50 protein-coding genes and 1 pseudogene (2 of these 51 cut by a window edge) are annotated in these 57,671 nt (G+C 49.7%); 22 read left to right on the plus strand and 29 right to left on the minus strand.

The window, feature by feature from the left end:
- The 3 genes from PRU_RS03490 to PRU_RS03500 all read left to right on the plus strand — a co-directional run.
- Positions 1-1,084 carry the 3' portion of a M3 family metallopeptidase gene (locus tag PRU_RS03490; RefSeq protein ID WP_041385624.1) on the plus strand. The gene continues 1,007 nt to the left of window position 1, outside the view, so only the last 1,084 of its 2,091 coding nucleotides appear in the window; its start codon lies off the left edge, out of view; its stop codon occupies positions 1,082-1,084.
- Positions 1,085-1,213: 129 nt separating this feature from the next.
- A complete protein-coding gene (locus PRU_RS03495) occupies positions 1,214-1,915 on the plus strand; it encodes an iron-sulfur cluster assembly scaffold protein (protein WP_013065322.1) in 702 nt (233 codons plus the stop codon).
- A gap of 15 nt (positions 1,916-1,930) precedes the next feature.
- Complete coding sequence (locus PRU_RS03500) at positions 1,931-2,947, plus strand: GGGtGRT protein (protein WP_013063070.1); 1,017 nt, start codon at positions 1,931-1,933, stop codon at positions 2,945-2,947.
- Positions 2,948-3,031: 84 nt separating this feature from the next.
- On the opposite strand, the gene PRU_RS03505 is transcribed toward PRU_RS03500, so the two are convergent.
- On the minus strand, positions 3,032-3,562 hold the full coding sequence (locus PRU_RS03505) for a hypothetical protein (RefSeq protein ID WP_013063815.1): 531 nt from the start codon (positions 3,560-3,562) through the stop codon (positions 3,032-3,034).
- A 76-nt stretch (positions 3,563-3,638) separates the two neighbouring features.
- Between PRU_RS03505 and PRU_RS03510 the strand changes: the two genes are divergently transcribed.
- A complete protein-coding gene (locus PRU_RS03510; protein ID WP_041385626.1) occupies positions 3,639-4,583 on the plus strand; it encodes a D-2-hydroxyacid dehydrogenase in 945 nt (314 codons plus the stop codon).
- Here PRU_RS03510 and PRU_RS03515 read toward each other — a convergent pair.
- Positions 4,580-4,885 carry a Dabb family protein gene (locus PRU_RS03515; protein ID WP_013065314.1) on the minus strand — a complete coding sequence of 102 codons (306 nt, stop codon included), beginning with the start codon at positions 4,883-4,885 and terminating at the stop codon, positions 4,580-4,582. The two genes, PRU_RS03510 and PRU_RS03515, sit on opposite strands and share 4 nt — an antisense overlap.
- Before the next feature lie 136 nt (positions 4,886-5,021).
- Between PRU_RS03515 and ettA the strand changes: the two genes are divergently transcribed.
- The 4 genes from ettA to PRU_RS03535 all read left to right on the plus strand — a co-directional run bounded on the left by ettA (position 5,022) and on the right by PRU_RS03535 (position 13,671).
- Entirely contained in the window at positions 5,022-6,719 is a 1,698-nt protein-coding gene (ettA, locus tag PRU_RS03520) for an energy-dependent translational throttle protein EttA (RefSeq protein ID WP_013063660.1), read from the plus strand.
- A gap of 29 nt (positions 6,720-6,748) precedes the next feature.
- Positions 6,749-9,034 (plus strand): glycoside hydrolase family 2 TIM barrel-domain containing protein, encoded by a 2,286-nt coding sequence (locus tag PRU_RS03525; protein ID WP_013063729.1) that lies wholly within the window; start codon positions 6,749-6,751, stop codon positions 9,032-9,034.
- 1 nt (position 9,035) lies between these two features.
- Positions 9,036-11,849: a glycoside hydrolase family 2 TIM barrel-domain containing protein gene (locus tag PRU_RS03530; protein ID WP_013064768.1), complete on the plus strand. Its 2,814-nt coding sequence runs from the start codon at positions 9,036-9,038 to the stop codon at positions 11,847-11,849.
- 493 nt (positions 11,850-12,342) lie between these two features.
- A complete protein-coding gene (locus PRU_RS03535; RefSeq protein ID WP_139294883.1) occupies positions 12,343-13,671 on the plus strand; it encodes a uracil-xanthine permease family protein in 1,329 nt (442 codons plus the stop codon).
- Between the two features lie 10 nt (positions 13,672-13,681).
- Here the strand turns inward: PRU_RS03535 and mnmE are convergent, their stop codons facing one another.
- The 17 genes from mnmE to prfA all read right to left on the minus strand — a co-directional run bounded on the left by mnmE (position 13,682) and on the right by prfA (position 34,500).
- Complete coding sequence (mnmE, locus tag PRU_RS03540) at positions 13,682-15,028, minus strand: tRNA uridine-5-carboxymethylaminomethyl(34) synthesis GTPase MnmE (protein ID WP_013063722.1); 1,347 nt, start codon at positions 15,026-15,028, stop codon at positions 13,682-13,684.
- A gap of 27 nt (positions 15,029-15,055) precedes the next feature.
- Positions 15,056-15,928 carry a nucleoside phosphorylase gene (locus PRU_RS03545; RefSeq protein ID WP_013064290.1) on the minus strand — a complete coding sequence of 291 codons (873 nt, stop codon included), beginning with the start codon at positions 15,926-15,928 and terminating at the stop codon, positions 15,056-15,058.
- A 12-nt stretch (positions 15,929-15,940) separates the two neighbouring features.
- Positions 15,941-17,071 (minus strand): hypothetical protein, encoded by a 1,131-nt coding sequence (locus PRU_RS03550; protein ID WP_049769068.1) that lies wholly within the window; start codon positions 17,069-17,071, stop codon positions 15,941-15,943.
- Between the two features lie 3 nt (positions 17,072-17,074).
- Positions 17,075-17,854 carry a tRNA 2-thiocytidine biosynthesis TtcA family protein gene (locus PRU_RS03555; RefSeq protein ID WP_013063076.1) on the minus strand — a complete coding sequence of 260 codons (780 nt, stop codon included), beginning with the start codon at positions 17,852-17,854 and terminating at the stop codon, positions 17,075-17,077.
- On the minus strand, positions 17,841-20,201 hold the full coding sequence (locus tag PRU_RS03560) for a bifunctional dihydroorotate dehydrogenase B NAD binding subunit/NADPH-dependent glutamate synthase (protein ID WP_013063141.1): 2,361 nt from the start codon (positions 20,199-20,201) through the stop codon (positions 17,841-17,843). Before PRU_RS03560 ends, PRU_RS03555 begins: the two co-directional genes overlap by 14 nt.
- Positions 20,202-20,221: 20 nt before the next feature.
- The gene (gene serS, locus PRU_RS03565; RefSeq protein WP_013065156.1) at positions 20,222-21,541 is read right to left on the minus strand and encodes a serine--tRNA ligase; all 1,320 of its coding nucleotides are present in this window, start codon (positions 21,539-21,541) and stop codon (positions 20,222-20,224) included.
- Between the two features lie 166 nt (positions 21,542-21,707).
- A complete protein-coding gene (gene rpmA, locus PRU_RS03570; protein WP_013064241.1) occupies positions 21,708-21,971 on the minus strand; it encodes a 50S ribosomal protein L27 in 264 nt (87 codons plus the stop codon).
- Positions 21,972-21,992: 21 nt separating this feature from the next.
- The gene (rplU, locus tag PRU_RS03575) at positions 21,993-22,310 is read right to left on the minus strand and encodes a 50S ribosomal protein L21 (protein WP_013063597.1); all 318 of its coding nucleotides are present in this window, start codon (positions 22,308-22,310) and stop codon (positions 21,993-21,995) included.
- A 459-nt stretch (positions 22,311-22,769) separates the two neighbouring features.
- Positions 22,770-24,548 carry an AAA family ATPase gene (locus PRU_RS03580; RefSeq protein ID WP_041385628.1) on the minus strand — a complete coding sequence of 593 codons (1,779 nt, stop codon included), beginning with the start codon at positions 24,546-24,548 and terminating at the stop codon, positions 22,770-22,772.
- The gene (locus PRU_RS03585; RefSeq protein WP_049769069.1) at positions 24,548-27,046 is read right to left on the minus strand and encodes a transglycosylase domain-containing protein; all 2,499 of its coding nucleotides are present in this window, start codon (positions 27,044-27,046) and stop codon (positions 24,548-24,550) included. Before PRU_RS03585 ends, PRU_RS03580 begins: the two co-directional genes overlap by 1 nt.
- Positions 27,027-27,947 carry a tRNA (adenosine(37)-N6)-dimethylallyltransferase MiaA gene (miaA, locus tag PRU_RS03590; protein WP_013064257.1) on the minus strand — a complete coding sequence of 307 codons (921 nt, stop codon included), beginning with the start codon at positions 27,945-27,947 and terminating at the stop codon, positions 27,027-27,029. The genes PRU_RS03585 and miaA overlap by 20 nt, the downstream gene beginning before the upstream one ends.
- Positions 27,934-28,707, minus strand: coding sequence for an acyl-ACP--UDP-N-acetylglucosamine O-acyltransferase (gene lpxA / locus PRU_RS03595; protein WP_013063623.1), 774 nt, complete (start codon positions 28,705-28,707; stop codon positions 27,934-27,936). The genes miaA and lpxA overlap by 14 nt, the downstream gene beginning before the upstream one ends.
- A gap of 20 nt (positions 28,708-28,727) precedes the next feature.
- Entirely contained in the window at positions 28,728-30,119 is a 1,392-nt protein-coding gene (locus tag PRU_RS03600; RefSeq protein ID WP_143040074.1) for a bifunctional UDP-3-O-[3-hydroxymyristoyl] N-acetylglucosamine deacetylase/3-hydroxyacyl-ACP dehydratase, read from the minus strand.
- 24 nt (positions 30,120-30,143) lie between these two features.
- Complete coding sequence (lpxD, locus tag PRU_RS03605) at positions 30,144-31,187, minus strand: UDP-3-O-(3-hydroxymyristoyl)glucosamine N-acyltransferase (protein ID WP_013064825.1); 1,044 nt, start codon at positions 31,185-31,187, stop codon at positions 30,144-30,146.
- A gap of 37 nt (positions 31,188-31,224) precedes the next feature.
- Complete coding sequence (locus tag PRU_RS03610; protein ID WP_013063863.1) at positions 31,225-32,454, minus strand: HD domain-containing protein; 1,230 nt, start codon at positions 32,452-32,454, stop codon at positions 31,225-31,227.
- Between the two features lie 29 nt (positions 32,455-32,483).
- Positions 32,484-33,347, minus strand: a complete 864-nt coding sequence (gene pyrF, locus PRU_RS03615; protein ID WP_013063298.1) for an orotidine-5'-phosphate decarboxylase — start codon at positions 33,345-33,347, stop codon at positions 32,484-32,486.
- Positions 33,348-33,384: 37 nt separating this feature from the next.
- The gene (prfA, locus tag PRU_RS03620) at positions 33,385-34,500 is read right to left on the minus strand and encodes a peptide chain release factor 1 (RefSeq protein ID WP_013063878.1); all 1,116 of its coding nucleotides are present in this window, start codon (positions 34,498-34,500) and stop codon (positions 33,385-33,387) included.
- Between the two features lie 129 nt (positions 34,501-34,629).
- Between prfA and PRU_RS03625 the strand changes: the two genes are divergently transcribed.
- The gene (locus PRU_RS03625; RefSeq protein WP_177168153.1) at positions 34,630-36,678 is read left to right on the plus strand and encodes a sensor histidine kinase; all 2,049 of its coding nucleotides are present in this window, start codon (positions 34,630-34,632) and stop codon (positions 36,676-36,678) included.
- 71 nt (positions 36,679-36,749) lie between these two features.
- On the opposite strand, the gene PRU_RS03630 is transcribed toward PRU_RS03625, so the two are convergent.
- Entirely contained in the window at positions 36,750-36,956 is a 207-nt protein-coding gene (locus PRU_RS03630; protein WP_041385630.1) for a hypothetical protein, read from the minus strand.
- A gap of 226 nt (positions 36,957-37,182) precedes the next feature.
- On the opposite strand from PRU_RS03630, the gene PRU_RS03635 reads away from it, so the two are divergent.
- Together PRU_RS03635 and PRU_RS03640 are read left to right on the plus strand one after the other, a co-directional pair.
- Positions 37,183-39,399 (plus strand): peptidase domain-containing ABC transporter, encoded by a 2,217-nt coding sequence (locus PRU_RS03635; protein WP_013065639.1) that lies wholly within the window; start codon positions 37,183-37,185, stop codon positions 39,397-39,399.
- A 6-nt stretch (positions 39,400-39,405) separates the two neighbouring features.
- Complete coding sequence (locus PRU_RS03640) at positions 39,406-40,692, plus strand: HlyD family secretion protein (RefSeq protein ID WP_041385631.1); 1,287 nt, start codon at positions 39,406-39,408, stop codon at positions 40,690-40,692.
- Positions 40,693-40,738: 46 nt separating this feature from the next.
- Here the strand turns inward: PRU_RS03640 and PRU_RS15995 are convergent, their stop codons facing one another.
- A complete protein-coding gene (locus PRU_RS15995; RefSeq protein ID WP_157054619.1) occupies positions 40,739-40,840 on the minus strand; it encodes a smalltalk protein in 102 nt (33 codons plus the stop codon).
- Positions 40,841-40,857: 17 nt separating this feature from the next.
- Positions 40,858-41,412, minus strand: coding sequence for an HU family DNA-binding protein (locus PRU_RS15210; RefSeq protein ID WP_013063990.1), 555 nt, complete (start codon positions 41,410-41,412; stop codon positions 40,858-40,860).
- A 1,082-nt stretch (positions 41,413-42,494) separates the two neighbouring features.
- On the opposite strand from PRU_RS15210, the gene PRU_RS03650 reads away from it, so the two are divergent.
- The 6 genes and pseudogenes from PRU_RS03650 (at position 42,495) to PRU_RS03665 (ending at position 45,290) form a co-directional block, all read left to right on the plus strand.
- Entirely contained in the window at positions 42,495-43,283 is a 789-nt protein-coding gene (locus PRU_RS03650) for a metallophosphoesterase (RefSeq protein WP_041386594.1), read from the plus strand.
- A gap of 78 nt (positions 43,284-43,361) precedes the next feature.
- On the plus strand, positions 43,362-43,976 hold the full coding sequence (locus PRU_RS03655) for a CdiA C-terminal domain-containing protein (RefSeq protein ID WP_013064543.1): 615 nt from the start codon (positions 43,362-43,364) through the stop codon (positions 43,974-43,976).
- Positions 43,977-44,003: 27 nt separating this feature from the next.
- Positions 44,004-44,459 carry a hypothetical protein gene (locus tag PRU_RS15795; RefSeq protein WP_074683779.1) on the plus strand — a complete coding sequence of 152 codons (456 nt, stop codon included), beginning with the start codon at positions 44,004-44,006 and terminating at the stop codon, positions 44,457-44,459.
- Positions 44,460-44,505: 46 nt separating this feature from the next.
- On the plus strand, positions 44,506-44,781 hold the full coding sequence (locus tag PRU_RS16000) for a hypothetical protein (RefSeq protein ID WP_041385632.1): 276 nt from the start codon (positions 44,506-44,508) through the stop codon (positions 44,779-44,781).
- A 23-nt stretch (positions 44,782-44,804) separates the two neighbouring features.
- Positions 44,805-44,945: pseudogene (locus PRU_RS16395) on the plus strand (ATP-binding protein); the annotation flags it as partial.
- A 36-nt stretch (positions 44,946-44,981) separates the two neighbouring features.
- A complete protein-coding gene (locus PRU_RS03665) occupies positions 44,982-45,290 on the plus strand; it encodes a helix-turn-helix domain-containing protein (RefSeq protein ID WP_258575524.1) in 309 nt (102 codons plus the stop codon).
- Between the two features lie 268 nt (positions 45,291-45,558).
- Here PRU_RS03665 and PRU_RS03670 read toward each other — a convergent pair whose 3' ends face one another.
- The 5 genes from PRU_RS03670 to PRU_RS03690 are packed head-to-tail and all read right to left on the minus strand — an operon-like array spanning position 45,559 to position 50,204.
- Positions 45,559-46,725 carry an AIR synthase-related protein gene (locus tag PRU_RS03670; RefSeq protein ID WP_013064886.1) on the minus strand — a complete coding sequence of 389 codons (1,167 nt, stop codon included), beginning with the start codon at positions 46,723-46,725 and terminating at the stop codon, positions 45,559-45,561.
- Between the two features lie 8 nt (positions 46,726-46,733).
- Entirely contained in the window at positions 46,734-47,480 is a 747-nt protein-coding gene (locus PRU_RS03675; RefSeq protein ID WP_013064311.1) for a shikimate dehydrogenase family protein, read from the minus strand.
- An 11-nt stretch (positions 47,481-47,491) separates the two neighbouring features.
- Complete coding sequence (ubiE, locus tag PRU_RS03680; protein ID WP_013064957.1) at positions 47,492-48,223, minus strand: bifunctional demethylmenaquinone methyltransferase/2-methoxy-6-polyprenyl-1,4-benzoquinol methylase UbiE; 732 nt, start codon at positions 48,221-48,223, stop codon at positions 47,492-47,494.
- A gap of 27 nt (positions 48,224-48,250) precedes the next feature.
- Positions 48,251-49,207: a phosphoribosylaminoimidazolesuccinocarboxamide synthase gene (locus tag PRU_RS03685; RefSeq protein ID WP_013064788.1), complete on the minus strand. Its 957-nt coding sequence runs from the start codon at positions 49,205-49,207 to the stop codon at positions 48,251-48,253.
- Between the two features lie 34 nt (positions 49,208-49,241).
- The gene (locus PRU_RS03690; protein WP_033149339.1) at positions 49,242-50,204 is read right to left on the minus strand and encodes a PhoH family protein; all 963 of its coding nucleotides are present in this window, start codon (positions 50,202-50,204) and stop codon (positions 49,242-49,244) included.
- A 113-nt stretch (positions 50,205-50,317) separates the two neighbouring features.
- Here PRU_RS03690 and PRU_RS03695 point away from each other — a divergent pair, with 113 nt between their 5' ends.
- On the plus strand, positions 50,318-51,037 hold the full coding sequence (locus PRU_RS03695; protein ID WP_013063300.1) for a DUF5715 family protein: 720 nt from the start codon (positions 50,318-50,320) through the stop codon (positions 51,035-51,037).
- Between the two features lie 72 nt (positions 51,038-51,109).
- On the plus strand, positions 51,110-51,991 hold the full coding sequence (gene ypfJ, locus PRU_RS03700) for a KPN_02809 family neutral zinc metallopeptidase (protein WP_013065656.1): 882 nt from the start codon (positions 51,110-51,112) through the stop codon (positions 51,989-51,991).
- On the opposite strand, the gene rlmH is transcribed toward ypfJ, so the two are convergent.
- Complete coding sequence (gene rlmH / locus PRU_RS03705; RefSeq protein ID WP_013064428.1) at positions 51,992-52,462, minus strand: 23S rRNA (pseudouridine(1915)-N(3))-methyltransferase RlmH; 471 nt, start codon at positions 52,460-52,462, stop codon at positions 51,992-51,994.
- Positions 52,463-52,492: 30 nt separating this feature from the next.
- Positions 52,493-53,809 (minus strand): GH25 family lysozyme, encoded by a 1,317-nt coding sequence (locus PRU_RS03710; protein ID WP_013063879.1) that lies wholly within the window; start codon positions 53,807-53,809, stop codon positions 52,493-52,495.
- A gap of 429 nt (positions 53,810-54,238) precedes the next feature.
- On the opposite strand from PRU_RS03710, the gene PRU_RS03715 reads away from it, so the two are divergent.
- The 3 genes from PRU_RS03715 to leuD all read left to right on the plus strand — a co-directional run.
- Positions 54,239-55,741 carry a 2-isopropylmalate synthase gene (locus PRU_RS03715; protein ID WP_013063073.1) on the plus strand — a complete coding sequence of 501 codons (1,503 nt, stop codon included), beginning with the start codon at positions 54,239-54,241 and terminating at the stop codon, positions 55,739-55,741.
- A gap of 2 nt (positions 55,742-55,743) precedes the next feature.
- On the plus strand, positions 55,744-57,138 hold the full coding sequence (leuC, locus tag PRU_RS03720; protein ID WP_013063353.1) for a 3-isopropylmalate dehydratase large subunit: 1,395 nt from the start codon (positions 55,744-55,746) through the stop codon (positions 57,136-57,138).
- Positions 57,139-57,223: 85 nt separating this feature from the next.
- Positions 57,224-57,671: the 5' portion of a 3-isopropylmalate dehydratase small subunit gene (gene leuD / locus PRU_RS03725; RefSeq protein ID WP_013064680.1), read on the plus strand. The gene runs 149 nt beyond the window's last position; 448 of the gene's 597 nt are visible here — the first part of the coding sequence; the start codon lies at positions 57,224-57,226; the stop codon falls past the right edge of the window.

The raw sequence follows: 57,671 nt of genomic DNA on the forward strand, positions 1-57,671 counted from the left end.
CCGCAAGGAGATGGGACCCAACTTCAAGCTGCAGCCTTACGACCGTTTCTACTATTCGGCTAAGATGAAGCAGGAGATGCTGAACCTGAGCGACGACGAAGTAAAACCTTACTTTAACATCGACAGCGTGATTGTGAACGGTGTGTTCTACGCAGCTCATCGTGTTTACGGTTTGAACTTCGTACAGCGCAAGGATGTGCCTACTTATCACCCCGACATGAAGGTGTTTGAGGTACGCGATAAGAATGGAAAAATGCTGGCTTTGTTCTATAGCGATCCTTACCGCCGCCCCACCAAGCGCGGCGGTGCCTGGATGAGCGCTTTTGCCAAGCAGAGCGGCTTGCGCCAGCAGTTGCCTATTATATATAATGTAACCAACTATGCCAAGGCTCCCGAGGGTCAGCCCACGCTGATTACCTGGGACGAGGTAACAACACTGTTCCATGAGTTTGGTCACGCCCTGCACGGTATGCTCTCTAACTGTTATTACAACACCCTGAGCGGTACCGCTGTGGCTCGCGACTTTGTGGAGATGCCATCGCAGTTTAACGAGAGCTTTGCCTCGATTCCTGAGATCTTCGACCACTACGCCAAGCACGCTGTTACCGGTGAGCCTATGCCTGCCGACCTGAAGGAGAAGATGCTGAAGAGCATTAACTTCCAAACAGCCTACGCCCTGGGCGAGAACCTGGCTGCTACTTGTCTGGATCTGGCTTGGCACCATCTTTCAGTAAACGAGATACCTACAGCCGACGACGCTGCGCAGTTCGAAATCGACGCGCTGAAGAAGATCGGTCTTTACGATACCCAGATTCCACCACGCTACAGCACTTCTTACTTCAACCACGTTTGGGGCGGAGGTTATGCTGCCGGCTACTACAGCTATCTGTGGACCGAGGTGCTGGCCTGCAACGTAGCCGATACCTTTGAGAAGTTGGGCGCCTTGAAACCCGAGACCGGCGATGCCTTCCGAATGAAGGTGCTGAGCCGCGGTAACACCAAGGACCAGATGGAGATGTTTACCGACTTTACTGGCATGAAGAACCCCGACGCTTCGGGTTTCCTGAAGTATAGAGGTCTGTAAACCTGCTAGTTGGTTAATAATTCCTAAATGATAGACCCTAAAAATGGTAATATCAAATAATTGGAGTAATTTTGTAGGTCAAAAAGAAGGATATATTAAGTTGTTTAACATTTAAATGTTTTATTATCAATGATTTATTCAAAAGAAGTGGAGAACATGTGTAGCGTTTGTAAGGGCGCTTACCATGGACCTGCACCTATCCCCGAGGAGGGCAAATGGGTAGCAGTAAAGGAAATCAAGGAAATTTCTGGTTACACCCACGGTATTGGCTGGTGCGCACCTCAGCAGGGTGCCTGCAAGCTGAGCCTGAACGTTAAGGACGGTGTAATCCAGGAGGCTCTTGTTGAGACCATCGGATGTACTGGTATGACTCACTCAGCTGCTATGGCTTCTGAGATTCTGCCTGGTAAGACCATCCTCGAGGCTCTGAACACAGACCTCGTTTGCGATGCTATCAACACCGCTATGCGCGAGCTCTTCCTGCAGATTGTTTACGGACGTACACAGAGTGCTTTCTCTGAGGGCGGTCTGGCTATCGGCGCTGGTCTTGAGGACCTCGGTAAGGGTCTTCGCTCACAGACTGGTACACTTTATGGCACCGTTGCTAAGGGTACACGTTACCTCGAGCTCACTGAGGGTTACATCACAAAGCAGTACCTCGACGCTAACAACGAGGTTTGCGGTTACGAGTATGTACACCTCGGCAAGATGATGGAGGCCATCAAGAACGGTATGGACGCCAACGAGGCTATGAAGAAGTTCACTGGTTCTTACGGTCGTACAACCGAGGAGCAGGGTGCAGTTAAGGCAATTGATCCACGTAAAGAATAATAGGAGGATACGACAATGATTAGAAAAGTACAGTTTGAGAGTCAGGAGCGCCGTATCAACCAGGTTCTTGCTGCTCTGAAGGAGAATGGCATCAACTCTATCGAGGAGGCCAATGAGATTTGTGAAAAGGCTGGTATCGATCCATATCAGATGTGTGAGGACACACAGCTGATCTGCTTCGAGAACGCTAAATGGGCATATGTTTGTGGTGCTGCTATCGCCATCAAGAAGGGCGTTAAGACTGCTGCCGAGGCTGCTGAGGCCATCGGTATCGGTCTGCAGAGCTTCTGTATCCCCGGATCAGTAGCCGACGATCGTAAGGTAGGTATCGGTCACGGTAACCTCGCCGCTCGTCTGCTCCGTGAGGAGACTGAGTGCTTCGCTTTCCTCGCTGGTCACGAGAGCTTCGCTGCTGCTGAGGGTGCTATCAAGATTGCTGAGATGGCTAACAAGGTTCGTAAGAATCCTCTTCGCGTTATCCTGAACGGTCTTGGTAAGGACGCTGCTCAGATCATCAGCCGTATCAACGGTTTCACATACGTACAGACTAAGTTCGATTACTTCACTGGTGATCTGAACGTGGTTAAGGAGGTTCCTTATGGTAACAACCCAAGCCGTCTGAAGGTTAAGTGCTATGGCGCTGACGACGTACGTGAGGGTGTAGCTATCCTGTGGAAGGAGAACGTAGATGTATCAATCACTGGTAACTCTACAAACCCAACACGTTTCCAGCACCCAGTAGCTGGTACTTACAAGAAGGAGCGCGTACTCGCTGGTAAGCCTTACTTCTCAGTAGCTTCTGGTGGTGGTACCGGTCGTACTCTGCACCCAGATAACATGGCTGCTGGTCCTGCTTCTTACGGTATGACCGACACCATGGGCCGTATGCACTCTGACGCTCAGTTCGCTGGTTCTTCATCAGTACCTGCACACGTTGAGATGATGGGATTCCTGGGTATGGGTAACAACCCAATGGTAGGTGCTACTGTTTCTGTAGCAGTTGCTATCGACCTCGCCCTGAACAAAAAGTAATTTATTTACTTGAGATATTAAAATTTAAGCCTCGCCAATCGGCGGGGCTTATTTTTTGTTGTTATCAGCAAGAGGGCGTAGGGCTTACTGTACCTTGGTCATGTGATAACCCATGCGCTTAAGCTGTACGGCAGCTCCCATCAGGTAAAGCTGGTGCAGACAGCTCACATAACCGTTGAAAGCCTCTTTGGTGCCGGGCTCCAGGTGCTGGTGCATCAGTGCGTTGTAAACACGCTGGGCGCACTCGCCGGTAAGTTTTTCAAGAGCGCTGTAATCGTCGCCCTGCAGCAGGAGTACTTCCTCACGGATGTATTCGTCCATCGCATCGTAGCCGCGCTTGTCGCGCATGTAAGCATACAGGTCTTCTACCTTCGAGTAGATCTCCCATTCGGTATCCCACATCTTGGCTACGGCCAGACCGATATACATCATCCAACCCAACGAGGCCGAAGGATAAGCCTGGAACTCGCGAATGCCATCGGGGATATAAGCCTTGGCTATCTCCTCCCACTTGTCTTCTACATCGGGGCACTCGGGCAGGCGCTCATCTACCTCGTTCAAACTCTGCAGAAACTGGTGCAGATCATTACGTAATTGTTCTTCAAATTTTTCCATTTCGGGTGCAAAATTAATTCTTTTCTGGCAAATTACAAAAAAAAATTGTATCTTTGCACCAAATTCTAACACAACAATGAAAATAGTAATTCTTGACGGGTACACAGCTAATCCTGGCGATTTGTCGTGGAACGAGCTGGAGAAGTTGGGCGATGTTACGGTGTATGAGCGTACGGCGCCCCAGGAGACGGTAGTACGTGCGGCCGAGGCCGACGTGGTGTTAACCAACAAGGTGCTGATAACCAGCGAGGTGATGGCACAGTTGCCCAAGCTGAAGTATATCGGCGTGCTGGCAACAGGCTACAACGTGGTGGATATCAAGGCGGCACACGAGCGCGACATTGTGGTAACCAACGTGCCGGCTTACAGCACCGAGAGCGTGGCACAGATGGTGTTCTCGCATCTGCTTACGGTAACTAACCGAACAGAGCATTATGCCCAGCAGAACCGCGAGGGCAAGTGGAGTAGGAGTAAGGACTTCTGCTACTGGGATGCCCCACTGACCGAGCTGGCCGGTAAGACATTCGGCATTGTAGGTTTGGGAAATATCGGTATGCGTGTGGCCCAGATTGCGCTGGCTTTCGGTATGAAGGTAAAGGCGCTGAGCAGTAAAGAGGTGCTGCCTGCCGGTATCGAGAAAGTAAATCTGGATGAGTTGCTGGCTACCAGCGATGTGCTGTCGCTGCACTGTCCGTTAACCGACAGCACGCGTCACCTTATTAATAAAGAGAGTCTGAAGAAGATGAAGCCATCGGCCATCCTGATTAATACCGGTCGCGGACCGCTGATTGACGACGATGCTGTGGCTGAAGCGCTGGAAGAAGGACGCCTGGGTGCCTTCTGCGCTGATGTGATGACCGTTGAACCGCCTGCTGCTGATAATAAACTGCAGAAGCAGCCCAACGCTTATATCACGCCGCACATTGCTTGGGCAAGCACCGAAGCAAGAGTGCGACTGATACAGGTAGCAACCGAAAATGTACGTTGCTTTATTAGCGGAAAACCACAGAATATGGTTTAGATCTCGAAATCGAGGCAGGAGCGCTGAACGGTGTAAGGACGAACCTTACCGTTGGCTACGGCTACATGCTCGGGGTGAACGGCATAGCCCTTCAGCGCTTCTTCGCTTTCGAGCGTGCTGTCGAGCATCACGTCGGCATTTGATGAAGCCAGACGGCCATCGATATGAACCTTAACATCAAGCAGCCCCGGTACCTTACCTACCAATCCCTCAAGACCAGCCTTGATACCTGCCTTAACGGTCTGCTTCTCCTCTTCACTCAGTTCTGGATTCAATGTCCAAAGAATAATATGCTTTACCATAACCTAAATAATTAATGTTTGTTAGGTGCAAAAATAGGCAAAATAATCTGTTTGGCAAAGAAATTTGCCGAAAACAAAGCACAATTCAAGGATTTTTAGTAAATTTGCGCCAAATAACAAAAATCAATAAATCAATATGGCAACAGTTGACGACAAGAAAGTGATTTTCTCGATGGTTGGCGTGAGCAAAACTATCCAGCAAAATCAGAAACAAGTACTCAAAAACATCTACCTGAGCTTTTTCTATGGCGCTAAGATTGGTATCATCGGTTTGAATGGTGCCGGTAAATCTACGTTGATGAAGATTATCGCCGGACTGGATCAGCAGTATCAGGGAAACGTGGTGTGGAGCCCGGGCTACAGTGTGGGTTATCTGCCACAGGAACCACCTTTGAACGAGGAGAAAACGGTAAAGGAGAACGTGATGGAAGGCGTGCAGCACGTGTACGATGCGCTGGCCGAGTACGACGAGATAAACGTAAAGTTCGGATTACCAGAATATTACGAGGATGCCGATAAGATGGATAAGCTGATGCAGCGTCAGGCTGAACTGCAGGATATCATCGACGCTACCGATGCCTGGAATATGGACTCGAAGCTGGATCGCGCGATGGCTGCTCTGAACTGTCCTCCTGGCGATTGGAGCGTGAAGAACCTCTCGGGTGGTGAGCGCCGCCGTGTGGCTTTGTGCCGCTTGTTGCTGCAGAAGCCTGATGTGTTGTTGCTCGATGAGCCTACCAACCATCTGGATGCTGAGAGTATTGACTGGTTGGAGCAGCACCTGCAGCAGTACGAGGGTACGGTGATTGCCGTTACGCACGACCGTTACTTCCTGGACGATGTGGCTGAGTGGATTCTGGAACTGGATCGCGGCGAGGGTATCCCCTGGAAGGGTAACTACTCAAGCTGGCTGGAGCAGAAGAGTCAGCGTTTGGCACAGGAAGAGAAATCGGCTTCGAAGCGTCGCAAGACTCTGGAGCGCGAGTTGGAGTGGGTGCGTATGGCGCCTAAGGCCCGTCACGCTAAGGGTAAAGCCCGTCTGAACTCGTACGAGATGATGCTGAACGAGGAGCAGAAGCAGAAGGAAGAGAAACTGGAAATCTTTATTCCTAACGGACCTCGTCTGGGTAATAAGGTGATCGAGGCCGAGCACGTAGCTAAGTCGTTCCCCGAGAAAACATTGTTTACCGATCTGAACTTCAACCTGCCACCAAATGGTATTGTGGGTGTGATTGGTCCTAACGGTGCGGGTAAAACCACGTTGTTCCGCTTGATTATGGGCTTGGACAAACCCGATGCCGGACAGTTCGCCGTAGGTGAGACCGTGAAGCTGAGCTATGTGGATCAGCAGCATAAGGATATCGACCCCACCAAGTCGGTTTACGAGGTGGTGAGTCAGGGTAACGAGACCATCCGTATGGGTGGTAAGGATGTAAACGTGCGTGCTTACCTGAGTAGGTTTAACTTCAGCGGTGCCGATCAGGAAAAGAAGTGCGGCGTGCTCTCAGGTGGTGAGCGTAACCGTCTGCACCTGGCCATCGCCCTGAAACAGGAAGGCAATGTGCTGTTGCTCGATGAGCCTACCAACGATATTGACGTAAACACCCTGCGTGCGCTCGAGGAAGGTCTGGAGGCTTTTGCCGGTTGTGCTGTTATCATCAGTCACGACCGTTGGTTCCTGGATCGTATCTGTACACACATCCTGGCTTTCGAGGGCGAAGGAAATGTGTTCTACTTCGAGGGTAACTACAGCGAGTACGAGAGTAACAAGGCCCAGCGCTTAGGCTTAGAGGAGCCCAAACGCGCCCGATACCGTAAACTGATGGAAGAGTAATTCTTTTATTTAAAAAACAATAACTTAAAATGAAAAAACTAACTTTATGTGCTGTGCTGTTGGGAGCCTGTATGGGTGCCCAGGCACAGACACAGCAACTATTCGACAATGGCTGGCATTTCAGCCACGATGGCAAGATCATCAGTGTAAACCTACCTCACGATTGGGACATCTCGTATGCCTCTAATCCTGAAACCGGTGCCACGGGTACCGACGGCGGATGGTTCCCCGCTGGCAAGGGGGAGTATCGTAAGGCTTTTGCTACTCCTAAGGGTGAGTTGGTGAAATTACACTTCGAGGGTGTGTATCAGCGTGCCGAGGTGTTTGTGAATGGACAGAAAGCTGGGCAGCATGCCTATGGCTATACCCCCTTCACCGTGGATGTGACACCTTATTTATATAAGGACAAGCGCCTGAACGAAGTGGTGGTGAAGGTTGATAATAGTCAGCAGGTGAACTGTCGCTGGTATTCTGGTTCTGGTATTTATCGTCACGTGTGGCTGCAGACGATGCCACTCCTGCACATCGCCGAGAACGGCGTGTTTGTTACCACGAGCAACATATCGACTAAAGAAGCCACAGTGAATGTAGAAGTGACGGTGCAGAACGAGGCTGCTAACGCCGGTCAGGCCATTGTAGAAGTGGAAGGCAAGCAACAGCAGGTGGAGCTCCAGGCAGGCGAGAGTAAGTCGGTATGCTTTAGCTATACCATCCAGAATCCCCATCTCTGGTCACCCCAGGATCCCTATCTCTATACTGTTAACACTAAGCTCTCAACACAGAATTCTCCATGCTCAACAAAATTTGGCGTGCGCTCGTTCAGCTACGATACTGAGAAAGGATTTGTGCTTAACGGCAAGCCCATGCTGTTGAATGGTGCCTGCGTGCACCACGACGACGGTGTGATAGGAGCCATGGCTTTCGATGACGCAGAGATACGTAAGGTGCGCCTGATGAAGGCTGCCGGGTTCAATCTGATTCGTACCAGTCATAACCCCACAACACGTGCTTTCCTGGATGCCTGCGACTCGTTGGGTATGCTGGTTATCGGAGAGGCTTTCGATGGTTGGCGCACAGCCAAGAAACCCTATGACTATTCTACACTCATTGATTCATGCTATCGTGAGGATATCCATGCCATGGTGATGCGCGACCGCAATCACCCCAGCATCATCTCATGGAGCATCGGCAACGAGGTGATAGAGCGCAAGGAGATAGCTGTGGTAACCACTGCTCGAAAGTTGAAGGCTGCTGTGCTGGAGTGCGACAAGACACGTCCTGTGACCGAGGCCCTCTGTGCCTGGGATCGCGATTGGGAGATTTACGACCCACACTTTGAGGTGCTGGATATTGCAGGCTATAACTACATGATATTCAAGCATGCTACTGACCATAAGCGCGACCCCAAGCGCGTGATGTGGCAGACTGAGAGCTATCCACGTGGGGCTTTCCGCAACTGGGCTACCGTGCATGATTATCCTTATGTGATTGGTGATATGGTATGGACAGGTCTCGACTATCTGGGAGAGTCGGGCATCGGTCGCTACTACTATGAGGGTGAGCGCCCAGGCGAGAGCTATGCCGAAGGCGGACAACCCGATTGGCACGGCGCCTGCTGCGGTGATGTGGATATGACCGGCTGGCGTCGCCCCATCAGCCATTACCGCAGTATGCTGTGGAATGATAATGCACCACTCTACATGGCAGTGAAGGAGCCCAATGGCTATCATGGTAAGATATATGAAACCTCTTGGAGCGTATGGCCCACATGGGAGAGCTGGAACTGGGCTGGCTGGGAAGGTAAGCCCATCGATGTAGAGGTATATACCAAGGCGCCCGAGGTGAAACTCTATCTGAACGACCAACTGGTGGGCACGAAGAAGGTGAGCCGCGATACAGAGTTTAAGGCTGTGTTTACGTTGCCTTACGAGGCTGGCACCTTGCGGGCTGAGGCTGGTGATGAGACTGTTACGCTGGCCACTGCCGGTGAGCCTGCCCGTCTGCGCCTGACAGCCGACCGCACCAAGTTGACTGCCGACGGGCAGTCGCTGGCCTATATCACCGTCGAGGTGGTGGATAAAGAGGGTAGGGTATGTCCTGATGCTGCTGTCCCCTGCGAGGCTATTGTAAAGGGCCAGGCCACGCTGATGGCTTTTGCCTCTGCCGACCTGAAGGACCGCGAAATAAAGACATCGCCACGCGCCACTACTTTTAAAGGTCGTGCCATCATCGTGGTACGTAGCACCCATAAGAAAGGTAAGGTGCAGGTGAGTGTGAAGAGTAGTCTGCCTGTAGCTACTACTAGCATCAATTAGAATGAAAAGAATTTTTTTCGCATTGATGTTGGCGCTGGCTGTTGATGGTCAGGCGCAGACATCTCGTGATTGGGAGAACCCTGCTGTTCTTGGTATCAATAAATTGCCTTATCATGCTACTTTGCAGTTACCTTCTAGGTGGCATGAGTGCAAGGAGATTGTGAGTCTGGATGGTGAGTGGTTCTTCCATTGGAGCCGCAAACCAGAGGAGAGACCGGTTGACTTTTATGCGGAGCATTTCGATGTGAGCGCATGGGATAAAATCAAGGTGCCTGGCAACTGGCAGACCCAGGGCTTTGGCACACCTATCTATACTAATATAGACTATCCTTTTAAGCGTGATCGGCCCAGTGTGACAAGTGAGCCGCCACGTGACTGGACGGCCTATGAGAACCGCAATCCTGTAGGCTCCTACGTTACCTATATCAACGTCACTAAAGCAATGCTATCACAGAATCTTATTCTGCATTTCGGTGGTGTCCATTCGGCGATGTATGTTTGGTTGAATGGAAAGCAGGTGGGCTATAGTCAGAATTCCATGTCGCCGGCCGAGTTTGATGTGACGCGGTATCTGCATGAAGGTGAGAACAAACTGGCTGTCGAGGTTTATCGTTGGTGCGATGGCAGTTATCTGGAAGATCAGGATATGTGGCGCCTTTCTGGCATCTTCCGTGAGGTGCAGTTGTGGGTGCGCCCCTTGGTGCATATTGCCGACTACCATGTAACGGCTGTTCCTAACCGACATTTTTCTCAAGCCAGTGTGACTGCTGATATTGCCGTTTGTAATAGCGGTCGCTCAGTGGCTAAAAATATGAAGGCTGTGCTGAAGTTGGATGGACATACCATCGATGGGGCTCTGAAAACGCTGGGGGCAGGCGATACCATGCATGTTAAGCTTTCGCACCTGATAGATCATCCCCGTTTGTGGTCGGCTGAGAAGCCTCATCTCTATCCGTTTAGCGTTGAACTCGTAGATAAGAAGGGTAACGTGGTTGAGCATTTTGATTATCATCTGGGAGTGAAACGGGTAGAAACCGTTGGAGAGGTTTTCAAAATCAACGGCAAGAATGTAAAGTTGCGCGGCGTGAATCGTCATGACCATCATCCTATCACAGGTCGCTATGTAGATGATACTACCTATGAGACGGACATTCGACTGATGAAGCAGGCCAATATTAATTTTCTGCGTACGTCGCACTATCCTGATCGCGAATATCTTTATGAACTCTGCGATAGATGGGGGCTCTATGTGATGGACGAGGCTAATCAGGAGAGTCATGGCTATGGCTATGCCAACGAAGAGATGGGGCATGATGAGGCTTGGAAGCAGGCACATGTGGATCGCGCAGAATCGTTGGTGAAACGTGACTTCAATCATCCATGCGTCATCCTTTGGAGTCTTGGAAATGAGGGTGGGGTAGGTCCTAATATTCAGGCAATGTATGACAAGGTGTGCGAGTTTGACTCTACACGCCTGCCTTTCTACGATTGTCATCCACGCTACTCCGCTCTGCACGACTTTGGTTATCCTGCACCCGACGAACTGCGCAGTGAGGCTATCAAAGAAACTGAGAAACCGCTGATAGCACGCGAATATGCCCACGCCATGGGTAACTCCGTGGGTAACCTGCAGGAGTACTGGGATGTGATATATGCCGACTCAAGTATCTGTGGCGCTGCCATTTGGGATTGGGTGGACCAGGGACTCGTTAAGAAAGATGGGGATAAGAAGTTCTGGGCTTATGGAGGCGACTTTGGTGATAAACCAAACTTAGATGCCTTCTGTATCAATGGTTTGCTGGCACCCGACCGTACGCCACATCCACATTACTATGAGGTACAACATGTGTATCAACCTTTGCAGTTTGTGTTACAAGGGGATAGCATTCATATTATCAATCGTGACAGTTTTACTGATGTGAGTGAGTACGACATCACGTGTGATACTATCGTGATTGATGGTGAACGACTGTTGAATGTGGCTGCGCATTTGCGTCAGGATATGCCTTGGGCTCAGAAAGGATTTGTGGTAGCCAGTGAGCAGTTTGTACTTTCGCCTTATGTGTTCCCGAAACCAGTAGTGACTCCTTCTGATTCTCTTGTTGCAGGTAATGGCATTACCATCCGTGGTAACGCACTCACGTCATGGATGATAGATGGGCGCGAAGTACTGCAAGCCCCCCTCGAACCATATTTCTGGAAACCAGAAAATGACAATCAGCATGCCGCTGGTTTTGCGGGGCGTGTAGCTATGTGGAAAGAGGTAAAAGATGTGAAGGTGCGTTACACCGTGCTTAATGAGCGTAGCATTCTTGTTGATGTTGACTATCAGCCCACAGAAACAAATCGCCCAATTATACCAAAGTTGGGCATGCGTATGCGTTTGGCAGCTGATATGACAAATATAGCGTATTATGGTCGTGGACCCTGGGAAAACTATCCTGATCGCAAACGGAGTGCTTTCCTCGGTCTTTATCAGATGCCATTGTCACAATTCGAAACTGAATACATACGTCCTCAAGACAATGGATGCCGTACTGATGTGCGTTGGTTCAGTATATCTAATGGTTCTAACACATTGCGTATTGATGGATTACAACCACTCTGCATTCGTGCCTGGGATTATGGTGAGGAAAACCTTGAGGCGGCTCGTCATCCGTATGAAATTCAGCGTGGGCAGTTTGTAAATCTCAATATCGATTTGAATATTCATGGTGTTGGTGGCATCGACACCTGGGGGCGCCGCACACTGCCCCAATACACCATTGATGGTAACAAACCATATCACTATGCGTTCATTCTAACTTGTATTTAGTTTGTTGGTGCATAAAAAAGCCGCTCGAGAGTCATCAACGACTCGAGGGCGGCACCAACAATCTATGAATAACTAAAAACCTTTTTCTGAGAAAAAACGGAGTGTCACCACTGCGTCTTTGTTATCCTTACTAACAAATCTTTTCTAACACCTTAGAAATACCTATCTCCAATTTAACTAATAAACCTAAAACCAAATTCTAACTAACTATTAACTCTAAATAAAAACCTAAATCAATCTATATTACCTAACTAATACCTCTGTATCTTTTTGACGATGCAAAGGTACGGCGATTTTCGTTACCATGCAATAAAAATGATATACTTTTTGCAATAAAATGCATTTCTTTTGATATACATCAAGCTATTGTGTGCGAACACAGTTAAATTGTGTGCGAAAACAGTTCTTTCGGTAAAAATAAAAATGGGGAAAATCATGAGAGTATTGTGGATTTTTTGTATATTTGCACGATTTTATAAAATTTCTCACTTAGATGAATCAGATAGAAGAAAAAGAGGGCATCTTTGATGCCAGAGAACTGGGCATGCCAAAATACATTATTTTGGGTGTCCAACATTTGTTTGCGATGTTTGGTGCCACTGTGCTGGTACCTGTGTTAACCGGTTTGTCAGTGTCGTCGACCTTGCTGTTTGCGGGTATCGGCACATTGGTGTTCCATGCTATCAGCAAGTTTAAGGTGCCTGCTTTCCTTGGCTCATCGTTTGCCTTCCTGGGCGGCTATCTGTCGGTGAAGGCACTGGGCGTAGAGCAGGGAATGAGCGAGACGCTGGCTTTGGATTATGCCTGTATCGGCGTGCTCTTTGCCGGTTTGTGCTATTTCGTGATGGCCGGACTCATCAAGTCGTTTGGCATCGAGAGAGTGTTGCATTTCTTCCCACCTTTGGTTACTGGTCCTATGATTATTGCTATTGGCTTGGTGCTCTCGGGTAGCGCTATTCAGAACTGTACCACCAACTGGCCATTGGCACTCGTAGCACTTGTAACGGTGATTGTTGCCAGCATTTATGGTAAGGGCATCATCAAGATTATCCCTATCCTGCTGGGTGTGGTAGTAAGCTATAGCGTTGCCGTTGCAATGGGCGAGGTTGATTTTACTTCGCTGGGCGAGGCCGACTGGATTGGCTTGCCTTTCAGCAAGGAGCAGACCGCGCTGGCTGTGTGGGATAATATGGATACCACGTTCCTGATTTCTACTATCATCGCCATCATGCCTATCGCCATCGCTACCATCATGGAGCACATCGGTGATATGTGTGCTATCTCTTCTACTGTAGGTAAGGACTTCCTGAAGGAACCCGGTTTGCACCGTACGCTGATGGGCGACGGACTGGCTACTGCTTTTGCATCGCTGTTTGGTGCGCCTGCTAACACCACTTACGGCGAGAATACCGGTGTGCTGAACCTTACTAAGGTGTTCGACCCCGCTGTGATTCGTCTGGCTGCTGTCTTTGCCATCCTGCTGTCGTTCTGTCCTAAGTTCGCTTGCTTGATTGGCTTGATGCCTGCTGCTACCATCGGTGGTGTAAGCTTGATTCTCTACGGTATGATCTCGGCTGTGGGTGTTCGCAACCTGGTTGAGGATAGCGTAGATTTCAACTCTTCACGTAATGTGTTTGTGGCTGCTTTGATTCTGGTTATCGCCATCGGCGTGAAATACGGTGCCGACGATAACGTAAGCTTCGGTCCTATCCACTTCTCAGGCTTAGCCCTCTCGGCTATCGTAGGCGTAGGTCTTAACGCCGTCCTGCCTGGTAAGTTAGGCATGAAGATTAAGAGCGTTCACGGTAAGGAAAAGAAATAAAACCCAAGAATCACTTTCCCACGCAGAAGTTTTTAAAGATATTTCCTAAAACTTCGTTGGGGGTGATTTGACCGCCGGTGATTTCGGCGAGGGTGTCAAGGGCTTGGCGGAGATCTTCACTCAGAAGGTCTCCGCTAAGTTGCATTTGGAGACCGTCGATCACGCGCTGGATGTTGTCGTGAGCACGCACCAAAGCGTCGTAATGACGGGCGTTGGTAACAATGATATCGTTCTCGGTTAGGGCAGGAATATTAGCTGCCTCGTAGATGGCTTGCTCTAACTCTTCGATACCGGTACCAAACTTAGCACTGATGGTGATAAATGGGTAATTTAACAGATTGTAACTATTGTTATCCGCCTTATCGGCTTTATTTTTGATAACGATAAGCTTCTTATTTTCAGTGTGTTGTAGTATATCGTTAATTTCTTCTGTTGAAGGTTCTGCGTCAATCAGCCAAAGCACGATGCGGGCCTTGTCGATAGCGGCATATGTGCGGGTAATACCTATCTGTTCTACCTCGTCCTGGGTCTGTCGGATACCTGCTGTATCGATAAAGCGGAAGGTGATGCCGTTGATGTCGATGGTGTCCTCGATGGTATCACGGGTGGTACCATGAACGTCGCTCACAATAGCGCGATCATCCTTCAATAAGCGATTCAGAAGGGTAGATTTTCCCACGTTGGTCTTGCCCACAATGGCCACAGGGATACCTTGCTTAAGTGCCTGACCTGTTTCGAAACTTTTGGCCAAGCGGGTAATGTGATTGTCAATCGTTTTCGTTAAATCCATCAGCTCGCTGCGGTCGGCAAACTCCAAATCCTCGTGATCGGAGAAATCAAGCTCGAGCTCTAAGAGTGAGGTGAGCTTGAGCAGCTGTTCGCGCAGTTGGGCCAGCTTGGATGAAAAATGACCACGCAGCTGACTCATTGCTATCTGGTGGGTAGCCTGATTGGTTGAGGCTATCAGATCGGCTACAGCTTCGGCCTGCGAGAGGTCCATCTTGCCGTTCAGGTAGGCACGCTGGGTAAACTCACCTGGGCCCGCCTGGCGACAACCGTTGGCTATCAGCAAGGCTAATACCTTATTCAGGATATAACGTGAACCGTGACACGAAATCTCTGCGCTCTCTTCGCCCGTGTAAGAGTGGGGGGCACGGAATACGCTTACCAGAACCTCGTCGACAATCTCTTCGCCGTTCCTGATATGCCCATAATGAATGGTGTTGGGCTGGGCGTTTGTGAGGTCCTTGGTAAATACACGAGAAAGAATCTCAAGTGTTTCGTTACCTGAGATTCTTACTATTCCTATTGCTCCGCCAGGGGCGGTAGCGAGTGCGCAAATTGTGTCGACCGACATTAAACGTTAAAGATTAAACATTAAACATTAGATGCGGTCGAGAACTTTTTCGATAAGGGTATCGATGCTGTTCTTGTACTCGGTGTTCATCTTCTGGGCGTAGCGGTTGGCGATAACCATGCAGCAGGTCATAGCACGATGACCCAGCAGCGATGCCATACCGGCGAGGGCTGATGACTCCATCTCGAAGTTGCAGATCTTCAAGCCATCATACTCAAAGCTCTCAATCTTCTCGTTCTGCTTGGGATCCTCGATGTTAGCACGCAGCACACGACCCTGAGGACCGTAGAATCCACCACACGAGATAGTATAACCACGAACCATATCGTCCTTTGCAATGCGGTCGATAAGCTCAGCATCGGCTACCGATACGTAAGGAGCGCCCTTGATGGGGTTCCAGTTCATGTGCTGCTTAAAAGCCTCTTCAAGCTTCAGGTCGCACACCTTATTACGGTCGGCATAGTAGTTCAGCAAACCATCAAAACCAATGCTCTTTACGCTGGCTACGAAACATCCGGTAGGGGTGTTGGGCTGCAAACCGCCACAGGTACCGATACGTACCATGGTGAGGGTGCGATGCTCGGCTTTCTCCTCGCGGGTGTTATAATCGATGTTGGCGAGCGTGTCGAGCTCGTTGGCTACGATATCAATATTGTCGCAACCGATACCGTGACTCTGTACAGTGATGCGTTTGCCTTTATACATACCTGTGATGGTGTGGAACTCGCGACTGCTAACCTCGCACTCCTTTGAGTCGAAGTGAGCTGCAACGGTGTCTACTCGGGCTGGATCGCCTACCAGCACCACCTTGTCGGCCAGCTGTTCTGGCTTCAGATGCAGATGGAAACATGAACCATCGGCATTGATAATCAGTTCTGATTCTGGAAAATTCTTCTTCATAGACTGTATGTATTATTTAATTTTACTTTTTATTTCTGCATTACGGATTGCTTTATCCAACTGTTTTACGTTGGCGTTCAGCTCTACCACCTCGGCTTCGAGCTTCAGAATCTCGTTCTTCAGCACTTTTCTACCGTTGGTGTTGGCTGTGTGATACTGCTGGCGCAACTGGGCCAGGCGTGCGTTGGCGGTATCCAACTTGCTCTGCTGTTCCACCAGCTCAGGGTAGAGCGATTTGGCTTCTTTCGATTGGAAGTTTACTGTCGCTTTACCTTTGTTGTTTGTTTTTTCGACTGATGTGCCAGCGGCGTATTTCTGCTTGATACGCTCGAGGGCAGCCTGACGCTCAGCGCCATCGCCCCAGGTATCAGCAATGCTGGTGATATCAGCCAGATGTCGGATCTGCTCTTCTGAATACACGGTGCCATCGTAAGTCTTACGTGTCTCTGATGGCACGAAGATATAGATACATACCTTGCCCTCAGGCTGGCGACGATCGCTGGCGAAGTAACCGATACGGTTTGTTTCGTCGATAGCGTACATGTAGTCGTTGGCCTCAGAGTTGAAAGGCATACCGATATTCTCGGGTTTCAGGAATGAACCACTACGCGAGTCGTAGCGTGTCACAAAGATGTCGTAGCCGCCAATACTCTCTTCGCCCTTACCGGCAAAGTAGAAGGTTACGCCATCGGCAAGCATAAAGGGGTAGGAGGCCTCGCTGATGCCCTCGCTGATACCAGTAAGGCGCTGCGCACGGCTCCATTCGTTACCCAGTTTGTCGGATGTGAAGAGCTGCTGCAGCGTGTCGACAGGCTGACTGAAGTACACCTTGTTGCCCATCTCGTTGATGTAAAGGCAACCCTGCTGCTGATTGTTGAAGAAGGTGCCCGTAGGCATCAGCTTACCCGATTCTGAAGAGAGTCGGATTGAAGCCAAGAACTGCTCCTTATCGGTTACGATACTGTCGATAATCACAATTTGCTGTGTCATCTCGCGCATATTGGTGATGCGTGGATCCTCCTGTGGCTCTTCGATCACAGGCACGGGTTTTGTTTTGGGCTTTACACGTTTACGTTTCTGTGCTGCCATCGGGAGCGACAGCAGTACGGCCAATGCAAGTATCGTAATCTTTCTCAGGTTCATATCCTATTCTTCTATTAGTTTGTTGTCAGCGTTCAGCGCGTTCCACATGCTGTAGCGGGCTTCAGGGTTCATCTGCTCGATAGCATCGTAGATGTGCTTGATGTCGGCGCGATGCGAGTGGGTCTCGTAGGGACAGAGTTTCTGCTGTTTCTGATAACCCTGCAACTCAGCGTACTGCTTGATGTCTTTCTCCTCGATCATACACAGCGGACGGATGATGGCGAGTGGCATCTTGCGCATCCTGAGTAGGGCGGGCATGGTGTCGAATCGGCCTTGGAAGGTGAGATTCATCAATGCCGTATGCAGCAGGTCGTCCTGATGATGCCCTAAGGCAATCTTGTTGCAGCCTAACTCCTGCGCCAGATTAAACATCTGCTTGCGGCGGTTCCATGAGCACAGGAAACAGGGCGTTTTCTGCTTGCGGCGACGGGCTGCGTCGGTAGGTTCCGAATCGGCTGTAGCGTCAACCTCAAAGCTAGTAGTTAGCACGTGGAGCTTTACGCCCAGGTTGTCGCAGAACTGCTGCAGGTAGCTGGTGTCGGTCTCGTAGTGGATGTTAGCCATCCTAACGTGCAAGGCCTCTACCGTAAAACGTGGGTGCTGTATGCGCGAGCGCTTGGCCAGCATTTCGAGCAACAGGAGCGAGTCCTTACCGCCCGATAGGCCCACGAGTATGCGGTCATCATCTTCTATCAGATGATAAGTAGCCATCGCCTTGACAAAACGCTCATTGAGACGATGCCAGAGGCGATGGCTCTCTTTATCTTGATTAAGCTTCTCCACGCAGATGCTTATCCATATTCAATGCAGCACGACGGCCATCACCCATAGCGAGGATGACTGTTGCACCACCACGCACGATGTCGCCACCAGCGAAGATCTCAGCACGAGACGACTGCATCTCCTCGCTCACAGCGATGGTGTTCTTGCGGCCCAGCTCCAGGCCCTCGATACTCTTTGGTACCAGTGGGTTTGGTGATACGCCAACGGCCACAATCACCTGATCAACATCGAGTGTTACGGTCTTACCCTCAACGGGAACAGGACTGCGGCGACCTGATGCATCGGGCTCGCCCAGCTCCATCACCTGCAGAACGGCCTGCTTAACGGCACCCGTCTCGTCGGCAATATACTCGATAGGATTATGCAGGGTGAGGAACTTAATGCCCTCTTCCTTAGCATGCTTCACCTCTTCCAGTCGGGCTGGCATCTCAACCTCACTACGACGATATACCAAAGTAACATCGGCACCCAGACGCTTGGCTGTACGACATGAGTCCATAGCGGTGTTACCACCACCTACAACCAGCACGCTCTTGGCGGGGTTCAATGGAGTATCGGTCTTGGGGTTGGCAGCATCCATCAGGTTCACACGGGTAAGGTACTCGTTACTTGACATGATGTTGATGCTGTTCTCGCCAGGGATATTCATGAAGTTAGGCAGACCTGCACCAGAACCTACGAAGATACCCTTGAAGCCCTGAGCTTCAAGCTGCTCTACGCTGATGGTCTTACCCACAATCACGTCGGTCTGGAAGTGAACGCCCATCTTAGCCAGATTCTCGATTTCTACATCTACAATCTTATTTGGCAGACGGAACTCGGGGATACCGTACTTCAGCACACCACCGATTTCGTGCAATGCCTCAAATACATATACATCATAACCTTTCTTCACCATATCGCCAGCAAAGCTCAGTCCGGCAGGACCCGAACCAACTACGGCAATCTTCATACCGTTGGCTGGTGCAATCTCAGGCAGACTGATGTTGCCGCTCTCGCGCTCATAGTCAGCTGCGAAACGCTCCAGGTAGCCGATGGCTACAGCGGGCTCGTTCATCTTCAGGTGGATACACTTGCTCTCGCACTGCTTCTCCTGAGGACAAACACGTCCGCACACAGCGGGCAGAGCAGAGGTGTTCTTCAGCACCTTAGCAGCAGCCAGGAACTGACCGCGCTCGATGTTCTTGATGAACGATGGGATATTGATGTTTACAGGACAGCCCTCAACACAGGTTGGTTTGGCGCAATCCAGACAGCGCTTAGCCTCGGTCATTGCCATCTCCTTGGTAAGTCCGATGTTTACCTCCTCGGTACGTGTGGTAGCACGATAAACGGGGTCGAGCTCAGGCATAATCACGCGCTCAATCTGAGTGCGCTCTTTTGGTTTCATGCTCTTTCTGAGCTCATCGCGCCAAGCAGCATTGCGGTCGGTCAGCACCTCGATGGGATCGTTGGTAGGATCGCTGTCCATCTTGATGTCGGTACCTTTAGCCTCGGCTTTCTCCTCGGCGTTCAGACTGTCCAGATGCTCCTCGTAGTGGGCCAGCTCCTCCTGCTCTTCGCGCTTAAAGGTGCCCATACGCTTAAACATCTCGTCCCAGTCAACCAGAGCACCATCAAATTCAGGACCGTCGATACAAACAAACTTGGTCTTGCCTCCGATAGTGAGTCGGCATGCGCCACACATACCTGTTCCGTCAACCATAATGGTGTTCAGGCTAACTTCGCAAGGAATGTTGTGCTTCTGAGCGGTGAGGTTCGAGAACTTCATCATGATTGGAGGTCCGATGGCGAATACCTTATCCACGTGTGGCTCCTGCTCAATGAATTTCTCGATACCAACGGTTACTACGCCCTTCTCGCCGTAGCTACCGTCATCGGTCATAATGATTACTTCGTCAGAACTTTCGCGTACCTTATCCTCAAGGATAATCAGGTCCTTTGAGCGACCTGCCATTACTGAGAGCACACGGTTGCCAGCAGCCTTCAGGGCCTGGATGATGGGCAGCATAGGAGCAACGCCCAGTCCACCACCTGCGCAAACTACCGTTCCGTAGTTCTCAATCTTAGTGGGGTTACCTAATGGACCAACCACGTCGGTCACATAGTCGCCCACATTCAGGGCACAGAGTTTTTTAGATGAGAGTCCCACCATCTGTACAACCAGCGTGATGGTACCCTTCTCGATGTCTGCGCCAGCGATGGTCAGCGGCATGCGCTCACCTTTCTTGCCTACGCGCACAATCACAAAGTTACCGGCTTTACGGCTCTTTGCAATCAGTGGAGCTTCGATCTCGAAGAGAAATACTTTCTCAGAGAACTGCTCTTTTCTAACGATTTTGTTCATAAGTATTTGTAAGTTGTTGATTAATCAATCATGTCGCAACCCATGTAGGGTACGAGTGCTGCTGGGATCTTGATACCGTTTTCGGTCTGATTGTTCTCCAGCAGGGCAGCCACGATACGAGGCAGAGCCAAAGCCGATCCGTTCAGTGTGTGGCACAGCTCGGTCTTCTTGGTCTCGCTGTTACGATAGCGGCACTTCAAGCGGTTAGCCTGGTAGGTGTCGAAGTTAGATACACTTGATACCTCGAGCCAGCGTCCCTGAGCCTCTGAGTAAACCTCGAAGTCGTAGCAGATAGCGCTTGTAAAGCTCTGATCGCCACCGCAAAGCAGCAGAATACGATAGGGAAGCTCTAACTTCTTGAGCAGGCCCTCAACGTGTTCCAGCATCTCCTTGTGGCTCTCCTTTGAGTGCTCGGGCTTATCGATACGTACAATCTCAATCTTCGAGAACTCGTGCAAACGGTTCAGTCCGCGAACGTCCTTACCGTATGAGCCAGCCTCACGACGGAAGCACTCTGTGTAAGCACAGTTCTTGATAGGCAGATCCTTCTCGTCGAGGATCACGTCGCGATAGATGTTTGTTACAGGTACCTCGGCTGTTGGGATGAGATAGAAGTCGTCAACCTCGCAGTGGTACATCTGTCCCTCCTTATCGGGCAGCTGGCCTGTACCGTAGCCTGATGCAGCATTAACTACTGTAGGAGGCATAATCTCGGTGTAGCCGCTCTTACGGGCCTCGTCGAGGAAGAAGTTGATGAGGGCACGCTGCAGACGGGCACCCTTACCGATATAAACGGGGAATCCGGCACCAGTGATCTTTACGCCCAGATCAAAGTCGATGAGGTTGTATTTCTTGGCCAGCTCCCAGTGGGGCAGGGGATTAGCGATACCAAGTGATGGGTTAACGTCCCAGTTTCCAACGGTGTCGTTAGCGGTGCACTCCTTCAGGTTGCTCTTTACTACGTGGTTATCCTCAGCTACCTTGCCCTCGGGAACCTCGTCGTAAGGGATATTAGGAATCTGGCACAGCAGAGTGGTCATCTCCTCCTGAGCCTTAGCCATAGTCTCGTCGAGCTCCTTTGACTTCTCCTTGAGCTGAGCCACCTGAGCCTTTACCTGCTCGGCCTCGTCCTTCTTGCCTTCCTTCATCAGACGGCCTATCTGTCCTGAGAGCTGCTTCTGCTCGTTCAGGCATTTATCAAGTTCCTGCTGAGCTTCGCGACGCTGCTTGTCAACGGCCAGTACATTGTCGATAGCCTCCTTGGCGCCGGCGAAGTGTTTCTTCTCCAATCCGCGAATTACGCGTTCTGTTTCCTCATTGATGAGTTTGAGTGTTAACATCTTAAATACGTATTTATTAGTTTATATTCTTTATCTAAGGCGCAAAGGTACAAATAATCGGTTAAATAGCCAAAGAAATAAGCTAAAAAAAGCAGAAATCCCGCTACTCCTTGCGGAGTGCGGGATCCTGTTGTTTGTTTGGAATAAGTGTTTCTTAATAATTCTCTTAGGCCTCAGCGTTTGGAATTACTGATACAACGCTCTTGTTGTACTTGCCCTTGTGGAAGTTTACGGTACCATCTACGAGAGCGTAGAGAGTGTCGTCCTTACCGATGGCAACGTTGTTACCAGGATTGTGCTTTGTACCACGCTGGCGAACGATGATGTTACCAGCAACGCACTGCTGACCACCGAAGATCTTGATGCCAAGTCGCTGAGCTGCGCTCTCACGACCGTTCTTAGAACTACCTACACCTTTTTTATGTGCCATAATGTTGTTCCTCCTACGTTTTTAAGCGATTACCGACTTGATTACTACTTCTGTGAACTGCTCACGATGACCGTTGCGAACGCGATAGTCCTTACGACGCTTCATCTTGAAAACGATGACCTTGTCACCCTTTACGAGTGGGTTCACTACTTCACACACTACTTTTGCTCCGTCTACGGTGGGAGCGCCTACCTTTACTGCACCGTCAGCATCTACGAGCAGTACCTTGTCAAATTCAACAGTCTTGCCTGCCTCAACATCCTTGATGTGGTGCACGAAGAGCTTCTTGCCCTGCTCGGCCTTGAACTGCTGACCCTGAATTTCTACAATTGCGTACATTTGCTTTTTATTTGTATTTAGGGGTTTTTCCGCGAGGCGGCATACGTTCGTACACACTTAACTCTGCCCCAACGGACTCTAACGGGGTGCAAAGGTACATATTTTAATTGATAGTTGATAGTTTATAGTTGATAGTTTATTATTATTTATGAAAAATTAACCTTTCGGGTAGGGATAAAAAAAAGAGCAATGACTTTCGCAAGCGATCGCTCCATATCTTCAATAGGTATTAGTCTTCTAAGGTAAAAAGATTGTTTTCAGGATAACGGTGGCAAAGGTAAGGCTTTTTTTGGAAACTCACAAATTTTTTCGCGTTTTTTTTTGACGAATCGGCTCTGTGCACCTACACAAAGTTGTATTTTAAACAAAATTAACAAAAATTGCTATGTAAACGATTGCAAAATGGGGGTATTTTGATAGTTAAGAATTTAGAATTATGAACAAAGAGGAGGGGGGGATTTATTTAGTTGATTTCTGAAGTTTTTTCAGTCGGCGTTGTGCGTCGCTGGCATCAGGGTATAATTCGAGTGCTTTCTGATAGTTGCGGATAGCGGCTTCGGTCATGTGTTCGTGTTCGCACTCGCGACCCATGATGGTGTATTCGGCAGCCAGGCGCTTCAGCATCTCGCGCTTGGCATCCAGTTCGTTCTTCAGCTGGGCCATCTCAGCTTCGTGGTCGGCCTTCAGGCGTTCTATCTCGCGTTTCTGGCGATTGATAATCTCCAGCTTATGACGGATATAACGACGGATATGCGGCTTCTCGATATCGTAGCGCAGATGGATGGCTTTGAAGAAAGAGTCGAGGAATAATTTGAAATCACCTCGGTCAAAGGCGGTTACGGCATCGTGGTATTCGCGGTCGGCCTTACCTTCCTGCAGGGCCTGGTTAATTATCTGCTGGTTGTTGTACTGATTGGCAAACCTTACTACCTCGGCGCGTACAAAGATATCGCTGGGGCGCAAGGGCTCTTTCAGTGTGATGCCTTCGAGCGATGTACAACGCGAAAGGGCCACATAAGTCTGTCCGCCTGCAAAAGCGCCACCGCCACCAAAGTCGATCGAGATTTGCGAGAATGTCAGTCCCTGACTCTTGTGTACCGTTATGGCCCATGCCAAGCGCAGCGGGAACTGGGTATAGGTGCCTAAAAGTTCTTCCTCAATTTTCTGTTCCTTCTCGTTAAAGGTGTAGCGCATGTTCTCCCAGATGTCGCGCTCCACGTCAAACTCCTCGTTATCTTCGGTCATCACGCCAATCACGCCGCCTTCCTCGTCGATATACTCGATGGTGCCCAGCGTACCGTTAACCCAACGCTTCTCCTTATCGTTCTTGATAAAGATAATCTGTGCGCCTGGTTTCAGGTGCAGTTCCATAGGTGTGGGCAACGAGCTCTCGGGGAAGTTGCCTTTGATTTCGCCCTTAAACATACTCACTTCGCCGTCCAGCGCATCCAGCTGCTGGTCGTTGATGAAATCAACGGTATCCCTGCGGGCAGCGAGGGTTACTGTTAGTTGGGTGGTGGCTGATGGGTGTTGGGTGTTAGTGGTTTGTACGCGATTGTTCAGCGAATCCAGATCGTGCTGGGTGGCGGTGTTGTTGCGGATGCGATCCAGGATGGCGATAAACTTATCGTCGGTTTGGCGATACACTTTACGCAGCTCGATAGATACAATCGGCATGGTCTGCCACACTTTGGCGTTAAAGAAATAAGCCGAAGGGTAGAAGGGCTGCAACAGCTGTCGGTCGTCGTCCTTCAGCACAGGCTCCAGCTGGTAGATATCGCCCACCAGCAACAGCTGTTTGCCACCAAACGGCTCGGGGTTACGCGTGTACGCGCGTAATACCTTATCTATAAAGTCGATAATATCGGCACGCACCATCGATATCTCGTCGATGATAATCAGCTCCACCTCGCGTATCAGTTTGCACTGGGCGCCGTTATATTTCAGGGTTTTCTTCAGGTTCTTCCAACTGTACTGCACATCGTTGGGCAATAGTGGGTGGAAGGGGAGTTTAAAAAAGCTGTGAAGTGTTGATCCACCTGCATTGATAGCTGCAATGCCGGTAGGTGCCAGTATCACGTGCTTCTTTTTGGTGTTCTTCGAAACGTAGCGCAGAAAGGTAGATTTACCAGTGCCCGCTTTTCCGGTTAGGAAAAGCGAGCGCCGTGTATAGTTGATGATTTGGAGAGCGTCTTGCCACTCTTTGTTGTCCAAATCAAGTTGCTGTTCTGCTTGCATTAATCTTTTTTCTCGGTAGCTTCGCCGTTATTGTTTGGTGTTGGTGTGGTGTTGGCGTTCTCGTGGTCGGCCTCACCGGTCTTGATACTGCCGTCGCCCTGCACCTCAATCAGTTCGCCGCTCTCCGAAACGTGGAGCGAGTCAACAGCGATCGAGTCGGAATCCGAAGGCATAGCCAGATAACCGCCGCAACCATACATAGCCTGTGTGAGCGAATTATCCTTTGATGCACCAAACTTAGCGTGATACTTCTGGAAGGCAGGATCCTTGAGCAAGCTACCCAGGAAGTAACCACAGATGGGCAGTGCCGTACGGTTACCCTGACCCAGCATACCCGAACGGAAGTGGATGCAACGATACTCGCCACCTACCCATGCGCCACAAACCAGGTTAGGTGTGGTGCCGATAAACCAGGCATCAGAGTGGTTGTTTGATGTACCGGTCTTTCCACCAAAGTCGGTGTCGGTCACGTCATAACCTACAAATCCTCTCAGTCGTGAGCTGGTACCGCTCATACCACCCATCAGCAGCTGCTGTACCAGGAAGGCGCTGCGGTAAGGAATGGCCTGCTCGCCCTGTGTAGGAGCCTCGTAAATTACGTTACCGTCGCGGTCCTCAATCTTGCTTACCAGTACGGGATCGTGCTGTACACCATCGTTACAAGGTGTGCAGTAGGCGCTTACCATCTCCAGCAGGTTTACGTCGCTCGAACCCAGAGCCAGGGCTGGGGTAGCGTCGAGCTTGCTCTTGATACCCATGTCGTGGGCAGTCTTTACGATATTGTCGATACCGCACTCCTGACCCAGGCGAACGGCTACCGAGTTGATACTCATAGCAAATGCCTGCTTCAGGGTGATGTCGGCGTTCGAGAAACGTCCGTCGGCATTGGTTGGTGCCCATGTCACCTCCTCGCCGTGATCCATCACCTTCATCGAGAAGTACTCGTCCTTACGGGTGTCGCAAGGGGTGATGCCCTGATTCATGGCCTCGGTGTAAACAAACAGCTTGAAGGTAGAACCAGGCTGACGCATAGCGGTAACCTTGTCGTACTTCCAGGTCTTGAAGTCAACATCGCCCACCCAAGCCTTTACGTGTCCGGTCTGAGGCTCGATGGCCACAAATCCGCAGTGCATAAAGCGCTCCATATAGCGCAGCGAGTCGAGTGTAGAAATCTCTTTCTCGATATAGCCAGTCTCGCTGTCGTAGTCGAACAGGCGTACCTTATGAGGCAGGTTCAGATAGTAATCGATAGAATCCTGATTATCCTCGAACTTTCTACTCAGATATTTATAATAAGGTGTCTTCTTGGCCAGATCCTCGATAAAGTGGGGTATCTCAACGTGGCGCTCGTCCTGCCAGGGATTAGTGCTGCCCCAGTGCGAGTTAAAGCTCTTCTGCACCTGTTTCATCTGCTTTACGGCAGCCTCCTCGGCATACTTCTGCATGCGCGAGTCGAGTGTGGTGTAAATCTTCAGTCCCTCGGTGTAGTAAGCGTATTTGTTGTTCTCGCCGTAGTAGTCGGTACACCAGCTCTTCATAAAGTCGGCCACAGCCTCGCGGAAGTAGTTTGCCTCGCCGTCGTAGGCATTCTCCACGCTATAGTCGAGCTTAATTTCCAGCTGCTTCAGCGAGTCGCACTCCTGCTTGGTCAGGTCGCCGTGCTGGTGCATCAGGTCGAGCACAATGTTACGGCGCTTCAGCGAGTTGTTGGGGTTAATCAGCGGGTTGTAGTAGGTGGTAGCCTTCAGCATACCTACCAGCACAGCTGCATTCTCGGTAGTGAGATCCTTTGGCGAGCAACCAAAATAAGTTTTACAAGCTGTCTTGATACCGAATGCGTTCGAACCGAAATCCACGGTGTTGGCATACTGTGTCAGAATCTCGTTCTTGTCAAAGAAGAACTCCAGCTTGTAGGCAGTAATCCACTCCTTACTCTTCAGGATGAGTATCTTGATACCTGGGATGTTACCCAGCAAACCTGTAGAATACTCCGAACGTGTACGGAACAGGTTCTTGGCCAACTGCTGTGTGATGGTTGATGCGCCACGTGCATCGTGATGCAGGGCGTAATCCTTCAGGGCAGCAGCAAAAGCCTGATAGTCGATACCATGATGACTGTAGAAACGCTCATCCTCGGTATCAATCAGGGCCTTCCAGAAGGCGGGGTTAACATCGTCGTAGCCTACAGGGGTACGGTTCTCGCTAAAGAACTTACCAATCTGTTTGCCATCGGCACTGAGAATCATCGAAGCCTCGGCTGGGCGCTTGTTCTTGATGGTGCTCATCGAGGGGCTCTTACCAAACAGCCACAGGAAGTTCATGTCAACGGCTCCTAAGTACAGGAAGAAAGCCACCACCAGCGAAGCGATGCCCACCAGTGTCTTTACGTACCAGGCACGTCCCTGATACAAGCCTTTATACCAAGGCCAGAAGCCTTTGATTTTCTGTTGAGCCAGATTCAGCCAGCCCATCATCTTTTCAGTTGTTTTGTTGCTCATAGTCTTGAGATATGTAACTATAAATTTGTTCTATTTCGTCAGGGTGAAACCACCTTATCTGTTCATCTTTCTTATACCATGTTAATTGTTTGCGTGCGTATCGCCTGGTGTTACCCTTTATACGTTCAACGGCCTCTTCCAGTGTCCAGGTGCCGTCGATGTAGGCAAACATCTCTTTATAACCCACCGTGTTGAGCGCGTTCATGTGGCGCATCGGGTACAAACGTTGTGCTTCGTCCAGCAGTCCGTCGGTCATCATCTGGTCAACGCGTTGGTTGATGCGGTTGTACAGTTCCTCGCGGTCGCGGTTCAGTCCGATTTTCACAATGCGGAACGGGCGTTCTTTCTTTTCGCGTTTGCGGAACGAGGTGTAAGTCTTACCTGTCATCAGGCATATCTCCAGTCCGTGCACCACGCGGCGAGGGTTCTGCTTGTCAACTATCTCGTAGTACTCAGGGTCAAGCTGTCGCAGCTCTTCCACCAGCGCTTCAAGTCCTTCGTCGGCCAGTCGGCGTTTCAGGGTTTCGCGCGTCTCATCGTCCACAGTCGGTATGTCGTCGATACCGTTGCACACAGCATCAATATACATCATGCTACCGCCTGTAAGCAGGGCATAGTCGCTATGCTCGAATTCGCGCTGCAGAATTTCCAGAACCTGTTGTTCAAAGAGCGATGCACTGTAGTAATCGTGCAGCGAGAGCGAACCCACAAAGTAGTGGGGCACTCGTCGCATTTGCTCGATTGTGGGACTTGCTGTCCCTATCTTCAGTTCCTTGTAAATCTGCCTCGAATCGGCATTGATGATAGGTATGCCAAAGTGCTGGGCTATGTCGAGACACAAGGCTGTTTTGCCTACGGCCGTTGGCCCTGTGATCACGATAAGCGTCTTAGCGGATGACACCTCTCTTCGAATTTTCGATAAACGAGCAGATATATTCTACCTCCTTAGAGTCGGGGTACTTAGCGCGGGCCTCGGCCACACCTTCCTTCATCACACCTTTTGAGTAGATGATACGGTAGGCATCGTGGATGGCCTCGATGGTCTCGTTCGAGAAACCACGACGGCGCAGTCCGATCAGGTTCACGCCAGCATAGCGGATAGGCTCCTTACCTGCAATCACGTAGGGAGGAATGTCCTGACTGGTACGGCTACCACCCTGGAACATGATGTAACCACCCACGTGCAGGAACTGGTGGAACAGGCAGCAGGCCGAGATGATAGCGTTGTCGTCAACTACTACCTCGCCGGCAAACTTGGTTGAGTTGCCGATGATACAGCCGTTACCAATCTCACAGTCGTGTCCGATATGCATATTCTCCATCAGCAGGTTGTTGTTACCCACGGTGGTCTTACCCTTCGAGGCAGTACCACGACTGATGGTTACGTTTTCGCGGATTGAGTTGTTGTCGCCAATCTCACAGGTGGTCTCTTCGCCAACGAACTTCAGATCTTGGGGCTTGGTAGAGATTGATGCACCTGGGAAAATCTCGTTATTGTTACCCAGACGGGTACCAAAGTGCAGTGTTACGCCGTTATACAGCTTGTTGTTGTCGCCGATTACTACGTTCTTGTCGATCACGCAGAAAGGGCCGATAATATTGTTGTCGCCCAGTTTTGCCTCGGGGTCAACAATTGCCATTGGGTGTATCTGATTTGCCATTTTTCTTTGAACTTTGAACTTTATTTATTCTTCACAATCTGGGCGGTGAAGGTGGCCTCGCTTACTACGTGGTCGCCTACGAATACGTAGCCCTTCATCGATGAGATACCGTGACGTACGGGTGCCAGCAGCTCAACCTTGAAAATCAGGGTGTCGCCTGGTACTACCTTCTGACGGAACTTCACATCGTCTATCTTCATAAAGTAGGTGCTCCAGCGCTCGGGCTCCTCCAGGGTGTTCAGTACCAGCAGTCCGCCGCACTGGGCCATAGCCTCAATCTGCAGCACACCTGGCATCACGGGCTCCTGTGGGAAGTGTCCCTGGAAGAAAGGCTCGTTGGCGGTGATGTTCTTGATACCTACGATAGTGGTTGCGCCCAGCTCTACCACCTTGTCAACCAGTTGCATGGGGTAGCGGTGTGGCAGCAGTTCGCGAATACGGTTCACGTCCATGATTGGCTCCTCGTTCGGATCGTAGATAGGTGCCTGGATCTCGTGCTTACGAATCTCCTTGCGCATCATGCGTGCGAACTTATTATTAATGGTGTGGCCAGGACGTGTGGCAATGATACGTCCCTTGATGGGCTTGCCAATCAGTGCCATATCGCCGATGATATCCAGCAGCTTGTGACGTGTGCACTCGTTCTCCCACTGCAGGGGCTTGTGCTGAATGTAACCCAGGTCGGTAGCGTCGCGATGCTCAACGTGCAGCATATCAGCCAGCATGTCCAGACGCTCCTGAGTGGTCTGACGCTCGTAGATAACGATGGCGTTATCCAGGTCGCCGCCCTTAATCAGGTTGGCCTGCAGCAGAGGCTCGATATCGCGTACAAACACGAATGTACGTGCGCTGGCAATCTCGGTGGCATACTTAGCGGGGTCGTCGAGTGTTGCAAACTGCGAGTTGATAAACTTACTCTCGAACGAACACATAGCGGTGATGGTAAATGCATCGTCGGGCAGGATAGTGATGCACGATCCTGTCTGCTCGTCCTTAATCTCTATCTTCTTGCGGATGATATAGTAATCCTTGGGTGCGTTCTGCTCCTCGATGCCTACCTCCTGAATCTTGTTGACGTAGAGGATGGCCGAACCGTCGAGGATAGGGAACTCAGGACCGTTTACCTGAATCAAGCAGTTGTCGATGCCCAGTGCATAGAGGGCCGACAAACCATGTTCAACGGTCGAAACGCGCGCATCGCCCTTAGCCAGTACGGTACCGCGCTGGGTATCGATTACGTTCTCGGCGATGGCGTCGATGATAGGCTGACCCTCCAGGTCGATTCGCTGAATCTTATAACCTGTATTCTCGGGTGCAGGGTTGAATGTAACGGTCAGGTTCAAACCTGTATGCAGACCTTTTCCGAACAAAGAAAAGCTGCCTTTCAGTGTTTTCTGTTTCATATCATTTATATTCTTTTTTGCAACGCTAAATTATTATTTCTCCAGTTTTTCTTTCAGGGCGTCGATTTCGCGCTGCAGGGCGGCTACCTGGCGATACATATCGGGCAGCTTGGCGTCGATGGCGCGTGCCTTGAAGTACATCTTTGGATTAACGGCGGGCGAACCAATCAGCTGCTCACCATTACCCTTGGTGTTGCTGATCACACCGCACTGGGCACCTACAAAGGTCTTGTCGGCCACCTGGATGTGTCCGGCAAATCCAGCCTGTCCGCCAACCATACACCAGGCACCAATCTTGGTGCTGCCTGCCAGTCCTACCTGAGCACTCATCACGGTGTTCTCGCCAATCTCGCAGTTGTGAGCCACCTGAATCAGGTTATCCAGCTTCACACCCTTGCGGATGGTGGTCTGTCCCATGGTGCTGCGGTCGATACATGTGTTGGCACCAATCTCAACGTTATCCTCGATTACTACGATACCAATCTGTGGAATCTTATCGTAGCCCTCGGTGTTAGGTGCAAAGCCAAAGCCGTCGGCACCTACCACGCTACCTGCGTGTATTGTAACATTATTTCCAATCTTACATCCCTGATAGATGGTTACATGGGGGTAGAACAAGCATTTCTGGCCTACCTGTACGCCATCACCAATCACGGTGTGGGGATAAATCTGACAGCCGTCGCCGATCACTGCGCCATCGCCAATCACGGCAAACGCACCGATATACACGTTCTCGCCAACCTTAGCCTTGGGCGAGATTGATGCCAGCGGGTCGATACCTGTCTTGGCGGGCTTCATGCTCTCGTAGAACTGCAACAGCTTGGCCACGCACTCGTAGGCGTTCTTCACGCGAATCAGTGTGCAGCTTACTGGGCGCTCCAGTTCTACATCCTCGTTAATCAGTACTACGCTCGACTTGGTGTCGTAAATGTAATGGGTATATTTTGGGTTTGAGAGGAACGAAATGGCGCCCTCAACACCCTCTTCAATCTTAGCGAAAGTGCGAACGGCTGCATTCTCATTGCCTTCCACTCTTCCCTGTATCAATTCTGCAATTTGTTTGGCTGTAAACTCCATATTGTTTGCAATTATTTAAAAATCCGTGCAAAGATAACTATTTTTCTTCAAATCTTTGATAACAAAGATAATATTTTCGTATTTTTTTTGAAAGTAACTGAACATTTAGCAGCTCCGAGGCTTCCGATATGTCTCTGATTTCGCCGTTTTTGTAAAGTATTTGTATCTTGTCGTCATCTACGTTGTACATGTCCTTCTGGATGGTGTTCAGACTCATCAGATAGTGGGCGTCCTCGTAAGGTATGTCCATGTGCTGGGCAATGCTGCGCTTCAGCTCGTCAAGGCGCTCGGCTGTGGGCTCTTCCTCCAGCACCTCCACCTTGAAGATGTGGCGATCCAGCATGTCGGTAGCCAGTGTGGCCAGTATCTTGTCGCTGTGGTGCTTCCAGGCCTTCATGGCACTCCAGATGTCGCTGTCGTCAAGCTCGCTGTAGTACTGCAGCGCCTCGGCATGGGTGGCAAACCACTCGGCATCGATGTCGTTCTCCAGGAAGTAGAGTAGGGCGGGCGATGCAAACACCTGCTGGCCGTTACGTATCAGCCACTTGGCGCGGTTCAGCATGTTTACCAGCACCTTTTCGTAGGCCACACATGTGCGGTGCAGATACACCTGCCAGTACATCAGGCGGCGGGTGGTCAGATAGTTTTCCAGCGAGTAGATACCCTTCTGTTCTACTACAAGCGAATCGTCTACCACGTTCAGCATCTTGATGATACGTGCGCTGCCAATGTTGCCCTCGGTAACGCCTGTGTAGAACGAGTCGCGGCGCAGGTAGTCCAGTCGGTCCATATCCAACTGACTGGATATCAGCTGGTGCAGGAAGTTCTTCGGATACTCGCCTTTGAATATCGATATGGCCAGGTTCAGCTGTCCGTTCAGCGAGCGGTTAATCTCCTCCATCATCATCAGCGAAATCTCCTCGTGACTGATGCCGCTAATCAGCGTGTTCTCCAGTACATGCGAGAACGGACCGTGACCGATGTCGTGCATCAGGATGGCGGCCTGTACCGCCTCGGCTTCCGAGTCGAAGATAAACTGTCCCTTCTGTTGCAGGTTCTGTATAGCCTCGCTCATCAGGTGGAAAGCACCCAGTGAGTGCTGGAATCGCGTATGCCTGGCCCCAGGATACACCACAGAGGCCAACCCCAACTGATTGATGCGGTTCAGCCTCTGAAAAAGCGGGTGCTCTACAATCCCGTAGAGTATGCCGCGTGGTATCTTGATAAACCCGAAAACCGGGTCGTTGATGATTTTAACCTCGCCCACTTGTTACATTGAACATTGAACATTGAACATTAGCAGATGCCGGCATCTGCCAGGATCTTGGCCATCTGCTGCTGCAGCTCCTGGGCCTTCTGTCCAGCCACCTCGTCAAAGTCCTTCTCATTGCTGGCGTAGATAATGCCGCGAGAAGAGTTAACCAGCAGTCCACAGTCCTTAATCATGCCGTACTTGCAAACCTCCTCCAGACTGCCGCCCTGAGCACCAACGCCAGGAACCAGCAGGAAGTGGTTAGGGGCCAGCTTACGGATGTCCTCAAACATCTGTCCCTGTGTGGCACCAACTACGTACATCATGTTCTCGTCGTTGCCCCATTCCTGACTCTTCTTCAGTACCTTCTCAAACAGGCGCTCGCCATTCTCGTCCTTCATCAGCTGGAAGTCGTGGCTGCCCTTATTGCTGGTAAGAGCCAGCAGCACTACCCATTTGCCATCGTAGCCCAGGAATGGTGTAACGCTGTCTTCGCCCATGTAAGGAGCAACGGTCAGCGCATCTACATTGTACTGCTCAAAGAAAGTCTTGGCGTACATCTTCGATGTGTTACCGATATCGCCGCGCTTGGCATCGGCTATAATCAGGTGCTTGGGATAGTTCTCCTGCAGATATTCGATAATGCCCTCGAAAGCAGCCATACCCTCAATGCCGTAAGCCTCGTAGAAGGCCAGGTTGGGCTTGTAGGCCACACAGTAGGGAGCAGTAGCATCAATAATGCGGGTGCTAAACTCAAACAGCATGCCGAAGGTCATCTCTTCCTCCTCATACTCTTTCTTCACAATCTCCTTCAGGCCTTTGGGCATCTTGTCCAGGTCTGTGTCCAGTCCCACGCACAGAAAGCTCTGCTTCTCGCGAATCTGTTCAATCAGTTCTTTTCTGGTCATATCTGATTTAATTCTTTAATGTTTAATGTTTAATGTATTAAAGTTCGTTTTCCTTCATGCGCTCAGCATTCTCAGCTACGGTCAGCGCATCAATCATGGCCTGAATATCGCCACCCAGGAAACCCTGCAGATCGTGTGTGGTATAGCCGATGCGGTGATCGGTTACACGACCCTGTGGGAAGTTGTAGGTGCGGATCTTAGCCGAACGGTCGCCGGTAGAAACCAGACTCTTACGACGGTTAGCGATATCGTCCACGTACTTCTGGTGCTCCTTATCATAAATAAAGGTGTACAAACGAGAGAGTGCGCGCTCCTTGTTCTTAGGCTGGTCGCGGGTCTCGGTACACTCAATCAGGATCTCCTCGGTCTCGCCAGTGTTAGGGTTCTTCCACATGTAACGCAAGCGTACACCCGATTCAACCTTGTTCACGTTCTGACCACCGGCACCACTCGAACGGAAGGTATCCCACTTGATCTCACCCTCGTTCACGTGTACCTCAAACTTGTCGGCCTCGGGCAGCACGGCTACTGTGGCAGCACTGGTCTGCATACGTCCGTTGCTCTCGGTCACTGGCACACGCTGCACGCGGTGTACACCACTCTCGTACTTCAGTGTACCGTAAACGTCGGCACCTGTTACCGAGAAGTCAACCTCCTTAAATCCGCCCACGGCACCTTCAGATACGTAGGTAATCGATACCTGCCAGCCCTTCGACTCGCAGTAGTTCTTGTACATCTTAAACAGGTCGCCAGCAAACAGGGCAGCCTCGTCGCCACCTGTTCCTGCACGTATCTCCATTTCTACGTTCTTGGCATCTTCTGGGTCTTTCGGTATCAGTGCAATCTTAATTTCCTCCTCCAGCTGTGGCTGTAACTCCTCGTTTATAGCCAGCTCCTCGCGTGCCATCTCCTTCATCTCAGGGTCGGTCTCGTTAGCCAGAATGTCCTTAGCCTCCTTAATACCGTTCAAGCACGCAATATAACGTTTGCGGGCGTCCATAATATCGCCCAGGTCCTTGTATTCCTTAGTCAGTTTAACGAATCTCTGCTGGTCGGCAATCACGGCGGGGTCGGTAATCAGGGTCGAAACCTCCTCGAATCGTGCCTCCAGTCCATCTAATTTTTGAAGAATGCTGTTACTTGTTTCTGCCATCTTATTTATATATATTATATTTGGGCGGCAAAGTTACAAAAAAATGCGAAGATTTCAAAATATTTTTGGGTTTTAATGTTGTTTTTCTGTTTTTTATCGCTATCTTTGTGCCCAAAAATGTACCAACATATGTCATTACTTAAAAAAACTTTTCAGTTTTCATGGATAGGCCTAGTAGCAACCGTGATGCTTCTCTCATCGTGTGACAATGCTCAGCAGAGTCATGATTTGGAATTCGATCGTGTGCATAACATCATGCGATATTCTGATTCCATCCCTCGTACCGTCGATAGTTTGATGGCGCTGGGTGAAATCAATCAGATGTGTGCCGACTTTTATAATATGTCGTATTACATGAGCCCGAATGTAAATCGTTCCAGTGCGATTGCTGATAGCGCCTTGATGCGTCCTGTCGTCACAGAACAGGATCGCTTCTATCACTTCCTGATAGCAGCCAATAACTCAGAGCTGGAATACACGAGTCGCCACTACGAGTCGGGCTTGCGAAAGGCTCAGCAGTTGGTCAACAGTGTTGATACCAGTTTTATCAATCGCCACTATCTGCTGCAAACGGGCTATCTGTTGGCCTATAGCAATCTGGCACTTAGCTATATCCATCTGGAACGTTCAGCCGAGGGTGAAAAGTACATGCAGCAGGTGATGAAGCTGATTGATCAGTTTGAAAAAACGTCTGTAAACGACTCTGTTGCACAGCATAATTGGGCGGCTAAACGTACGCAATTCGCCGTTGCCGCTATGATTTCTTATTGTAATATGCGCCAATGGGATGGGGCAGAGGCCTGGATGAATCGTGCCGAAAAATATCTTCAGAATATGGCGGATAATCCTCGTGTCGATAAGTCGCATTACCCCATATTCTGCTATCAGGTTAGTTGTGTCAAATCCTTTATCCTCGAAAAGGCAGGCCATCATCAGGAGGCTGCTCAGGCCTATGACGATTTTATGAAGAATCCCTTGTCAAAATCAGTGGTTGCTCGTATCAATTCGGTTTCATATCTCAATAGTAGTCATCGCTATGAGGAGGCCGAGCGTAATATCAATGATGTTGAAACTGTGATGGGACAGTTGGGCATGAAGATGGATCTTGAGACACTTAACGGTATTGTTAAGTTAAAGTTCGATGCCCATTTGGGTGCAGGTCATCGCGACTCTGCCCTTGCTGTAGCTACACGCATTCTTGACAGACTCGATTCGGCTGAGGTATGGCAGAGACGTGACAAGACAGCCGAGTTGGCTACCATCTATGATATGAGTAAGAAGGATGCCGAGATTGCCGAAAAAGAGGCTAAGATCAACCAGATGCGCATAGTTGTACTGTTGATAGTGATTGTGCTGCTTTTGGTGTTCTTCTTTATTTATGCCTTCACTCGTCGTCGTGCGGCTGCCAGCCTGAACCAGAAGAACGAGCAGCTGTTGATAGCCAATGCCCGTGCCGAGGAAGCATCGCGCATGAAGACCAGGTTTATCCAGCAGATTTCGCACGAGTTCCGTACCCCTCTGAATGTGCTTTCGGGTTTTGCTCAGGTGCTCACGGATTCGGATGCCTATCTCGACGAGAGTTTGCGTCAGGATGCCAATCGCCAGATTCTCGAAAATACCAACCGCATTACCAACCTGGTTAATAAGATGCTGGAGCTGTCGGATGTGAGCAGTCGTACGGTCATCGATCTTACCGATCAGGTTTCAGTTGAACAGATAGCCACCGATGCCATCGACGCTTCGGGTATAGACGATGCCGATCATTTAGTGTTCGAGATGCAGGCTGGCGACGAGGCTTCGTCGGTGCGCATCACCACCAATAAGCGTGCAGCTGTTCGTGCGCTCGCGCTGTTGCTCGATAATGCACGCAAGTTCACGGCACCAGCCGAGGCCTATGGTCATCATGATGCTGCTGATAAGAAACAGCGTGCCGTCTTGAAGGTAAGCATTACCGATACGCTTGTGCAGTTCATCGTCGAAGATACAGGTATGGGTGTTCCTGCCAATCAGGCTGAGCGCATCTTTGATGAGTTTGTGCAGCTCGATGAGTATTATGATGGTACGGGTATCGGACTCACGGTAGCCCGCAGTTTTGCCCGTCGTTTGGGTGGTGATGTGAAGCTCGACACCACTTATATCGCTGGTGCCCGCTTTGTGATGACGCTTCCAAGAAAATAACCAAAAATAAAGTGGCAGTGAGAATTACCTCGCTGCCACTTTGTTTTTCTTGCAGTTTTTTACATTCTACTTTACTTCTTGTTATTCATCTTATTCTTGATTGCATTAATCAGAGAATTAAGCAGAGATGTAGAAGTATTTGTATCCTGATTACCATTTGTACCTGTTGTAGTGATCAGTGTAGTGGTAGGTATCAAATTCATAACACCACCAGGTAACAGTATCCATCCGTCACCACCTTTAACAGCCTTGAGCTGCGCTCTTTCTAATTGTTTCATAATTGTTGATTTAATTAAATTTGTAATTGTACTTTTGAATTATTTGATAATAGTTTTTTAATTTCTTGGCAAATGTAAGCAAAATAATTTGGATGACGATAATAATAGCTGTTTTAATTAACATAGTTTAAATAAATATTAACTGAATGTTAACAAACTTGAAGTTATTGTTTTATTTGCCATTTTCTTGCTAACTTTGTGGCCAGATTGCTAAAAAACAAGGTAAATGAATAAACCATTCCCAATATTCACTCAACACGATGTGATGGAATGTGGCCCAACCTGCTTACGCATGGTGATGGCCTATTATGGGCGCAACTATCCGCTGGAACGGTTGCGCGATATGTGTCATATACAGCGCGATGGCGTGTCGCTGCTCGGTGTTGCTGAGGCTGCCGAGCAGTTAGGCATGCATACCACAGGCGTGAAAGCTACGCTGCAACAGTTGGTCGACGAGGTTCCACTTCCGTGTATCCTGCATTGGAATCAGGGGCATTTTGTAGTGCTCTACGAGGTGAAGCGTACCAAAGAGGGGCTACAGTTCAAGGTGGCCGATCCCGTAGGTCAGCGCATCACCTATACCGAGCGCGAGTTTCTGCGCTACTGGGCTTCGGATACCGAAGAAGGACAGCCCGCTGGTATCGCCCTGATGCTGGAACCAACACCCGATTTCAATCGCGACGAGTATGTCGAGGATGATAGCGACCGCAAGGCCCGTAAGCGCAGCCTCATGCTGTTGCTGTCGTATATGCGACCTTATAAGAAGCTCATCGCGCAGCTGTTCTTAGGGCTCACGGTGGTCTCGCTGCTGCAACTGGTACTGCCGTTCCTCACGCAGGCTATCGTCGATTTCGGTATCTCGCGCCAGGACCTCGGTTTCATCGTCCTGGTACTTATTGCGCAGCTGATGCTCATGATAGGTAGCACCTCGGTACAGTTCATCCAGAGTTGGATACTGCTTCATGTTTCTACGCGCGTAAACCTGTCGCTCTTGTCCGACTATCTGGCCAAGCTGATGCGCTTGCCTTTCAGCTATTTCGATACGCGCCTTACAGGTGATATCCTGCAGCGTATCGACGATCACGACCGTATCCAGACGTTCCTCACGGGTAGCAGCCTATCGCTGATACTCTCGCTGTTCAATATCGTGGTGTTCGGTGCCGTTATCCTCATTTACGACTGGCGCATCTTCTTTATCTTCATGCTGGGCAGTGCGCTCTATGTGCTCTGGGTACTGCTGTTCATGCGCCGTCGTGCCAAGCTCGATACCAAGTTGTTCGCCCAGAACGCGGCCAATCAGAGTAAGATTGTGCAACTTATCGACGGTATTCAGGAGATTAAACTCAACACCTGCGAGCAGCAGAAACGCTGGGAGTGGGAGCGTGTGCAGGCGCGCATTTTCCGCCTCAATATCAAGAGCCTGGCGCTCAATCAGTATCAGGAATCGGGTGCCACGTTCATCAACGAGGTGAAGAATCTGGTTATCACGGCGCTGGTGGCCATGCTGGTACTTCGTGGCGATATGACACTCGGTATGATGCTGTCGGTGCAGTATATCATCGGTAGTCTGAATGGTCCAGTCAATCAACTGGTCGATTTCATCCATCGCTATCAGGATGCCCGCCTCAGTCTGGAGCGTCTGCAGGAGGTGTACGAGAAGGACGACGAGGTGCAGCCCGATCGCCAGCTTATCAGCCAGGTGAGCGGCGATGGTGATATCCTGATCAAGAATCTTACCTACCGTTACGATAAACTGAACGACAAACCTACACTCGACCATATTGATGTGGTGATACCTCACGGCAAGACTACGGCGATTGTCGGACTGAGTGGTAGTGGTAAGACCACGCTGCTCAAGATGATTCTCGGCTTCTATAAGCCCGATGCCGGCGAGGTGGTGATAGGCTCGTCGGATCTGGAAAACTACGACAAGCGTGCATGGCGCAGGCATTGTGGTGTGGTAATGCAGGATGGTTTTATCTATTCCGACACCATCGCCCGCAATATCGCTGCCGGTTTCGAGGTGATTGATACCGAGCGACTGGTGCAGGCAGCCCGCGTGGCCGAGATCGACGATTATATCCGCCAGTTGCCGCTGGGTTATAACACCAAGATTGGTGCCGAGGGCAGTGGCTTGAGTCAGGGTCAGAAGCAGCGCATCCTGATAGCCCGTGCCGTGTATAAGAATCCCGACTACGTGTTCTTCGACGAGGCTACCAACTCGCTCGATGCGCAGAACGAGCATGCCATCATCCAGAATCTGGCCGACTTCCTGCATAATCGTACATCGCTCATCATTGCCCACCGACTCAGTACGGTGGTTGATGCCGACAATATCCTGGTGATGAGCGAGGGGCGCATTGTCGAGTCGGGTAATCACGCCCAGCTGTTAGAGCGTCGCGGCATCTATTACGAACTGGTAAAGAACCAACTGAATGTTTAGCAGAAAATGATGGAAGAAGATAGAATCGAACTACATAGCGACGAGGTACAGGACATCATCTCGCGTCCGCCATCGTCGTTGATAAAATATGGTATTACAGTCATTGCCGCTGTGGTGGCGCTGGTTGTCATTGGCAGTTTTATTTTCCGTTATCCCGATGTGGTGCAGGGTAGGGTGGTAGTCACGGGCGATACCCCTCCCAATCGTATTGTGGCCCGTGCCGATGGTCGTTTGCAGGAGCTTCGCCTGGCCGATGGTCAGCAGGTGTCAAAAGGCGCCATCATCGCTGTGGTCGAGAATACCGCCAATACCGATGATGTGGTAAGTGTGAAACAGGCCGTCGGTAAGCTGTCGGTTAGTGGCGAGCCCATCCCCTTCGCTGCCGATCAGTCGTTGCGCCTGGGTGTGGTGCAGGATGCCTATAATCAGTTCTGCGATGCCGTCGTCAGTTACAATCAGGCCGTTCGCCTCAATATCTATCGCCAGCAGATACTGTCGGCACAGAAGGAGCATGCCTCGTTGTTGCGCCACGAAAGTAATCTCAAACGTCAGCTCGAAATGAGCCAGCAGCAAGCCGATCTGGTCAAGCACGATCGCGATCGCGAAAAAAGCCTGCACGAACGCAAGCTCACTTCCGATGCTGAAATGGAGCAGAGTCAGCGCTCGTTGATCTCGGCCCAGCTCTCCGTCGAGCAGGTACGTACCGACATCTCGCAAACCCAACTCAGCATTGCCCAGATAGATAATCGTCTGGCCGAGCTTCAGGTGCAGTACCAGCAGGATATGCAGCATGTTACGGCCACGCTGCAGTCGGCGCTCAACACCCTCAAGGTGGCCATCGGTCAGTGGGAGCATCTCTATGCCCTTGTGGCCCCAGCATCCGGCAAACTGTCGTACACCAATGTGTGGGCGGTCAATCAGAATATCACTACAGGTCAGCATATCTTCTCCGTTGTCGAGTCGCGCAAATCATGCTTTGTGGGTAAGGTTCTTCTGCCAGCCACAGGCTTCGGTAAGGTCAAGGAGGGCCAGCGTGTAAACATCATGCTCGATGGCTATCCCTATCTCGAGTTCGGCTATCTGCGTGGCACGGTAAGCGGTCTTTCAGCAGTCGCCAATCAGGATGTGTATGTGGCCACCATCACACTGCCACAGGGCCTGCATACCACCGTTGGACGTGAACTACGGTTCACTGGCGAGTTGAGTGGCCAGGCCGAGGTCATCACCGAGGATATCAGCCTTGCCGTCCGCATCATCCAACCCCTGCGGTACATCTTCCATCACAACGTATAAAACGAAAAACAGAGGGTGCCCAGTTGGACATCCTCTGTTTCTTTTGTTAATACCCCATACACGAGGTGGCTCCCAATGCCGTCACTATCGCCGTCGCGATCGATGCTATCATCTGCACGATAAACTTAAATGTTTCTTTCTTTGTCATAATTTAATGTTTAATGTTTAATCTCCGATTGGCTCATTGCTGTGACCGCCGCCTCCGGTATTACCACCAGTGTTTCCACCGGTATTACCGCCCTGGCTGCTACCACCACCGCCACTGTTACTTGGTTTATCCTCCTCCTCGGTCAGCTGTCCAGCAAATGTCTCTGCATTCACAAACTCCGCCTTCTTGATAAACTCTCTGCTCGAGATGTTGGTCTCAGCCTCCTGGTCGGGTAGGAACCTAATGTGCAGGGCCTTCAGGTTCTTGGCTGGCGAGAAATCCTCCTTCTTCAGGGCTCCACCTTTCTCGTTCTCGATGGTGGTGAAGAAGATGCCCAGACCGTCGATCTTTACTCGTTTCGAGTTCAGGAGCATTTCCAGCAGACAGCTTCTGAATTTCTCCAGCACTCCGAATACCACGTCTGGGGTGTAGATGCTTCCGTGTTCCGAGATGTGGTTGGCCATCTTGCGGGTGTTCAGTGTTTCGATGGTTTTTCCGTGGGCAAACCACTTACCGTAAATCTTCGAGTTCTTGATGTTGTTCTGCTTCAACAGATAAAAAATCTTTGCCATAATGTTGTGTGTTTTAATTTTAAAATGGTTAATAACTAAGTGTTGTTTGTGTCTCTCAAAAGTTTTGCGCGCTTTGTTTTTGATTAACGATGCAAAGGTACAAAAAATATTTCAAACTACCAAATATTTTAGCCACTTTTTTATCAAAAAGCAAAAATATTTTGGTTATCCATTTCGTACGCCAAGAACCGTAATTTTTTCGCCTCAAAAATTACGGATTTCGCTCAAATAAGTATAACCTCGTCTGCTATGCTCACCTCCACACCGCACGCCGCACGCCGCAACTTTTCCGTACTTCACACTCGCAGCATTTTGTCTTTAGAATATTATATATTATTATATATATTATAATATATATAATAATATATAATATTTATAATACTAATTAATCCACATCCACCATCGCACCCCTCCACACCGCAAAACCAAAAAGTTGCGGCGTGCGGCGTGCGGTGTGATGCTATCACCACTACATGCATTTTAGCGGAGTTTAGAGGCTCGTTTTTTGCATTTTAGCGGAGTTTACAAGCCTAAGCCAAAAACAAATGTTAGGTTTATTCGTATTAAAAAACAATTGATTAATACCATAGACGAAAAGTTCTCCAAAGGCTTAGATAGTAGCTGGTGATTGGCTACCCAAAAGCAACCAGAAAGAATGTGGCTCTGGCCTTAGGCGGTATCAGTAGGATCGGTTCTCTTTATCAGAAATAGGCGAGTATTCCCTCATAAAATTGGCAAGAAGTGGTAGTTATTCCCTCATAAAATTGTCGCGACAGTGGCGCGACAATTACAAGAAGAATTCGGCCGGAAAGGATTTGATGAGAAAAGTATCCTTTGAGGACAAGGAATTAAACGAGACAGTGGTTGTTCGGAAATTCCGAACTACCACTCAACATGGAGCTATAGAGGGGAAAACTGTACTACCCTAGAAAAAGTTGAATGGATTTTACCTTACCCCTGCCAAAAGCTGAATCATTCTCTCTAAACCCTTGTTTTTTGTTGAAAGACGATTATTTTTATTCTTAGTTTTTTCTTTATTTCACTTATTTGGTGTATCTTTGCATGCAATAATACAAATAAAAATAGTGAACAGAAACTGCAATATAGTAGAATACCCTCGCGCCAAGAAAATCGTAGTTAGTGGCGATATTCATGGTGATTTTACTCAGCTCGTATTTAAGTGCTGCGTACAGTATGAAATGACCGATACACTTATCATTGTAGCTGGTGATTGTGGATTCGGTTTTGAAAGGCCCGGCTATTATGAGGCTGTTTACAATCGTTGTCGCGACCGGCTTTCAAAATCCAATAACTGGATAGTTTTTATAAGAGGAAATCATGATAATCCAGCTTATTTTAATAGACTACCAATCAAACACCAACGCTGGCGTACGTTATGTGATTATTCGGTAATTAAGGCTTGTGGTCATACGATTCTTTGTGTAGGTGGTGCAACATCCATCGACAGAACTCTTCGTATGGCTTCTAATAAATTTCATTTGCCCAATCCAAATGATCCTCTTTTGCCAAATGTTTATTGGTCAAATGAACTCCCTGAATTTAACAAGGAGAAGCTTAATAAAATTGATCAGCAATGCGCTGTCGATACCATAATTACCCATACTTCACCATCGTTCTGTGAATTATCATCACACCATTTCTTGGAAAGCTGGGCTGAGCATGATGTAGATTTGTTGGACGACGTAAGGTATGAGCGCCAGGTGATGGACGATATCTATAGTTATCTTTATAGCAAGAATCATCCTTTAAGATATTGGTATTACGGACATTTCCATGAGAGCTGGCATGCCGAAATAGATCAGGTAAGATACCACATGCTCGATATAATGGAGTTAAGAGAGATTCTTTAAGAAATATGAGTTTTTTCTAGCTAATTATTTGTTACATCGCTTTTTATTTGTATCTTTGCAATTGTAAATGAATCAACTATGTCTGAAGAGAATTTAACGGAAGGTTATTCTATATTAGAGGAGACTTGCATGTTGGTATGCGAGCCTCCATATCAAAATCTTGATACGTTATTGGAAGATTTGCCCAATTTTAGTGGAGCTGGTTTTTATACTCAACTACGACGCATTGCTGAACATCCAGCATTCGAACCAGTTGAGAATGAAGAGAAGATCTTTAGCGCTGCGGGTGATACATGTGATGACTATCAGAATTTGATTAATGCAGCAAGGAAAGCTGTTGAGCATGGTTATCGTGTTTTTATATTGCCAAATCCAAAGAGGTTTAGAACGCCTGACTTTATTTTTGAACGCAAGGGTGTATATAAACTGTTTGATTTAAAAACCATTTCGGGATCGAACTCGGTTGATAATCGTTTAAAAGAATCTGTTGGTCAAACTAACCGTGTGTTGCTTCATATGGTTTCTAATTATGAACCTCGTCCATTGGCTAAGAGTATAAAGCATTACTTCGAACTGAATCCTGAAGCAATAGAGGTTCTTGTAATAAAAGGAAAGAAATTTATCTCTATTGTTCGCAAAGACACATTAGGCGAATCATATATCAAATACTTTATGGTGAAATATACAAAATAAAAAACCACCCCGGAAGGTGGTTTTTAAATGGGCAGTATCGATAAAGCCTTGCCCCTCGCGGGATTCTACCCGGATAGCCAAAACAGATGTTCTGACGGTGCAAAGATAAAAACATTTTCAATAAGTTCCAAATATTTTGGGATTTTTTTTTTAGTAGAAGTGATTTTATATAAGAAATCTTTGTATATTTGCACCCAAAAGAACTATCAAAATGAAAATAGAGCAGATATACGAGGTTATTGCCAAGGAGGGCTTTCCGCTCTAACATTGCAAACTATTGATAACTGTATAAAGGAGATACAAGATGGGACAGAAGATTTTCCTAGATTTAATCTATCAGAGCATGCAGGACTCTGCACAGCAGGTGCGCCGCTCATTGGGGCGTCCATCATCGCGAGCTACGCGACAGCAAGCATTACGTCAAGTAGCCATGCTGAAGGCTGCGAAGGAAGCCCAGCAAACTGGCAAATAGATGAGTGCTAAGAAAAACTGATTGAACAATGGGCCAGGGCTGCCAATCTGTGGGAGGATGACTCTGAACAGATTCTTGTCGCCATGGGTAAAGTATACTGCTGATGCCGAAGTGATTGCTGAGTCAAAAAGAAGAGATTTCACAGGTATGTATGCACTCTATGATGGTTGTATCATAATAAACGAAGATTGGTGGGAATATATCCAGGAACACTTTGATGAATTATGCGTTTTTGCCACGCAGTCGTTCTTTGACTACGTCAAACAATACAATGACGCTATGAAACTCCTGAGATTTAGAACAACAGGGTTTAGTTTTATTGGAAAACTATAGAATAATAAGGCCATTCATCAAAGCCGCGTAATCGCAATATTGCTAATGCATTCTTCAAGGCTGGTTTTATCGATACTTGGGGACGTGGTTTCCAAAAAATTCAAGACGGATTTGAACCAGCAGGAATTCCTATGCCTAAGGTTGAGAATTTCTGCGGAGGAGTGAGGGTAACAATACAGCGAACCAAGTTCATGCAGATGATGAATGTCACTAGTGATGTCACTAGTAATGTCGTAAGTGATGTCACTAGTAATGTCGTAAGTGATGTCAGTAGTTCTGTCGGTAGTTTGTCGGTAGTGCAACTTACTGATAGACAGAAGAAAATACGCGAATTGATACTGAAGGATTCTTTTATTTCAGCACAGCAAATGTCAGTAGTTCTGTCAGTAGTTACACGAACTATATGGCGTGATCTTGCAGACTTGCAAAAGAAGGGGGTTTTGATTCGTGAGGGCAACACAAGTGCTGGTCATTGGCTTTGGGTTGGTCCTATAGTAGATAATAAATAAGTAAAAGGCAATTAAAGAATAGCTTATGTCAAAATTTAACGAACACAGCTTGGAAATGACCATCATAGAGCTGTTCTGCTGGATTACGCGGTTGAGAGCGGTCAGGACTTTGACGAGCTACTGATTGAGAAGAATCGCTATGGTGCCATGTGGCTGCACTTTGCGGTAAGGCCGAAAGATAATCGGCACAAAATACTATTTATTAATGCATAAAAAAACAGCGGAGGGCATTGTGCTCTCCGCTGCGTTTTTATAGATGTAAATAAAATTACTCGTAATCGAATGTACCGAACTCGCTCTTGATGTTGAGGCTCTTCTTGCCTTCCTCGATATGTCCTACTACCTGAGCATCGATGTTGAAGCTCTTTGAGAGGGCGATGACCTGATCGGCAACCTCGGGACGTACGTAGATTTCCATGCGGTGACCCATGTTGAATACCTGGTACATCTCCTTCCAATCGGTACCTGAGCACTCGTGGATGGCACGGAACAATGGGGGTACAGGGAACATGTTGTCCTTGACGACGCGGCAGTTGTCGTTCACGAAGTGGAGCACCTTGGTCTGGGCGCCGCCTGTGCAGTGTACCATACCGTGGATTTCGGGACGGAGCTCGTCGAGCAGTTTCTTGATAACTGGTGCGTAGGTGCGGGTGGGTGAGAGCACGAGCTGACCGGCATTAACGGGCGAACCTTCGACGGCATCGGTAAGCTTGTACTTACCGCTATACACGAGCTCGTCAGGGACAGCGTGATCGAAGCTCTCGGGATAGTTCTCGGCGAGATACTTGGCAAACACATCGTGACGGGCTGAGGTAAGACCGTTTGAACCCATACCACCGTTGTAGCGCTTCTCGTAAGTGGCCTGACCGGTTGACGACAAACCAACGATGACATCGCCTGGGCGGATGTTGGCATTATCGATCACGTCGGCACGCTTCATGCGGCAGGTAACAGTGCTATCTACGATGATGGTGCGAACCAGGTCGCCTACATCGGCAGTCTCGCCACCAGTGGGGTAGATGCCGATACCCATTTCGCGGAGTTCGGCCAGCAGCTCGTCGGTACCATTGATAACGGCTGAGATAACCTCGCCAGGAATCAACATCTTGTTACGACCGATGGTGCTTGATACCAGGATGTTATCTACGGCGCCCACGCAAAGCAGGTCGTCGGTATTCATCACGATGGCATCCTGAGCGATACCTTTCCATACTGAGAGGTCGCCAGTTTCTTTCCAATACATGTAGGCGAGGGCCGACTTGGTGCCAGCGCCATCGGCATGCATGATGTTACAATACTCTGGGTCGCCCCCTAAGATGTCGGGGATAATCTTACAGAAGGCCTGTGGGAAGATTCCCTTGTCAATGTTTTTGATAGCGTTGTGCACATCCTCCTTGGCAGCACTCACGCCTCGCATCATATATCTATTATCCATAATCTAAACTATTTTTCGTGCCAAAATTCCCAGCTGGCGAAGGCTTGGAGCAGGAGCATCTCGAGGCCGTTCTTAACCTCGGCACCGTACTTGGCGCCCTTGCGCATGAACAGGGTTTGGTCGGGGTTATAAATGAGGTCGTAAAGGATGGTGTGCGAGTTCATTGCCTCGTAAGGCAGATCGGGGCACTCGTCGGTTTTGGGGTACATGCCTAATGGCGTGCAGTTAACAATGACGTTGTACTCCTTGATAACCTCGGGGGTAATCTGATTGTACTGGATGGTGTCGGGGCGCTCGTAACGGCTGACGAACACGGGCTCGATGCCTAACGACTTGAGACCGAAGTTGATGGCCTTTGAGGCGCCGCCGGTGCCCAGGATAAGGGCTTTTTTGTGCCACTTGGGGTCGAGCATGCTCTCGATGCTCTGGGTAAACCCGATGACATCGCTGTTATAGCCCTTGAGCAGCGTTTTATTCTTCTCATGGACCACACGGATCACATTGACAGCGCCGATGGCACGTGCCTCGGGCGAAATGCTGTCGAGGAAAGGAATCACCTTCTCTTTGTAAGGGATGGTGACGTTGAGACCTTTAAGGTTGGGATTGCGGTCGATGATCTCGGGGAGTTCATCAATCGTGGGAATCTCAAAGTTCTCGTACTTGGCATTGATGCCTTCGTCGGCAAACTTCTGGTTGAAGTAGCTGATGGAGAACGAATGTCCCAAGGGGTAACCGATAAGTCCGTACTTGTCCATAAATTTAGTATTTATTTAGTTGCAAAATACATGGTGCAGATGCCGAAGGTGAGCCTGCGGAACGAGGCCTCGGCAAATCCTGCCTTCATCAGAATATCTACCATGCGCTCGCCCTGGGGGAAAGCCTCGATGGTTTTTGTGAGATAGGAGTAGGCGCTGGTGTCGCGCGAGATCAGTCGGCCATAAACGGGGAGCACGGTGTGCGAGTAGATGTGGAACAGCTGCTTCATGGGGAACTTAACAGGTGTGGTAAGTTCGACGATGCTGAGATGGCCACCGGGCTTAAGCACGCGATACATTTCGCGAAGACCGGCATCGAGGTCGGCAAAGTTGCGGATGCCGAATGCGGCGGTAACGGCGTCGAAGGTATCGCTATTATAGGATAGGTGTAGGCAATCCTCTTTCTCGAACGTTACGATGCTGTCGAGTCCGAGTGCCTTTACCTTCTGTCGGCCTATCTCCATCATGCCCTCGCTGATGTCGGCACCTACCACGCGGGTGGGCTGCAGCATCTGGGTGGCTAGGATGGCGAAGTCGCCTGTGCCTGTGGCTATATCGAGCAGCGACTGGGGCTTGAAAGGCGCCAAAGCCTTGATGGCCTTGCGGCGCCAACCCTTATCGATGTCCCACGACAAACGGTGGTTAAGCTTGTCGTAGGTAGGGGCGATGTTATCAAACATCTGCTCTACCTGCGACGCTTTTTCACCTTCGCCGTATGGCTTTATCTTCTCCTGATCGTACATTAATGATTAAACATTAAACATTAAACATTAGCGTGACTTAAAAGCTGCGAGCCATTCGCTGACGTTCTTCTCGATGCGCTGGGCGATATCCTCGTCGCTGTTCTCGCGCTCAAACTTCTCGCCTACGATGTGCTCGTACAGCTCGATGTAACGCTCTGATACGCTCTCGGCATACTCGTCGGTAATCTCGGGCATGGTCTGTCCGGGCTCGTTCATGAAGTCGTGCTCGATGAGCCACTGACGAACGAACTCCTTAGAGAGCTGGCGCTGGGGCTCGCCCTTGGCAAGCTTCTCCTCGTAACCATCAGCATAGAAATAACGGCTTGAGTCGGGGGTGTGGATCTCGTCGATGAGGTAAACCTTACCATCGCGCTTACCAAACTCGTACTTGGTATCAACGAGGATCAGTCCGCGCTTGGCGGCAATCTCCTGTCCGCGAGCGAAGATCTTACGGGTGTAGTCCTCCATGATGGCATAGTCCTCGGCAGATACGATGCCCTGAGCGATAATCTCTTCCTTCGAGATGTTCATGTCGTGACCCTCATCGGCCTTGGTTGTTGGGGTGATGATGGGCTCGGGGAAACGCTCGTTCTCCTTCATGCCGTCGGGCAGCTTCACACCACACAGTTCGCGGCAGCCATTCTTGTACTCGCGCCAAGCCGAACCGGTAAGGATGCTACGGATAATCATCTCAACACGGAAACCCTCGCACTTCAGACCAACGGTTACCATGGGATCGGGGGTAGCCAGCTTCCAGTTGGGGCAGATGTCGGTAGTGGCATCGAGGAACTTGGCTGCAATCTGATTGAGCACCTGACCCTTGAAGGGGATTCCCTTGGGCAGTACTACGTCGAATGCTGAGATACGATCGGTGGCTACCATCACCATCAGATCGTCGTTAATGTTGTAAACGTCACGAACCTTGCCGTGATAAACGCTCTTCTGACCTGCGAACTTAAAGTCCGTCTTAGTTAATGCTTTCATCTTATTATATCTGTTTTGACAATTTCTCTCTGTTTCACTTGTTTGGTATTTCGCCCTTCATCTCTTTATCAAACTCCTCGTAGGCGTTGACGATGCGGGTTACGAGTTTGTGGCGAACGATATCATCGCGCTGCAGATTAACGATACCAATGCCCTCTACATTATTTAATATATGCAGGGCCTCGATGAGTCCGCTCTTTTGCGAGTGGGGCAGGTCGATCTGCGTCATGTCGCCTGTAATAATCATCTTGGTGTTCCAGCCCATACGGGTGAGGAACATGCGTATCTGGGCGGGCGTGGTGTTCTGCGCCTCGTCGAGAATCACGATAGCATCGTTCAGCGTGCGACCGCGCATAAATGCCAAGGGGGCAATCTGAATGATGTTCTTCTCCATCATATCCTGCAGCTTTACCTGAGGCAGCATGTCCTCGAGGGCATCGTAAAGGGGCTGCAGATAGGGGTCGATTTTATCCTTCATGTCGCCAGGTAGGAATCCGAGTTTCTCGCCAGCTTCTACAGCTGGTCGCGAGAGGATAATCTTTTTGGCGGTTTTGTCTTTCAGGGCTTTAACGGCAAGGGCTATGGAGAGGTATGTTTTTCCGGTACCAGCTGGGCCAACGGCAAACACCATGTCGTTATGGTTGTAAGCCTCGATGAGTCGCTGCTGGTTGGGCGTTCGCGCCTTGATGGGGCGGCCCGACATGGAATAAACCACAACGCCATCGGGCACATCATCGCGCGTGCGCTTACCTTTTATGATATCGAGGATGTCCTCGTCGCCAAGCGAATTAAAACGGAGTACATGGGCGCGCAGCTTTTCAACACTTTCCTCGAAAGCTGCCATTTGTTCCTCGTCGCCCAAAACGCGAATCACATTGTCGCGGGCCATGATGCGCAGTTTGGGGTATAACGAGCGAATCATCTGTAAGTGCCCGTTGCCAACCCCATAGAATATCACGGGGTCAATGTCTTCTAATACGATATGTTTCTCTATCAAAAGCTGAAGTTTTTTATTTTTGGGCACAAAGTTACAAATAATTTTTGTATCTTTGCAACGCAAAACAGAATTTTTAAATGAAACTTACAAAAAAAAGATATTTAATAGGATTTATGGGCATTGTAGCGGTGCTTGCGGTGGTACGTGCCGAGTTTCCGCAGCTGGCTGAACCAAGAATTGCTGAGAGCCATGTAGAGGTGAATGCCGACAGTGTGGCAGCTGCGATGCCTCATACCGATTTCAGTGCTACAGCTACTGCTAAGAAGCATAAGATATACTCGGTGCCCAGCTTTAAGGCCTGCTTTCCTGATACCCAGTCGGTGCAGTTGGCTGCAGCGATGAAGTGGGGCGTGAAGCGTGTAAAGAACCGCGAGGATGCCGAGAAGCGTAAGAGCGAGCTGGTGTATGTGGGTGCCAACCCTTACGTGCATATCGACAAGCTGTACTCGAGTATTCCTTACCTGGTGCCCCGTGCGGCGGTGCTGCTGCAGGATGTCGGTCAGGCATTCTTCGACAGCTTGTATGTAAAGGGCATTGCCCTGCATCGCCCCATTGTTACCAGCGTGCTGCGTACCGAGGCCGATGTGACCAAGCTGCGCCGACATAACGGCAATGCTACCGAGAACTCGTGCCATCTGTATGGTACCACCTTCGACATCTGTTACAACCGCTACGAAACGGTTCAGGATCCTGATGGACCTGCGCGCAGGGCTGTGCGTAACGACAGCTTGAAATACGTGCTGTGCGAGGTGCTGCGCGATATGCGCGAACAGGGTCGCTGCTACATCAAATACGAGGTGAAGCAGGGGTGCTTTCATATGACGGTACGTTAAACATTAAACGTAAAACATTAAACATTAAAGATTAAACATTAAAGATTAAACATTAAATAAAAACTTAGGACTATGAGATTAGACGGACGAAGAGAAAGCTCGAATGTTGAGGATCGCCGCGGTATGAGCGGTGGTGCTAAGGCTGGTATCGGAGGTATTGGCGGTATTATTCTGATTGCTCTGTTTACCTTTCTGCAAGGTGGAAACGTGGGCGATGTCGTACAGAATGTGGTGCAGCAAGGCTTACAGATGCAGGCGCCTACCGAGACCGTTGGTGAGGAGAATTTTACTGAGGAGGAACAGGAACTGGCCTCGGACTGTAAGAAGATTCTGGCTAGTACCGAGGAGGTATGGGCCAAGGTGTTCGAGGAGAATGGCTGGGGCGAATATCAGTACCCCACGCTGGTGCTGTTCAGTAATCAGGTAAACTCGGCTTGCGGCTCGGCTACAGCTGCGGTGGGTCCGTTCTACTGCTCGGGCGACCAGAAACTGTATGTCGATCTCTCGTTCTTTACCCAGATGAAACGTCAGTTGGGTGTTGAGGGTAACACCTTTGCCTACGCGTATGTGATAGCCCACGAGATTGGTCACCATATTGAGTACCTGACGGGTACACTGAACAAGGCGCATTCGGCTATGAACCAGACAGATAAGGTGAGTGCCAACCAGATAAGCGTGCGCTTGGAGCTGTTGGCCGATTACTATGCCGGCGTGTGGGCGCATTACGAGGATGCGATGAACCACTCGATGGAGTACGGCGATTTAGAAAAGGGCTTGGAACTGGCTAAGGCTATCGGCGACGACTGGTTGCAGAAGAAGGCTCAGGGCCGTGCAACACCCGAATCGTTTACCCACGGCACCAGCGATCAGCGTAAGCGCTGGCTGAAGCGTGGCTTCGAGACTGGCGACATGCGCACCACAACCTTCGCTGTACAGAATTACAACGATCTATAATTACTCGTGATGATAGGGCTCGCCTTTGATGATGGTGCAGGCACGATAGATCTGCTCGGTAAATACCAAACGAATCATCTGATGCGAGAACGTCATCTTTGAGAGCGAGAGTTGCTCGTTAGCACGGGCATATACCTCGGGAGAAAATCCATACGGTCCGCCTACGACGAATACCAGTCGGCGGGCCGTATTGCGTTTCTGCTCCAGCCACTTGGCAAACTCGATACTACGAAACTCCTTACCATGCTCGTCGAGCAGCACCACGGTGTCGCTGGGCTGAATCTGTTTCAGAATCAGTTCGCCCTCGGTGGTTTTCTGCTGTGCCTCCGACAGGCTCTTGGTGTTTTTGAGTTCGGGGATGGTTATGAGCTCGAAAGGCATGTAATGTCCGATGCGATCTACATAATCGTTGATGCCCGCCTGGAAATGCTTGTCGGTGGTCTTGCCAACCAGTATTAAGATAGTCTTCATGATTGAAAATTGAATATTGAAGATTGAAAGTTATTTTATGCTTTTGTTGGCTACGAACTCGTCGAACTGACTCTTATAGCCGTTAAACACATTGATATCTACATCGCCACGAATACCGTTTACACGGCCATCGGGGCACAGTTGCCAGAAGGCCAGGCGCACATCGGGCTTGTACTCGCCGTAGCGGGCAATCCACACGTCGTAGTCGCGCTTAATGTCGGGCACCATACCAAAATATTTATTGATAAACATCTGGTTTATATATAAGATAGGTGTTACGCCGCAACGGGCCTTAACCATCCTGCACCAGATACGTATCTGCTGGAACATCTTCTCGGCACCGCCTGCAGCACGTATCTGTGCGTCGCTGGGCTCTACATCGAGCACTGGGGGCAGGTCGCCCTTCTGGAACTTGGTGTGCTTGATGAAATGCTTGGCCTGGGCGGCACCCGATGTTTTGAGCGAGAAGAAGTGGTAGGCGCCGATGGGGATACCATGTTTGCGTGCCTTGGCGTAATCGTCGGCATAGAACTTATTGGTTACGGTAACGCCCTCGGTACTCTTGATAAAGATAAACGAGATGGGGTAGTTGGCCTTGCCGTGCACATTCTTGTGGTTTTTCTTGCCTAAGAAGCTGATGCTGAGCTTATCCCAAAGGATGGGTGATTTGTGGCGCCCCTTGCCGTGCTGGTAGCGGGCGATATCAATGCCGTAGATGCGCTCGGAGGTGTACTTCATGCGTTCGCCCCAGAATCGGTTCTTCTTCCATTCGCCCACCTGCAGGCGTGGCTCGCCATCGGTAGGGGTGAGCAGTTGAATGCCGAATCCGTCGCGCTTATCATCGGTCCAGTGACCCTCGAAATAGCTGCCATCGGCTATGTAAGCACCATGACCGTTGGCTTTGGTACCTCTGAAGTCGCCTTGGTAAGTTCCTAAGCTGTCGATACGCAAACCCGTTTTGATGGTGTCGGCCTGATAAGTGGCCACGATGGTAAAACCAGCCGAGTCTAAAGCCAGCGTGGTGCCCTCGTGGGTACGGTTGCGCCAGTTGCCCACGTTCCAAACGGTTAGTCGCTGGGCAGGTTCAATCTGCAGGCGCTTACCGTTGGCAAAGGCTGCCACCATCTCATAGCCCTCGTCCATCACGTTGTGACGGTCGAAGTAATACTCAAATTCGTCGCCAAAATCGGGCATAGAGTCGTTGGGCAGGGTGTCGGCCTCGGCGGCAAGTGTGTTCTGCATATCGGCACTTAGTTGCATGCCGGGATGCGTGGGTTGCCTCAGAAAGTAGGTTGATGCCAACAGCAGAACAAAGGGTGTTATAATAGATATTAATACCTTTTTCATTTATTTACATGATTTCGGGTGCAAAGTTACAAATTAATTTGCTATCTTTGCCATCAAAATAATGATAATTTTTATGCTTATGATAAAGAATTGATGTGCGAACAGGCCCCCAAAAAGGGCTAAAACTAATAAATTGATAGATTTTTCGATAAAAAAGTTACGAATTGTTTGTTTATTCCAACGAAAATGATTAATTTTGCAGCCGAAAATAAAAAATTAAGCAAAAATGAAGAGTCTGAATCTACTTAACAGCCTGTTTATTATTATTCGACTGCATGGGGCAGGTCGGAAGTGACAGGGTATGTAGATAATTGACAATGTTTCATTGAAACTAAAAATTAAGATAGAGCCTTTCTCACTTCCGAGTGTGAAAGGCTCTTTCGTTTGGAATAAATTAATAGTTTAATCGTAAAATAGTAAAATTGTAAAATGGAAAGGTTGTTTATTTTCGACACAACGCTCCGCGACGGCGAACAGGTGCCCGGATGCCAGTTGAACACCGTAGAGAAGATTCAGGTGGCTAAGGCGCTTGAGCAGTTGGGCGTGGACGTGATCGAAGCAGGATTCCCTATCTCAAGTCCAGGTGACTTTAACAGTGTGATTGAAATCTCGAAAGCGGTTACATGGCCAGTGATTTGTGCGCTGACACGTGCCGTTGAACGCGATATCGACGTGGCTTTCGAAGCCCTGCAGTATGCCAAGCACAAGCGTATTCACACGGGTATCGGTACCAGCGACGAGCACATTCGGTATAAGTTCAACTCAACCCGTGAGGAGATTCTGGAGCGTGCCGTTGCCGCCACCAAGTATGCCAAGCGATTTGTAGATGATGTGGAGTTCTACTGCGAGGATGCCGGAAGAACAGACAACGCATATCTGGCCCAGGTGGTAGAGGCGGTAATCAAGGCTGGTGCTACCGTAGTAAACATCCCCGATACCACAGGCTACTGTCTGCCTGAGGAGTATCACGATAAAATCAAATACCTGATGGAGCACGTGGATAATATCGATCGCGCCATCATCTCAACCCATTGTCATAACGACTTGGGTATGGCTACTGCCAACTCGTTCAGCGGTGTGATGGCAGGTGCCCGCCAGGTGGAGGTAACCATCAACGGTATTGGCGAGCGTGCCGGTAACACATCGCTCGAAGAGATTGCCATGATACTGAAGTGCCACAAGCAGTTAGGTATCGAGACCAACATCAATACCACCAAGATTTATCCTACCAGCCGTATGGTGTCGAGCTTGATGAATATGCCCGTTCAGCCTAACAAGGCTATCGTGGGTCGTAATGCCTTTGCGCACTCAAGCGGTATCCATCAGGACGGTGTGCTGAAGAACGTACAGACCTACGAGATTATGGACCCCAAGGATGTGGGTATCGACGATAACTCAATCGTACTCACCGCCCGCTCAGGTCGTGCTGCCTTGAAGCATCGTCTGCATGTGAACGGTGTGGATCTGACCGAGGAGAAGTTGGATAAGGTATATGAGAAGTTCCTGGTATTGGCCGACCAGAAGAAGGAGGTGAGCGATGCCGATGCTCTGATGCTGGCTGGTGCCGATACAGCTGATACACATGCTGTTAGATTAGACTTCCTGCAGGTTACTACAGGTAAGGGCGTGAAGAGTGTGGCCAGTATCGGACTGGACATCAGCGGACAGAAGTTCGAGGCAGCTGCTTCGGGTAACGGTCCGGTTGATGCAGCCATCAAGGCACTCAAGAAGATAATCATGAAGCAGATGACGCTGAAGGAGTTTACCATCCAGGCTATCTCGAAGGGTAGCGACGATGTGGGTAAGGTACACATGCAGGTGGAGTACGACGGTGCCCTTTACTATGGTTTTGGTGCCAACACCGATATCGTTACCGCCAGCGTCGAGGCGTATATCGATTGTATAAACAAGTTTAAAAAGGAGGAAGATTAAAAATGAATACACTCTTTGATAAGATATGGGATAAGCACGTGGTGCAGCAGGTGGAGGAAGGTCCTACGCAGCTGTATATCGACCGCTTGTACTGTCACGAGGTAACATCGCCTCAGGCATTCGACGGCATGCGTGCACGCGGACTGAAATGTTTCCGCCCCCAGCAGATATTCTGTATGCCCGATCACAATACACCTACACACGATCAGGACAAACCTATCGAGGATCCCGTTTCGCGTAAGCAGGTGGACACCCTCGCCAAGAATGCAGCCGAGTTCGGACTGACCCATTACGGCATGATGTCGAAGGATAACGGTATCATCCACGTGGTAGGTCCTGAGAAGGGATTATCGCTGCCAGGCATGACGATTGTTTGTGGCGACTCGCACACCTCTACCCATGGCGCAATGGGTGCTGTGGCTTTTGGTATCGGTACCAGCGAGGTAGAGATGGTGATGGCCTCGCAGTGTATCCTGCAGCAGAAACCTAAGTCGATGCGTATCACCATCAACGGCGTGCTGGGTAAGGGTGTAACACCTAAGGATGTGGCCCTTTACCTGATGGCACAGATTACCACCAGTGGTGCTACGGGCTACTTTATCGAGTATGCCGGATCTACGGTTAAGGCTATGAGTATGGAGGGCCGACTGACGCTGTGTAACCTCTCGATAGAGATGGGTGCGCGTGGTGGTTTTATCGCTCCCGACAGTACCACGTTTAATTACCTGAAGGGTAGGGAGTATACCCCTAAGGGCGAGGCGTGGGACAAGGCTGTGGCCTATTGGAAAACGCTGAAGAGTGGCGACGATGCTGTGTTCGACAAGGAGCTATCGTTTAATGCTGCTGATATCGAGCCCCGTGTTACCTATGGTACCAACCCAGGTATGGGTATCGGTATTACTGAGAATATTCCCGCTAATGCCGAGCAGGCTAAAGCACCCGAAGCTGGCTTTGAGAAGGCCCTGAACTATATGCAGTTTGAGGCTGGACAGAAGTTGCTGGGTACCAAGGTGGATTATGTGTTCCTGGGTGCTTGCACCAACGGACGTATCGAGGATTTCCGTGCGTTTGCCCATCTGGTTAAGGGCCGTCATAAGTCGCCCGATGTGGTGGCTTGGCTGGTACCTGGTTCGTGGGCTGTTGACAAGCAGATTCGCGAAGAAGGACTGGACAAGGTGCTCGAGGCTGCTGGTTTCGAAATCCGTCAGCCTGGCTGTTCGGCCTGCTTGGCCATGAACGACGACAAGGTGCCCGCAGGTAAGTTGGCGGTATCAACATCCAACCGCAACTTTGAAGGTCGCCAAGGCCCCGGTGCCCGCACCATCTTAGCATCGCCCCTCACCGCTGCCGCTGCAGCGATAACCGGCGTGATTACAGATCCACGAGAGTTAATATAGCAACGGACAACAGGACTGAAAGAAAAAATCCTCGCGATAAAATAATCCTAAAGTCCTGTAGTCCGTTGCAAAAAAACAAAAAAAGATGAAACAGAAATTCAATGTAATAACAAGTACGTGTATTCCGCTTCCGATGGAGAATGTGGATACCGACCAGATAATACCCGCCCGATTCCTGAAGGCCACCACACGCGAAGAGAAATTCTTTGGCGACAACCTGTTTCGCGACTGGCGATACAACGCCGATGGCACGCTGAACAACGACTTTGTGCTTAACAATCCCAAGTACTCGGGCTGCATCCTGGTGGCAGGCAAGAACTTTGGTTCGGGTAGTAGTCGCGAACACGCTGCGTGGGCCATCGCAGGCTACGGCTTCCGTGTGGTTATCAGCAGTTTCTTTGCCGATATCCATAAGAACAACGAGCTGAACAACTTTGTGCTGCCCGTGGTGGTGAGCGAGGCGTTTCTGGCTGAACTCTTTGCCAGCATCGATGCTGATGCCAAGACCGAAGTAGAGGTGGATCTGCCCAACC

This window comes from Xylanibacter ruminicola 23 (assembly GCF_000025925.1).
Lineage (GTDB): Bacteria > Bacteroidota > Bacteroidia > Bacteroidales > Bacteroidaceae > Prevotella > Prevotella ruminicola.

What these genes read in the sequence shown, in the direction of transcription:
- PRU_RS03495 (WP_013065322.1), top strand. Translation starts at nt 1,214, where the DNA reads ATGATTTATTCAAAAGAAGTGGAGAACATGTGTAGCGTTTGTAAGGGC.
- PRU_RS03500 (WP_013063070.1), top strand. Translation starts at nt 1,931, where the DNA reads ATGATTAGAAAAGTACAGTTTGAGAGTCAGGAGCGCCGTATCAACCAG.
- PRU_RS03505 (WP_013063815.1), bottom strand. Translation starts at nt 3,562, where the DNA reads ATGGAAAAATTTGAAGAACAATTACGTAATGATCTGCACCAGTTTCTG.
- PRU_RS03510 (WP_041385626.1), top strand. Translation starts at nt 3,639, where the DNA reads ATGAAAATAGTAATTCTTGACGGGTACACAGCTAATCCTGGCGATTTG.
- PRU_RS03515 (WP_013065314.1), bottom strand. Translation starts at nt 4,885, where the DNA reads ATGGTAAAGCATATTATTCTTTGGACATTGAATCCAGAACTGAGTGAA.
- ettA (WP_013063660.1), top strand. Translation starts at nt 5,022, where the DNA reads ATGGCAACAGTTGACGACAAGAAAGTGATTTTCTCGATGGTTGGCGTG.
- PRU_RS03525 (WP_013063729.1), top strand. Translation starts at nt 6,749, where the DNA reads ATGAAAAAACTAACTTTATGTGCTGTGCTGTTGGGAGCCTGTATGGGT.
- PRU_RS03530 (WP_013064768.1), top strand. Translation starts at nt 9,036, where the DNA reads ATGAAAAGAATTTTTTTCGCATTGATGTTGGCGCTGGCTGTTGATGGT.
- PRU_RS03535 (WP_139294883.1), top strand. Translation starts at nt 12,343, where the DNA reads ATGAATCAGATAGAAGAAAAAGAGGGCATCTTTGATGCCAGAGAACTG.
- mnmE (WP_013063722.1), bottom strand. Translation starts at nt 15,028, where the DNA reads ATGTCGGTCGACACAATTTGCGCACTCGCTACCGCCCCTGGCGGAGCA.
- PRU_RS03545 (WP_013064290.1), bottom strand. Translation starts at nt 15,928, where the DNA reads ATGAAGAAGAATTTTCCAGAATCAGAACTGATTATCAATGCCGATGGT.
- PRU_RS03550 (WP_049769068.1), bottom strand. Translation starts at nt 17,071, where the DNA reads ATGAACCTGAGAAAGATTACGATACTTGCATTGGCCGTACTGCTGTCG.
- PRU_RS03560 (WP_013063141.1), bottom strand. Translation starts at nt 20,201, where the DNA reads ATGAACAAAATCGTTAGAAAAGAGCAGTTCTCTGAGAAAGTATTTCTC.
- serS (WP_013065156.1), bottom strand. Translation starts at nt 21,541, where the DNA reads ATGTTAACACTCAAACTCATCAATGAGGAAACAGAACGCGTAATTCGC.
- rpmA (WP_013064241.1), bottom strand. Translation starts at nt 21,971, where the DNA reads ATGGCACATAAAAAAGGTGTAGGTAGTTCTAAGAACGGTCGTGAGAGC.
- rplU (WP_013063597.1), bottom strand. Translation starts at nt 22,310, where the DNA reads ATGTACGCAATTGTAGAAATTCAGGGTCAGCAGTTCAAGGCCGAGCAG.
- PRU_RS03580 (WP_041385628.1), bottom strand. Translation starts at nt 24,548, where the DNA reads ATGCAAGCAGAACAGCAACTTGATTTGGACAACAAAGAGTGGCAAGAC.
- PRU_RS03585 (WP_049769069.1), bottom strand. Translation starts at nt 27,046, where the DNA reads ATGAGCAACAAAACAACTGAAAAGATGATGGGCTGGCTGAATCTGGCT.
- lpxA (WP_013063623.1), bottom strand. Translation starts at nt 28,707, where the DNA reads ATGGCAAATCAGATACACCCAATGGCAATTGTTGACCCCGAGGCAAAA.
- lpxD (WP_013064825.1), bottom strand. Translation starts at nt 31,187, where the DNA reads ATGGAGTTTACAGCCAAACAAATTGCAGAATTGATACAGGGAAGAGTG.
- pyrF (WP_013063298.1), bottom strand. Translation starts at nt 33,347, where the DNA reads ATGACCAGAAAAGAACTGATTGAACAGATTCGCGAGAAGCAGAGCTTT.
- prfA (WP_013063878.1), bottom strand. Translation starts at nt 34,500, where the DNA reads ATGGCAGAAACAAGTAACAGCATTCTTCAAAAATTAGATGGACTGGAG.
- PRU_RS03625 (WP_177168153.1), top strand. Translation starts at nt 34,630, where the DNA reads ATGTCATTACTTAAAAAAACTTTTCAGTTTTCATGGATAGGCCTAGTA.
- PRU_RS03630 (WP_041385630.1), bottom strand. Translation starts at nt 36,956, where the DNA reads ATGAAACAATTAGAAAGAGCGCAGCTCAAGGCTGTTAAAGGTGGTGAC.
- PRU_RS03635 (WP_013065639.1), top strand. Translation starts at nt 37,183, where the DNA reads ATGAATAAACCATTCCCAATATTCACTCAACACGATGTGATGGAATGT.
- PRU_RS03640 (WP_041385631.1), top strand. Translation starts at nt 39,406, where the DNA reads ATGATGGAAGAAGATAGAATCGAACTACATAGCGACGAGGTACAGGAC.
- PRU_RS15995 (WP_157054619.1), bottom strand. Translation starts at nt 40,840, where the DNA reads ATGACAAAGAAAGAAACATTTAAGTTTATCGTGCAGATGATAGCATCG.
- PRU_RS15210 (WP_013063990.1), bottom strand. Translation starts at nt 41,412, where the DNA reads ATGGCAAAGATTTTTTATCTGTTGAAGCAGAACAACATCAAGAACTCG.
- PRU_RS03655 (WP_013064543.1), top strand. Translation starts at nt 43,362, where the DNA reads ATGTCTGAAGAGAATTTAACGGAAGGTTATTCTATATTAGAGGAGACT.
- PRU_RS15795 (WP_074683779.1), top strand. Translation starts at nt 44,004, where the DNA reads ATGGGCAGTATCGATAAAGCCTTGCCCCTCGCGGGATTCTACCCGGAT.
- PRU_RS16000 (WP_041385632.1), top strand. Translation starts at nt 44,506, where the DNA reads ATGACTCTGAACAGATTCTTGTCGCCATGGGTAAAGTATACTGCTGAT.
- PRU_RS03665 (WP_258575524.1), top strand. Translation starts at nt 44,982, where the DNA reads ATGAATGTCACTAGTGATGTCACTAGTAATGTCGTAAGTGATGTCACT.
- PRU_RS03670 (WP_013064886.1), bottom strand. Translation starts at nt 46,725, where the DNA reads ATGGATAATAGATATATGATGCGAGGCGTGAGTGCTGCCAAGGAGGAT.
- PRU_RS03675 (WP_013064311.1), bottom strand. Translation starts at nt 47,480, where the DNA reads ATGGACAAGTACGGACTTATCGGTTACCCCTTGGGACATTCGTTCTCC.
- ubiE (WP_013064957.1), bottom strand. Translation starts at nt 48,223, where the DNA reads ATGTACGATCAGGAGAAGATAAAGCCATACGGCGAAGGTGAAAAAGCG.
- PRU_RS03685 (WP_013064788.1), bottom strand. Translation starts at nt 49,207, where the DNA reads ATGAAAGCATTAACTAAGACGGACTTTAAGTTCGCAGGTCAGAAGAGC.
- PRU_RS03695 (WP_013063300.1), top strand. Translation starts at nt 50,318, where the DNA reads ATGGGCATTGTAGCGGTGCTTGCGGTGGTACGTGCCGAGTTTCCGCAG.
- ypfJ (WP_013065656.1), top strand. Translation starts at nt 51,110, where the DNA reads ATGAGATTAGACGGACGAAGAGAAAGCTCGAATGTTGAGGATCGCCGC.
- rlmH (WP_013064428.1), bottom strand. Translation starts at nt 52,462, where the DNA reads ATGAAGACTATCTTAATACTGGTTGGCAAGACCACCGACAAGCATTTC.
- PRU_RS03710 (WP_013063879.1), bottom strand. Translation starts at nt 53,809, where the DNA reads ATGAAAAAGGTATTAATATCTATTATAACACCCTTTGTTCTGCTGTTG.
- PRU_RS03715 (WP_013063073.1), top strand. Translation starts at nt 54,239, where the DNA reads ATGGAAAGGTTGTTTATTTTCGACACAACGCTCCGCGACGGCGAACAG.
- leuC (WP_013063353.1), top strand. Translation starts at nt 55,744, where the DNA reads ATGAATACACTCTTTGATAAGATATGGGATAAGCACGTGGTGCAGCAG.